Raw genomic sequence first — 57671 nt, 5'->3', positions numbered from 1 at the left:
TATTAAACAATTAATTGAAATTATTTTAACACGTTTTTCATATAATTTTCATCTATCAAAGTTTGGATAATACCATCAACCATACCAACGGTAGGTACATAGATGTTTTTTATGCCCGCCCATTTCATCACAGATAAATAAATTTCGCAGGCGGGGATGATAACATCTGCCCTATCCTGATTCAATCCCAACACATTAATACGATCTTTTAACGAAAACGAATCCAGGTAATCATAAAGCGATTTTAGCTTACCAAATGTCATAGGTGAATTATTTTTTTCTTCGGATAGCTTATAAAGCTTATTAATGTTACCACCGGTACCAATACCAAATACACCTTTAAAAGGGCGGGTATGCTCTCGGATAAATTCTTTCATTGAGCTCCATGACTCTTCGGTATCCTGGTTATCCAATATCCGGATAGTACCGATATTGAATGATTTAGAAGCAATTAACTCACCCGATGAGAATAAAGAAAGTTCGGTGCTACCACCGCCAACATCAATGTATAAGTAGGTTTTAGTTTTATCTATATTTTGCTCGGCATGACTGGCGTAGATGATCTTAGCCTCAAGCTGCCCATGTACTATTTCTAAATTTATATTGGCTTCGTCTTTTATCTGCTTAACAACATCGCTCCCATTCTTTGCTTCGCGCATGGCCGATGTAGCGCAAGCCATGTACTCGCCAACTTTGTACACATCCATCAGATTACGGAAAGCGAGCATGGTTTTAACCAAATCTGTAGCTTTTTTTTCCGAGATATGGTGATTTAAAAAAGCATCATCACCCAAACGCAGCGGAACCCTGATGAGCGTATTCTTTTTAAAAGAAACCGTTCCGTCATTTTCTTTAATATCGGCAATTAGTAACCTTACCGCGTTTGATCCTATATCTATTGCTCCGTATCTCAATTTGTTTTGTTTTTATTTTTCAGGTAGTTGTAAATATCTATTTGCGCCCTTACCGGCAGCTCTGATTTGGTTTTGTGGTATTTATTGGTGTTTTGGTTATTGATCTCGCGCGATTTGGTATTATCACTTAACTGTATATCAATAATATCCCGTATCTCTTTTTTTATCTTCTTATCATATATCGGGAAACCAACCTCAACCCTGGTATCAATATTACGCGACATAAAATCGGCCGAGGTTAAATACATCAACTCATCGCCCCCATTGCAGTAAATATGTACCCTGGCGTGCTCCAGGTATTTATCAACTATACTTACCACTTCTATATTTTCGCTGTATCCCTTTATACCCGGTACCAAACAGCACATCCCCCTGATAATCATTTGAATTTTCACACCTGCGTTACTTGCCTGGTATAACTTTATGATTAACTGCTCATCGGCCAGGCTGTTCATTTTAAAGATCATGTAAGCCGACTTTTGGGCTTTCGCGTTCTTTATCTCAGTATCTATCAGCTTATAAATTGCCGGGCGCGAGTCAATTGGCGATACTATTAAATGCTTTAGTCCTTTAGGTAATAACCCTTTGTTAATGGCTTTAAAAACAGTCACCAAATCGCCGGTTAACTTTTTACTAGCGGTTAGCAGGGTGTGGTCAGCGTATAACCTGGCCGTTTTCTCATTATAATTTCCGGTAGATAAACACGCGTAATAAACAAGCTTATCTTTCTCGGTACGGCTTACCAGGCATATTTTAGAGTGTACCTTATAGCCATCAATACCATAAATAACATTAACGCCCTCTTCCTCTAACCTACGGCTCCAGGCAATATTGTTCTGTTCATCAAAACGGGCCCTTAGTTCCACCAGGCAGTTTACCTTTTTACCGTTTTTAGCCGCATTTATTAACGCATGCATTATTCGCGAATTTTCCGCAAGGCGATACACTGCTATACTTATCTCTTTTACCTTAGGATCAATAGCAGCTTCGCGCAAAAAGTGAATTACGTAATCATAAGTTTGATACGGTGTGCTGATCAGGTAATCCTGTTTAGCTATCATAGCCATCAAACTTTTATCAAATGAAAGACCATTAACCGGCAAAGTTGGATACTTTACATATTCCAGCTCGGGCCTACCCACATTGGGGAAAGAAATGAAATTTTTAAAGTTATGATAACGATTACCCGGTATCAAACTTTCGCCATGCAGATTCATTTTACTTACCACGTATTTTAGCATATCATGCGGCATTTCCGAATCATACAACAAACGCATAGGTTTACCCTTTTTACGCTTTTGCAGGCTTTTAGATAGTGAGTCGATAAACTTTCCACTCACCTCTTTATCAAGGTCAAGCTCAGCATCGCGGGTAAGCTGGATAGAATAAGCCTCAATAGTATCATGCTCGAATATGAAGAAGATATCCTCCAGGCTATACCTGATGATATCATCGAGCAGGATTATAAACTTTAAGTTGTTGGTTTCGGGCAGTACAATAAATCTTGAAAGATTATCGGGTATTTCTATCAGCGCGTAGGTTTTCTTTATATCTTTAGTGAGCTTCACAAAAAAGTAAATAGAGCGATCGCGAAGTTCGGGTAATACAGTAGTATTATCCAGCATAATCGGCACCAGGGTAGCCAACAACTTCTCACGGAAGTAATCTTTAACAAACGCACCACGAGAAACATTTAGTTGCTTATCATTTAACAGGAAGATCTTCTCTTCGGCAAGTTGCTTAACTATAATATTTTCATATAGATTGTTAAACTTACGCTCTTGCTTTACTACCAGGTTTTTTATCTGGTTTAGAACTTTTTTGGGGTTATAACCCAGTATCTCTTTAGACTTTTCATTTAAATTAGTCAGGCGGCTTAATGTAGCAACCCGGACCCGGTAAAACTCATCCAAGTTTGATGAAAATATGGCTAAAAACCTTATCCGCTCAATTAAAGGTACTGTAGGGTCGGCAGCTTCCTGTAAAACGCGCTCGTTAAAATACAACCAGCTTATTTCTCTGTTAATTAAAGGTATACGTTTAATATCCATATAAAGTGCCTGCTTTACAGCATTGCTACAAATCTGCTTATTTATTTGTTAAGTTAATATTAAGTTAGTGGCTTAATGCACATGTTTTAACATAAATATGTAGTATTTGATTTTATACCTTTATAAATACTAATTTTGCACTTCAAATTATAAACACTTTACTTATGCCTACTTTTGATATTGTAAGTAAGATAGACGGCCAGACACTGGACAACGCTATCAACATCGCTAAAAAAGAAATTTTGAACCGTTATGATTTTAACGACTCAAAAAGCACCATAGAGCTTGATAAAAAAACTAATGTAATAACCGTAGTTACTGAGAACGACATGCGTATTAAAGCCATACAGGACGCTATTATAAGCCGTATGGTTAAACAACAACTTGACCCTAAAGCGATGGACTTTGGTAAAGAGATTGCCGCATCGGGCAACATGATACGCAAAGAGATTAAGATAAAACAAGGGCTTGACCAGGAAACCGCTAAAAAGATAGTTAAGAAAATTAAAGATAGCGGACTAAAAGTGCAAGCCAGCATAATGGACGACCAGGTACGCGTACAAGCTAAGAAGATAGATGACCTGCAAGCGGTTATAGCGCTTTGCCGCAAAGAGAATTTTGACCAACCGCTGCAATATATCAATATGCGGGATTAGTTGATATCGGATTTTGGATGTTCGATTTCGGACTTATAAATTAACCAAATTCGAAATCGAACATCCGAAATCCGAAACAAAAAGACCGCCCTTTTCGGGGCGGCCTTCTCTTAACTAAACCAACTTTACTACTTATGAAAACTATCTTTGGTACCTTTAATTATCGGGGCCAAAAGCCGGACTTTCGCACTTATCATACTTCACTTCCGGGCTTTCAGGTTGCCGATAAATATTATTTTACAGCTATTTCTCTTGATTGAAATTTAGCTTCTTCTTTTTTAGCTACAGTTAATTTCAAAATACCGGCTGTATAATCAGCTTCAATTTTTGAATGATCCGCGCTTTCTGGCAAGGTAAATGATCTTGAAAACGAATTAAAGCTGTATTCGCGTTTGGTATATTTCTTGTTCTCATCCACGGTTTCAGTTTTTTTATCAGCCGCAACGCTTAATACATTTTTATCCAGGTTTATCTTAATGTCTTCTTTGCTTAATCCCGGTACTGCCAATTCAATTTCAAACTGAGCATCAGTTTCTGCAATGTTTACAGCAGGTGTGCGGGTTGCTAATTTTTCGTTTAAAAACGAGTCGTTTAATAATGAATACACATCGTTAAAGAATGGATTCACTATGTTATTTTTTTGATCCTTGCCAAATTTTACTAAAGTCATTTTTATATCCTCCTAAGTTTTTCTTTTATTAACTTCGCAGAGACTTGTTCAACAGTTGTACCAATAGCCTTTTTGATTCAATTGCAAGACAATTTGTCTTAAATCTATTTTTATTACCGACAAAATGACGCATAATGCCTGAAAAGCTATCAGATTATAAGTTTAGAACCATTATACCTATCCGTTTTTCGGATATAGACGCGGTAGGGCACGTTAACAATGCTATCTATTTAACCTATTTTGAAATAGCCCGCTTTAACTATTGGCAAGAAGCTATTAACTGGAATTTCAGCGAGAACGGTGTTATTGTGGGCCGCAGCGAAGTAAACTATTTAAAACCTATAACCCTGCATGATCAGATAGCCTGTTATGTTCGTGTGGTGCGTATTGGTAACAGCAGCTTTGATGTAATGCATGTGCTGGTTAGGATAACCACTAGCGGCGAAGAGATTTGCACCACGGGCAAAACGGTTTGTATCAGCTATGATTATACCACCAACAAATCGGTACAAATACCCCAAAAAGAGCGCGAACAAATGATAGCTTACGATGAGCCGAGGTTGATTTTGAATACGAATTAGAGTTTTTCTCCTAAGAGCCCATCGGCTCGATAAATATTGTAGCAACGGATTTTAACCCGTTGAACACACCAACGATAAGTAACAAGTGCCATAGGCACGATCCATATTATATGGGCCGAACCTATGGTTCTTCAATTTTCTTTTCTCAACCGTCAACGGATTAAAATCCGTTGCTATAATATTGGCCGAAGCTACGCTTCTTATCATAGGCACTCTCATTAGTCCGGGTTTTGTAATTCCAAACTAATGAGAAGCAAAAAAAGCTTTGATAAATTTTTAAAAGTTGTCAAAGCTAATCACGGCGGTAATCAACATTACTTCCCTATCTCAAACACCGCGTTGATCTGAAAGCTTAGCTTGATTTTTTTCACATCAATATCCGATTCGGCTGGTGTTGCCCTATCGGCGCTCATGGCCATTGTTTTAAACATTACCTGACGTGGTTGTGGGTAGTTGCTATTATCGTTTTCGGTAATGTTAAGTACATGGCCCAATTGCTCGCCTAGCCCGCTTAACAGATAAAACGCTTTTGATCTGGCGGCCAACAAAGCTTTTAATTTCAACTCGTTTTTTAGCTGATCTATTTTTGAATAGTCGTAGCTGTCAATATTAGTGCTTTGTATGCCTTTGGGGTCAACTTTGCTTAGTATCTGGTTAAACTTATTTAGATCATGAAACTTAATGCCATATTGTTTCGAAGCTAAAAAATCAGGGTTTTTCTTCTTTTGATAAGTGTTGTTATAGGCCCACATATTGTTAATGGTAAAATCTTCTTTAGCGATGCCGGCTTCGCGCACAGCTGCTTCCAGTTGATTTTCCAGCTGATCAATAGTAACCTTTTTCTTTCCATCGATGTACTCTTGCAGTGAGATAGAAACATTAATAATATCCGGGGTAACTTCTTGTTCTGATGTTCCTACGACTTCAATTTTTCGGCGCAGATCTACGGTTTGAGCAAATGTTGTATAGCTGGCAATAGTAAGCGTGGCAAGTATAAATAGTTTTTTCATAAATATATTTTTATTGATATAGAACAAATAATGGCTGCAAGGTTTAATAATTTTGCAATTATCCGTTAACCCTCTTGCGTTAAGCGCGTTAAATATTGCCCAAATTCGTCTTCTATCAATACCTCTATATTAAAACCTGTTTCGGTAGCGATTTGCTGTAAAGTATACTCATCAATATAGAGCCAGTTAAACCATTCGGTTTTTAGTTTTTTATAGCTGTATTGGTATTGTATCTCGCCATAATAGCCTTGCTTGGGCAGGTTACCTTCATAAAGGTACGCAATGTCTGACGAGTCGAATAATATTTGCCCGCCTTTAGTTAATAAGGTTTTAAGGTGCAGCAACAGTTGTTTTAATTGGACGATAGTACCGGCTAAACCAATGCCATTCATTAACAATAATAAAGTATCATATTTGGCTTCATTATAGGTAAATATATCTCCTTCAATAGTGTTTTCAATGCCCCGTTCTTTCATCACCTTAATGCATAACGGCGAAATATCTAAAGCTGTCACTGCTAAACCCTGCCCTTGTAAAAGTAAGGTGTGGCTCCCCGCCCCTGCGCCAATATCCAGCACTTTCCCTCGGCATTGCTCCAGAGCCATAAACTCAATATCCGGCATATCCTCTTCGGCTCTAAAATAGGCAACAATTGGCATTTCTTCTTTAGGGCCGTACTTATTATTTATCCAAAGTTTACCGGTGGGTAAATTATGGTAATTATCAAATATGGCTTGGCCTAAAACATCATTCATAGAAAATATATAACGACTGTAAAGTTAATGAAAACACAACCATTACTTTATACGTTACGTATAAACATAGTCGCCCTAATAGTAAACTATTATTCTCGTTACATATACATCACTATTTAATAATATAGATAGTTTTGTATCAACCTAACTAAACCTATGAGAAATTCACACTTATTACTCGTCCCAATTTTAGCATGCGTTATATTCTCTTGTAAGAAAGATGAATTAGCCAATGCAAAAGCACAATATGCCAAATTAATAATTGGCAACTGGAAATCTAATCAGCAAAACATAAAAGTTTATGACCTTGCCACCAACGAGCTTTTAAAAGATTCGACCGTAAATTTTACCGGCGTATTTTCCGGCCGATCATGGTATGAAATTTATACTGAAGACGGTAATGCCTACGTGACCTCGCTGCCTACTATAAAATTGGGCAACAAAGTTGCTACGATAGATACTACTTCTTACTTGCATTATACTATATTAGGAGCAAACTTAACACTAAAACAAAATATTGGCGGTAACACCACCAAACCTATACTTACTTTAACAGTAAGTGATGTGGGGTTGCAAAACACCTATGTAGGTACATTAAATTCTGGTTGGGGCTTAGCGCTAAATACTGATTACAAAATAATAGAGGCTGATTATTATACCAGGCAATAATTATTGGCCGCGTTTCATCACCCGTACTAACTGGCGGTGCCGTTTAGCGGCATAATAATCATTTGTTACCAATACGGCGTGTATTACTCCCGGTATCCAAAAAAACAGCGTTAAAAACAGATTGAGGATAAAGGCACCTATCCTACCTGTGCTAAATACCGCCAGCGGTGGTAATAATAAACAAAGAAAATAGCGCATATTATAATACTTATATCATTTAGACCCGATATAGCATTGATAGTTACAACTTAATGATAATCCAAGTATCAGGGAGTTATTACTTTAGTTTTTCGGCCAATGATTAAATAGAGAATAGACCCAAGAAACGGAGCAAATAAAACTACAAGCACCCATATTAATTTAGTGGTAGAGTCTTTAAAATCAGCCCTGATAATATCTACCAGACAAAAGATGGTTAACAACGGGAAAATCAGTGCAAAGCATATCAGCATTGTTTCAGACACTCCAAATTCAAAAAAAGTTAAAATGTTCATGATAAAGGTTTTTACTAAATTACAACATCCAATATTAATATTTGCATGGTTATTGCATTAATTTGCAGCATACTATCATGAAAATACATCAGCAACAAATACAACTTAGCCAGCGCAGGCGGGGTTTCCATTTAATAACTGCCGAAGTTTTAGAGGCTTTACCCCAGATACGCGAGTTTAAAGCCGGTATTTGCCAGGTGTTTATTCAGCATACATCGGCTTCATTAACCATTAATGAAAATGCCGACCCAACCGTAAGGAAAGATTTTGAGATGTATTTTAGCAAAGCTGTACCAGAAAACGACCCCGACTACCTGCACGATGACGAAGGCCCCGATGATATGCCCGCGCACTTAAAGGCTGCATTACTGGGTAGCTCGGTAACTATACCCATACGTAACGGCAGGTTTGCATTGGGGATATGGCAAGGCATCTATTTATGCGAACACCGTAATTATGGCGGCGAGCGCAGTTTGATGATCACGGCATGGGGAGAGTAAGTTCAAGTAGCAGTTGCAGTTTTTAGCGGCAGTATATATCTGCTACTTTGCAACTGCTGCTGCCACTAAAGAATCATCCCATATAAAACTTCTCCCGATACCCGGTTGGTGTCATCCCCACTGTTTTTCTAAATATTTTACGGAACGCTTTAGGGTCGCTATAGCCTGAGTTGAGCATCACCTCCGTCATTTGCTGGTTGGTTTCTACCAACAGCTTTTTGGCGGCTTCGATGCGTGTTTTTTGCAGGTATTCTATCGGTGTAATGCCGGTTACCTGTTTAAATCGGCGGGCAATGTTACGCCTGCTACCGGGGATCTCTTTTATTAATTCTTCAATAGTACCTGTACTTTGGTAATCGGCCTCAATACGTTGTTGGGCCATAGTTACCAGGTTATCATTATGTACTTGCAATGGCGAAAATGTGCTGAAATAGGTTTGATGTTCCCTATCCATATCGATAGAGAATAGTTTAGCGGTACGCGCAGCAATATCCTTACCGCAATACTTTTGCAGTAAATGCAGCATTAAATGAAAGCTAGAGGTTGAGCCGCCGCTGGTATAAAGGCCGCCATCGCCGGTAACAACTTTATCGGCCTGTAGCTTTACGGTGGGAAAAGCGGTTGCAAATTGTTTACAAGCATCAACATGGGTTGTTGCCGGTCGGCCGTTTAGCAAACCGGTAGCACCTAATAAAAACGCGCCGGTACATACGCAAGCCAGCTCTGCCCCTGCTTTAAACTGTTGCTGCAGCCAGGGTATGTATTTATGATTCTCCTGTATAGCCAACCCAATATCAGCCGTACCAAATGCGGGGATGAATATAAGATTTTGCATTGCCGAGGTGTAAATAGATTGAACTTGGTAACCGTTAAACTCAATAGCTTTGTCTTTATTCAACTCATCGGCACTAAAAAGCGTAATATTAAATACCGGGTCCTTTTTATCAATAATATAAAATTGGTTAACACTTTCAAAAACATCCAGTATAGCTGCAACGCTTAATAACCGGTATCTGTTAGTCAATAAAATGCCTAGTTGTATCATGTCGATTTAATTTAGTGACGGATAAATATAAAAAAATGTCTCGAATACCCCCCAAGGTTGACATTTATACCCACTATAGATTTCAAAAATTGAGCCTACCTTAGCCTTATCAAAAACAACTAAGACAACACAATCATGGCAAAGATCAATCCGTACTTAAACTTTTTGGGTAATACCGAAGAAGCTTTCAATTTTTACAAATCTGTATTTGGCGGCGAGTTTAAGGCGCTTATACACTTTAAAGACACAGAACATGGCGAAAAAATGTCGGCTGAGGACAAAGAGAAAACAATGCACGTTGCACTGCCTATCGGCGACAGCTTATTAATGGGTACCGACGCACTGGAATCAATGGGACATACTTTAACTACCGGCAATAACTTTTCAATAGCTATTGACCCTACGGATATAGCTGAGGCAAACCGCATTTTTGATGGCCTTGCAGTTGGCGGCCAGGTAATGGCGCCGCTTTCTAAAGCATCATGGGGCGCATGGTTTGGTATGCTGGTTGACAAATTTGGCGTACAATGGATGGTTAATTATGATGATAGCCAGAAATAAATAACATCATGCCTTTTATGATAGTCGAAGTTTTTAAAACAAACGTTAATGGGACCGAACTTGCCGAAACACTAATTCGACAAGTGCTTGATCATTTCCCTGATAGCCGGGTTAACTTTGATCTGGAAGACTGCGATAATATTTTGAGAGTTGAAGCAAAGACGGTCATCCCCGAAAAGATAATAGAAATATTAAACCTGAATGGTTATTCTTGTAAGGTCTTGATATAGTAGCCGACAAAAAGGCTTTACCAATACATTTATCACCATCATGACCATTAAAAATATTATTTCGGCAATTCGCCTGTCACTTAACGGCGAAGAACAAGATTATACCATAGGCAGTATCCGCAAAGCTGTGTTCCTGTTGGCTATACCTATGATACTGGAGCTTAGCCTGGAGAGTGTATTTGCCCTGGTTGATATATTCTTTGTAAGCAAACTAGGCGAAAATGCTATTGCCAGTGTTGGGTTAACCGAGTCTGTTATTACAATAGTTTATTCTATTGCTATTGGTTTAAGTACCGGGGCGGCGGCCATTGTTGCCCGTCGTATAGGTGAGAAGAATCCGGATAGTGCGGCACACGCAGGCGCGCAATCTATCATTATCGCTTTTATAATTTCGGCAGTTTTAACTATTGTAGGGATGATATATGCCGGTGATATTTTAGGCTTGATGGGTGCCAGCCCGGCCGTGGTTGCTGATGGGGCCATATTTACCCGCATTATGTTTGGCGGCAGCCTGGTTATTATACTCATCTTCCTTATCAATGGCATCTTCAGGGGTGCCGGTAATGCTGCCATGGCTATGAAAAGTTTGTGGATAGCCAGCTTCGTCAATATCATCTTATGCCCTATCTTGATACATTTCTTCGGATTAAAGGGCGCGGCAATAGCAACCGTTACCGGGCGAACTTCTGGAGTGCTTTACCAATGTTATCACCTGGTAAAGGGCAACGGTATAGTAAAGTTTACCGCCCGGCATTTTAATTTTGACGCACCTATCATTAAAACAATCATCAATATTGCCTGGCCCGCTACTTTACAGTTTATTATCGCCAGCGGCAGTTGGATAGTGGTAGCACGCTTAGTAGCCGAAACTGGCGGAACAGCCGCGTCAGCAGGTTACCAGGTGGCTATACGCAATGTAGTTTTCTTTATTTTACCCGCTTGGGGATTAAGCAACGCGGCGGCCACGTTGGTAGGCCAAAACCTGGGAGCTAAAGAGATTGGACGGGCCGAACAAAGCGTATTAATAACCGCAAAATACAACGCCATATTTATGGGGTTAGTAATGGTTTTATTTATATTCTTCTCTAACCCTATCATCCGCATATTTACGCAGGATGCGGCCGTTATAAAATATGGTGTACAGGCTTTACAAATATTTGGATCGGCCTATATTTTTTACGGGATCGGCATGGTGATGACCCAGGCTTTGAATGGCGCAGGCGATACCAAAACCCCAACCTGGATAAATTTTATATGCTTTTGGGTTATACAAATACCTTTGGCCTGGTACCTATCCAAACATTTGGATATGAAAGCAACCGGTGCCTTTATATCCATACCAATTGCCGAAACGTTGTTGGCATTAACAGCCTGGTATTACTTTAAAAAAGGAAGGTGGAAAGAGGTTAAGATTTAGAGCCTCAATTAGAATAATGCTGCTATTTCTTCCAAACATCAGTAATAACGGTTGCTTTAGTAGTATCAGATATTGGCAGGTTATAAATAGACATTATGGTATGTAGTATATTATAATGATTTATCTTCTCATTATACTTACCCGGATTAATACCCGCACCGACAAAAATTGTAGGGACGTGATTTACCGGTTTAAAATCATCCTCATCAAAAGTCACTATTAACAGGCTATTATTTTTTTTGGCCCACTCTGCGTAAGCGCCTAAATTATCTTTTAACCATTTGTCTCCTCTTTGTATAGACGCAGCATCACCGGGCTCACCAATATTATGCATATCATAATCCATATCCGGGACAACAAAAGCAACGGTTGGTAGCTTAGTAAAATCCTTCGGGAATTGCTCCATAGGCAAGCTTAATGATGGTGATATGTTATTTTCTTTATCGCCCAGCCAGTTAACCCAAGGAACATGTTTACGGGCATATAATGAAGCATTTGTTAATTCACTTTTTTTGAAGTAGCTCTGCAAATAACCTACTGATGGCATGGTTTGAGCATAACCTTTAAAAGTTAATCCGTGCTTTATTAATGAGGCACCTAAATTTGATGTGGTATAAGGCGTTCTGGCTTCTAAAGACTCATCGCCTATTACACCTTGTACATTACCAGAATATATAGCCAAATAATTAGGTTGGCTTGGGTGCGTTACCCCGTGCGAATTGGTAAACAAAGCACCTTGCTGAGCCAGCTCACTGATATAAGGTGCATTAGGCGATCCTACTACTTCATCATAGCCATGATTTTCTTCCATCACCAATATAATATGGTCATAATGGTGTGGTTGTATGGCTGTTTTGTTACGGAAAGAAAAACAAACTGCACCCACGCCAATAAGAGCGGCCGCGCAAAATAATTTTGAAAATGATTTCATTGTAAATACCTAATATGTGGTAAAGTAACTAAAAACTTTATTTTTTTTAAATGTTAATTCATAAAAAAGCCACTAATTAATAAAATCAGTGGCTTTTTATTAAAGGAACTTATTTTAAGATATGCACCAAAGCAAATCAACTATCAATATAATTGCAGCTACCCAATTTAGTATTACTAATCCTACAGGTTTTTCGGGGTAAGGGTTTTTGTCTAAAATTCCATATCATTAATCTGTTAATACAATTGTGTATACGTGACTATTCCTGTTTTGGTTATTGGTTTTTACAAAAAACTTACTAAATGTGGCATGTCACAGTGTAAAATATACGCTATAAATAAAAAAACACCCATCATATAATTGAAAATCTTATAGATTTGATGCAAAACAATTATAAAGCACCAATCAAAACTAATTTTCATGAAATACAATCAAATCTTAACAGTTGCGCTGTTATTTTTATCGCCAATAGCTTATGGCCAAACAACATCAGCTATTATAAAACAGGCAAATTTGAGTTCGGCAAACCCAACTAATGCAGAGATATTTACACCTGTACCTAATGTGGTAACCCCGGGTAAATCCTTCTCCAATGCACCATCAGATGCTATCATATTATTTGACGGAAAAAACCTTGACGAATGGGTGACCAGCAAAGACCAATCAGCCGCAAAATGGGTAGTTGCAAACGATATTTTAACTGTAGATAAAGCCGTTGGCGATATTGAGACCAAAAAAAAATTCACCAGCTTTCAATTACATATTGAGTGGAAGATCCCTGCTGATATTACCGGTACCGGCCAGGCAAGGGGTAATAGTGGTATATTTTTATCCGGTAAATATGAGATACAGGTATTAGATACTTACAACAACGATAACAAAACCTACACTAACGGTATGGCCGGCAGCGTATACAGGGAGTCTATCCCGTTAGCAAACCCTGCAAAAAAAGCAGGCGAGTGGAACAGGTATGATATTGCTTATTCTGCACCCGAATTTAATACAGACGGCACCGTAAGTAATCCCGGACGTGTTACCATATTTTTTAACGGCGTGTTGGTGCAAAACAATGTTGCCATTGAAGGTGCCACATCTACAGGCGTTAAACATGTGTACACAGCACATGGCCCTGCATCACTTAGGTTACAGGCGCATGGCGATAAAAGCGCGCCAATTAGCTATAGAAATATCTGGATAAGGGAATAACATTCCTTAAATAACTAACCCTAATAACTGTTTGCTTTTTTAATTCATTCATTTATTGGGGTTTATTGTTTATTTGCTTTTTTTGACCGACATTTAACATAACAAAACACAATATTGCTTGCATTACAACGTATATGTTTGCATAATATAAGTCGACAATCTTAAACGCCACTATTTGAAGAAAAACGGACTATTCATTATTTAAATCATTCGCAACATGAATTATAAATTGAAGTTAGCCGATGGCACCACACAATTAATTGAAATAACTACAGGCTATTTTAAAAACTGGCGTGTATGGAAAGTTAAGATAAACGGAAAAGCAGCCATGCTGTACAAAATAGGTACCGAATGGATGCAGCGGAATGAAGACTATCTGGATATTTACACATTAAAAGCCATTGGGGAGTTTATTGATACCATGATCTCACCTCCGGGGCAAACAACATCGGTTGCATAATTTACCATTGCTGTAGGTACATACCAAAATACCCCAATAATAGGTATTGAAATATGGTTTTACTTACCTTTCTTTGATTAAACAATCATGTCTCAACTTATTTGGTCTTGGTAACAAAATATCTTAATATCGGTTAAAGTTAAGTATGTTAATTATGGGTAGCCGGGTTCATTTATTTGGGTCCAGCTTTATTTTTACCTGATTATTGTAACATAGCCGGATATTGATTTTCGCCCGTGTTTTGGATTGATAACATAATAGTAAACCCCTATAGGCATATTGCCCCCGTTAAATCGCCCGTCCCACGCTGTTGTGTAACCTGTTGACGTATATATTTTTTGGCCGTTACGATTAAATATATCCACTGTGCAATCGGTATAGGTATCCAGGTATTTAATTATCCAAAGGTCATTAATACCATCGCCGTTTGGCGTAAACGCATTAGGTATAACAGGTGGCTGCAATGCTGTAACCGTAACCATATCACTTACAGAGCAGCCAAAACTATTGGTAACAGTTAGTGTATAGGTAGTATTTATCATTGGTGTAACAACCGGGTCGGGAATGGTACTATTACTCAACCCGGTAGCAGGCGACCATGAATAAGTAATATTGCTGCCAGTGGCAGTTGCATGCAGCATAGTTGTATTTCCTGCCAATATAGCTACATCGTCACCGGCATTTACAGTAGGTATAGGCTTAACATTAATAACACGTGTTAGTGTATCGGCACAAGCTGCCCCGTTCGCAGTAAAAATACATTTTACAGTTACATCGCCAATACCCGCCATGGCCGGATCAAATTTACCCAAAGCACTCACTCCCGGGCCCGAATAAACAGCCGCCCCGGCAATGCCCGTACTCTCTGTAGCATTAAACTGGATAGGGCCATTATTGAGGCATACAGAGTCTGGCGGAGTAAAAGTCAACACTGGTGTTGCAAGTATGGTGATAGTTGTATCAAGAGGGACTGATGGGCATCTGCCGCCCGAATAAGCTACCATACGTACCGTATAGTTTTTTGATGCCTGGGGGAAAGTAACCGCAGGATATTTATGCGGGTATAACTTGCCTGCATAAGTATTATTATCGGTTAGCTGTACAGTGGTATCGCTGCTATCAAAATACCATTTTATTTTGGTGATCTTTCCGGGTGTGGTGTACGAATGATTAACAAAAAAAACCTCCCGATTACTACACAAATAATTGGAATTTAACACATTATAAGCAGCCGTTGGGTTTGACCCATTTACCATAAACGATTTGGTTCTGGTAACCTGGCAACCATTTACTGATGTAACCGTAAGCGTAATCAGGTAGTTCTGCGCAACAATAAACCGGTGCACGGGGTTTTGTTGAGTTGATGTATTAGGATTGCCGGCATTTGAATTAGCATCACCAAAATTCCATAAATAAGTAAGGCTAGTACCGTTGGCTACAGTAGTGCTGTCTGTAAATTTAGAATAGTCTTCTGTACATGTTGGAGGTATGCCAAAGTTAACTATTGGTAAAGGGTTTATTATAACTGTTTTGGTTAAGGTTGATATACACCCTTTATCGGTAGTAATTAAAAGTTTTACCGGGTAACTACCTGATTTGGCAAAAGTATGCTGAAAAGGCAAATTATCGGGCCTGGTTTCTTTTATACTATCGCCATAGTCCCATTCGCGCGAAGTAATATTACCTTCTACCGGGACCGATGCATCTGTAAAAGTTACGGCCTTTGTTTCACAATCGGGTGTAGAATAACTAAACGATGTATTAACCTGCGAAATAATATGAATAATTTTAGTGGCGGTAGTTGATGATATGCAGCCGCTATTATTGGTCACTGTTAATTTTACCGTATAATTTCCCCCGTTTGCATAAAGGTGAGATGGTTTTTTTTTAACAGATGTTTGCCCATCGCCAAAACTCCATAGCCATGAAGCAACGGCTGACCCCTGCGCGATAGATTGATCTTTAAATACGACAGAATCACTCTGACAAGTAGTATCAGCCACCGAAAATACGGGTACAGGTAAAGGCAATACGGTTATATTTAACTGATTTGATGACACAACACAGCTGGAAGTGTTAATATTGCCCGCATCGCTTTTAACTACACGATAAGAGTATGAGCCGGCAACAGTTGGCGATAAAAAACTAAATGACGAAGCCGTGCCCGCCGGCCCCTGATCTACCCAGACACCATTTATATTGGCCTGGAACTTTTGCGCATAATTAGGATCAAGCGGCGTTATAGTTTTAATAGTTATAGGTTGCGGTGAAGCCAAGCAAAAAATCGTATTTGCCTGTTCAAACTGCGCAGTTACCTGCGAGCCATACGGGCTAAACGTTATATCATCAATAGCAATATCATTACCGCCGCCCCCCGGCGCGTTGTTAGTCATTTTTAAAACGATGGTTTGCGCGGTTGCTGGTGTGGTAAATGTAAATGGAAATTGCTTCCAGGTACTATCTGCCTGGATATTCCCGGTAGCACCGACACCCAACACCGTACCATCCAATGCTTCGATCGAAAAATTTACGTTAGGTAAAATACCTTTACCTTTTAAAATATTTTTTATATATGCAGAAAACTGGTAGGTAGTACTACCACATAAGCCACTAACATTGCGGGTATAAAAAAGCCCCGGGGCAAAACTGGCATTGACTATCATCATATACCCATTATCGCCAGTATGGTCTGTTGTAAAAACCCATCCCCGATTTAAACCAGCTGTACTTTTAAAGATACTATAATCACCATCATTGGGTGATATGCTTCCACTATATCTATACGTTGTTGTGCCCGAATCAGCAGCCAGCGGCGGCCCATAACTAGAACTTCCGGACCCAAATGTGATGTGAACAATAGGATCGCCCAAACTTTGGGCATGGCTCTTATAGCTAAAAAACAAAAACGCAAGGCCGATGAAAACAACCTTGCAAATGTTTTTATAGATAGGTATTCCGATAAAATATGGTAGCATACTTTCCCCCGGCACGTAATAATTGGTATTAGGTAAATATATTACAAATACGGCAAATACTCAAATAGTTAATAAGGCTGGGTTAGCTTAAAAGTTTTGATCTCTTTAGATCATGAATAATAATAATCCAATGATCAGCATTATAGGACTAAGCTATATTATCTTTTTTTTAAGGCAATATTTAATATTTCTAAGACAATAGTAAAACAGCAGACATACGTATTACCCAATTAAAATGACCTTATCTGCGACATTACCAGCAGCTTTTCATCTAATTGAGCAATATGTTCCAAATTGCCGGTTACTAAGATTGTGGCTTGCAAATACTCTCCTATTTTATTGATCTGCCTACGCCTTGATTTAAGTTGATGTTTTTTAATTATCTCTTCAACCAAAAGCAGGTTTTCATAATTAGTATCAGCAAAAACAATTATAAATAGCTTGTCGTGATGCACTTTGTCAATGTACCTTTCTAATAAAGAAAAAAGCAGCAATATTAATAAAGTACTGATAGTTGTTATTAACGCCAGCGGATAATCGCCGGCCCCGGCAGCCATACCTATAGCTGCTGCAACCCATATAACAGCCGCTGTTGTAAGGCCGCTTACGCCAATGTTATCTTTAAAAACCACACCGGCACCAATAAAGCCAATGCCGGTAATAACATTAATATTAACGCCTAAACCTGCTTTCTGCGCTACCATGGTAAACAATGCCGACCCTAACGTGATCAATATTATGGTACGGAAACCTGCTGTTTTGTTTTTATACTGGCGCTCCATACCCAGTAAACCACCACAAAAAATAGCAAAACCTAGTTTTAATAGCTCTTCATCAGTTATTTGAAATTGTAAGGGCAACTGCATATTAATGAGTGAATTATTGAATAATGAATATTATTTATCAAATATTTTTCCGGGATTTAATATATAATTTTTATCGAACACCTTTTTTATTCCGCGCCATAACTCAAAGTGTATAGGCGAGTATTTAATGTCCATAAACTCTTTCTGCACTAAGCCAATACCATGCTCACCGGATAATGTGCCACCTAAAGATACCGTTAGCTCAAATATTTCGCGGATGCCATCTTTTAATTTGGTGTTCCAGTCATCATCGCTCATGTTGGCCTTTAGAATGTTAACGTGTAGATTACCATCACCGGCATGGCCATAACAAACCGACTCAAAGCCATATTTGGCACCCGTAGCTTTAATGCCTTTTATTAATTGGGGTAGCGCGGCGCGCGGCACAACCGTATCTTCTTCTTTATAAACCGAGTTTGATTTGACTGATACACCCATAGTGCGCCTTATGTGCCATAATTCTTCCTTCTGAGTTGCCGTTTCTGCAAATAACACATTGGTACAGCCAAATTCTTCCAATACCGTATTTATCTTTTCGCAATCAGTAAACATTATGTCCTGGTTGTTGCCGTCTACTTCTATCAATAAAAAGGCAGCGTCATTTTCTTTCAGGTCAAAAACGATACCGTCCTTTTCTATCACCCACTCTACTCCCTTGCGTTCCATAAACTCTAATGCTGATGGAATAATCCCTGCCCTAAAAATAGCCGAAACCGCCGAGCAAGCTTCATCGTTCGAGTTAAACGAAGCCATCATCAAAGCATCAACCGTTGGTGCCGGTATAAGCTTAACCACAATTTTGGTGACTATACCCAATGTACCTTCTGACCCAATAATGAGTTGCGTTAAATTATAACCAGATGAATATTTTAAAGTATTAGCACCGGTCCATATAACCTCGCCGGATGGCAAAACCAACTCTAAATTCAATATATACTCACGTATTGTACCATACTTTACCACCCTTGGCCCACCAGAGCCATGCGATACATTGCCACCGATAAAACAACTACCCTTACTTGCCGGGTCAATAGGATATAACAATCCCTTCGCGGCAATCTGGTTCATAAACTCCTCGGTAATAACACCCGGTTCTACTGTAGCCTGTAGGTTTTGTTCGTCAATATTTAATATTTTATTAAAGCGTTCCATGGCGATGACTAATCCACCCATAATAGGTAACGCGCCGCCGCTCAAGCCCGTACCCGCCCCGCGTGGTGTTACAGGTATTAAATGCTCATTGCAAAGCTTTAATAATGCAGCGACCTCATCTGTCGATTTTGGTTTGGCCACAACTTCCGGATAATAACGCAGGTCCTCGGTTTCATCATGGCTATATTTTTCTATTTCGGCCTGCGCGGTTATAACAGCGTCATCACCAATTAATTGCTTAATAGCGTTTAATAGTTCTTCTGTTATTTTATTATAAATCATAAAAATGTTAAAAATCAAAACTAGGCATAATGCACTATAAATTAATTTTTATACGTATAATTAACTCGTAATATTTTAATACTTACGCTTCTTTTTCAAACTGGTTAAATGAAAAATTTATTGCTATCTGTTTTTGCCTGCGATCCGTCAATGGGATCAGAAGATGGTAATGGCTGGAACTGGGCATTAGGTTTAGCCGATAAAGGCTATCATGTACATTGTTTAACCAGGAGCGTAAACCAGGCCGGTATTGAAAGTTTCCCCGCATCAAAAAATGTAACCTTTCATTATATTTTTATGCCAATGGGTACAGAAAAATTGTTCCATGCGCCCGGCCCGGCTATTTATATGTATTACATGCTATGGCAATGGCTGGCTTACAAAAAAGCAAAGATGCTCCATGAAAATTTAAAATTCGACCTTGCACACCATGCCACCTGGGGCAGCTTACAAATGGGATCATTTTTATATAAACTGAATATCCCATTTATTTTTGGCCCTGCCGGTGGCGGACAAAAGGCACCCGAAGCTTTTAAAAGCTACTTTAAAGGCTATTGGGCATCAGAAATTAAACGGGATAAGGTTAGTAACATACTAGTTAAATACAACCCCGCCTGCAAGGATATGTTAAAAAAAGCACATGCTGTACTGGTATCTAACCAGGATACCATGGATATGGCCAAATCTGTAGGCGCAAAAAACTGCCATATATCATTTGATACAGCTCTACCTGATAACTTTTACCCGAAAACGCTTAAAATCAAATCACCACAACCTGACAAATTAAAACTATTATGGGTTGGCCGTTTTATGCCGCGTAAAGGGGTTTTATTGGTATTAGAGGTAATGCAGCGGCTAAAAGACTATCCCGGCATAACATTAACCGTAGTCGGTCACGGCGAAATGCAGCAGGAAATAGAGGACTGTATTAAAGAATACGGTTTAGAAAATACCGTACGCCTAACCGGTAAAGTACCTTATGAACAAGTGCGCGGTTATTATGAGTCGCATGATGTATTCTTTTTTACCTCGCTGCGCGATTCGAATGGTGTGCAGGTAATGGAAGCAATGGCTTTTGGCATGCCGCTTATTACCCTTAACCTGCATGGGCAAGCGGCAATGGTAAGTGATGATAACGGTATACGCTGCAGTGTTGAGTCGCCCGCTATTGCCATTAGCGAACTAAAAGAAGCCGTACTAAGCTTATATAACAACCCTACTAAAGTTAGCAACATGAGTATCGAAGCCGCCAGATTTGCCAACAAGCAAAAATGGCCCGAAAAAATTGAGTCGACAGTAAATAACTACTACCCTTTTTGATAATTTAATGTAACGCTCGAGTATTTGGTTTTTGCCCCAACCAATGGGTTTAGCTTTTTAATACTCACTTTTATCAGGTCAACAAAAGTGTATTGCTTTTTTATCTCGTTGATAATTGCTTCGGCTACAGTTTCAATCAGCTTTTTGGGTAGCTTCATTTCTTCGCAGGCAATATCATAAAGCTGCTCATAGTTTACAGTATTAGACAGATCATCCTCACTTATATTGCCTGCCGGAGTAAATTCAACCTCCATATCAACAATAAAACAATTTCCTAATTTCTGTTCTTCGGGGTAAAAGCCGTGATAGGCAAAAAACTCCGCACCATGTAGGGCTACAATCATAGCTCAAAAATAACATTTTAGTTAAATAGTAAAGAGTTGATCTGCTAAATGGTTGGGCAAACCATGCAATCGTCTATATTTGTTACTACAAAGAATTACCTCATGGCAAAAACTGATCTTTTCGAATCGCCGGATTATTATCAACTGGATGAATTACTTACCGATGAACATAAACTGATACGTAAAAGCGTGCGCGATTGGGTAAAAAAAGAAGTTAGCCCCATTATTGAAGGTTATGCCCAACGAGCTGAGTTCCCGAAACAACTTTTGAAAGGATTGGCAGAGATTGGTGCTTTTGGCCCTACTATCCCCGTCCAATATGGTGGTTTGGGCTTAGACTATATGGCTTACGGACTGATCATGCAAGAAATTGAGCGGGGCGATTCTGGGATACGCTCAACCGCTTCAGTACAGGGATCATTGGTGATGTATCCTATTTATGCTTATGGGTCCGAAGATCAGAAAATGAAATACTTGCCCAAATTAGCAACGGGCGAATTAATGGGCTGCTTTGGCCTGACCGAGCCGGACCATGGCTCTGACCCAGGCGGCATGACCACTAACTTTAAAGATGCCGGCGACCATTATGTATTAAACGGCGCAAAAATGTGGATATCAAACGCGCCATTTGCTAATATAGCTATTGTTTGGGCCAAAAATCAACAAGGGAAAATACAAGGGCTAATTGTTGAACGAGGTATGAAAGGTTTCTCAACTCCTGAAACACATAACAAATGGTCGCTACGTGCATCGGCTACCGGCGAGTTGGTATTTGATAACGTTAAAGTGCCTAAAGAAAATCTGCTGCCCAATGTTACCGGCTTAAAAGGGCCACTTGGCTGCCTTAACCAGGCGCGCTATGGCATTGCCTGGGGCGCAATTGGTGCTGCTATGGATTGTTACGATACAGCCTTGCGTTATGCTAAAGAGCGTAAGCAATTTGGCAAGCCTATTGCCGCGTTCCAGCTTCAACAAAAAAAACTGGCCGAAATGATAACCGAAATAACAAAAGCACAACTACTGGTTTGGCGCCTCGCCACTTTAAAAAATGAAAACAAGGCAACACCTGCCCAAATATCAATGGCTAAGCGTAACAGTGTTGAAACTGCCATAAATATAGCCCGCGAAGCCAGGCAAATATTAGGCGGAATGGGCATAACTGGTGAGTACCCCATAATGCGTCATATGATGAACCTTGAATCGGTAATTACGTATGAGGGTACGCATGATATTCATCTGCTGATAACAGGGCTAGATATAACCGGTGAAGAGGCTTTTAAGTAATAAACAATATAAACCTATGCCAATAGCTATTATATGCCCATGAGTATTATATTTGTTGATAACCTATAACTAGTAAAAATTGATTTGCCAGGAAAACTATTCAGTTGCTAAATATTTTCGCCGCTATGTGTGGTTTGGTTTAGTGCTGCTGATTTTTTCTTGTCAACAACAAAACACAGAGCGGCTAGGCAATTCTGACGAGTTTAAACGAATACTAAAACATGTTGATACCCTTTTCGGGACCAACCGTGTTAAAGAAGCAATACATGTGCTGGATTCGGCCGCAAAGCATTCAAATAATCTTACGCTTTTAGACAGGTATCAAATATATGGGTATCGTTATTTCTATTACAAAAAAAACATTGGTGATAGTAAAAAAGCTCTCCTGTATGCTGATACCATGCTTATGATTGCCAAGCAAAGCATTAAGACCAAACAGTATACAGCCTTATACATAGATGCAAATTTTGCCTTGGGCGATGCAAACTTTGCCTTACAGCAATATAGTGAAGCCTACCAGCATTTGTTTCAGGGGTATTTGATCGGAAGAAATAGTTTAAACCAGGTTGCCCTTTCAGACTACATGTACCGCATGGGTATGATAACCTATAAAATGGGCAATTATAAACTAGCTAAAGACTACTTTAAAAAAAGCTATAACTATTACACCATTACACCCAGCGAGTTTGTAATTTTTTATCATTCACAGGAGTTGCTGGATAATATTGCCTTAAGCTATAAACACAGCAATCAACCCGATAGCGCCATTATATATTTTGACAGATCTTTAAAATTTATCAACAAATACGGACCGCAGTTTAAAGACAGGCTCAAGATGATTGAAATAGCCCGGGGGGTTGTTTATGGTAATAAAGCCGAAATATTAGTTATGCAAGGCAAATACCTGCAAGCTATTGAAATGCTAAAAAAGAGTATACAAATAAACCTGCAAAAAGATCATGATAACAATGACGCCGCGTTAAGTGAGATAAAGCTGGCTAAGCTTTATTATGATCGTAACCGGGATGATGAGTTATTTAGCCTGTTAAACGCGATAAGCATACAACAAACCAGTCTAAAAAACCCGGATGTTGAAGCAGATTGGAACCAGTTAATGAGCAACTATTATCTTCGTAAAAAAGATCTGCCTAAAGCATTAAGCTACATGCAGACGTACAATACGGTTAAAGATTCGAATATTAAAAAACTGAATCTGCTAAAAGAAAGCGACATCAACAAACAGCTGGAGAACTACGAAAAACAACAGCAAATAGACCAATTAAGCGGCAATAATAAAATACAACGCATTTGGTTATACGTAATATTTTTTGCCGCTATAATGGCTCTTATGATTATCTTTTTGGTGTACAGAAACTGGCGGAGATCTAAAAAAGACATACAGATAGTTAATCTGCTTAACCAGCAAATTAATAAGCAAAACAGCGAATTGGAACATGCGCTTAATGAGCTTAAACTAAGCAGCCAGGAAAAGGACCGAATATTACGCACCGTAGCGCACGATTTGCGCAACCCCATAGGTGGTATAGCGTCCTTAACATCAATAATGGCTAATGATGAGTACACAGAAGAACAAAAAGAATTAATAAACCTGGTTAAAGAAACATCCTACAACTCGCTCGAATTGATCAATGAGATTTTAGAAGCAACAAATATATCCTCGCTTGAATTAGCCTTTGAACCTGTAGAGATCAATTCGCTGGTGAATAACAGTGTTGAACTGTTGCGTTTTAAAGCATCAGAGAAGGGGCAGAAAATATTTTATGAACCTTTAAGCAGCCCATTACACTTGTTAATGAGCCGCGAAAAAATTTGGCGGGTAATAAGTAACCTCATTAGCAATGCCATTAAATTTAGCCCAACAGGCGCGCCAATTTTTGTTAAGGTTATTAAGGAAACCGACCAGGTAATTGTTTCGGTGCTGGATAATGGTATTGGTATCCCCGAAAAATTAAAGGATCAGGTGTTCAATATGTTTACTACCGCGCAAAGGCCGGGTACAGTGGGCGAAAAATCGTTTGGGCTGGGTTTATCTATCTGCAAGCAGATCATGGAAAAATCGCACGGTAAAATATGGTTTGATAGCAGTAACCATGGCACCATATTTTATATAAGCTTGCCAATAAATACGGGTATATAACCGGCCAAGCTACCTCAGCAGCTCAGCGTACCACTGCCCTGATGATTTTACTATGCGTTGCTGGGTTTCAAAATCAACATATATAATTCCAAAACGCGGGTGATAGCCTTCGGCCCATTCAAAATTATCGGTTAGCGTCCATATAAAATAACCGTCTACTTTAAAGCCTTCGTTTTTGGCTCTTAATACCTGTTGCAAGTATTGCCTTAGGTATTCAACACGTTTAGGGTCATCAACTTTATTATCTGTAACCTCATCTTTAAAAGCAGCGCCGCTTTCGGTTAGGTATATTTTTTTTATCTGCGGATACTGATTATACTTTTTAAGTATATGGTAAATAGACGCCGGGTAAACCTCCCACCCCATTGTGGTTATAGATACTTTGCGTTTTTCGGCCTTAACCAAAGTTGCGTGTATATACGGCGTAAAAAACGAATGTTGCACAATTTCGCGAGTGTAATTTTGAATTCCTATAAAGTCAAAATCAAACTTTAAGTTATCCACATCGCCGGGTAAAATGTATTTATCCATGCCTTTCAGTACGGTAAGTTCCGTGGGGTATCCTAACCCTAAAATCGGCTCTATAAATAAACGATTAAGCAGTGCATCAACTCGTGTGGCGGCAGCTACATCCTTTGGTTTATCAGAATATGGCTCAATGTACGAGCATGAAAAGGTAGTCCCAATTTCTGCTTCAGGCAAAATTTTACGTAATATTTTTGCCCCTGCTGCCATACATAAAGCAGCATGATGAATAGCAGGTAAAAAGTTTTTCATTCCCTTTTTTCCGGGAGCATGAATACCTAAAAAATAGCCTGCGCCTGTAAATACAGACGGCTCATTCATTACCATCCAATGTTTTACCCTATCGCCAAATGCGTTGGCGCAGATGGTAACATATTCGATAAACCAATTTACAACCGCCCGGTTTGTCCAACCGCCTTGTAACTCTAACTCATGCGGCAGGTCCCAATGATATAGCGTCAGCCAGGGCTGTATTCCTAACTCCAGGCAATAATTAATAATACGGTTATAATAATCAATACCGGCCTGGTTAATTACTCCTGTCCCGCCAGGTAAAATACGTGACCACGATATAGAGAACCTAAAGTTTGGGATATTAAGCTGTTTGATCAGATCGATATCGGTTTGATAGCGATTATAAAAGTCAGTGGCAGTACGATGGTGATGGCCGTTTAATATCTTGCCTTTTTTGGCTGTAAAAACGTCCCAGATAGACGCGCCTTTACCATCGGCATCATGTGCACCTTCAATTTGCACTGCCGCGGTTGATACTCCCCAGATAAAGTCTTCACCGAAAAGTTGTTTGTTAAACGGAATATCCTGAATATCAGATTTCATTAAAATGAGCTACACAATGCCCAAATTGTATATTATAATTGTATAAAAGAAACGTTAGTAAAAATAAAATTAATGAATAAAAGAAGATCTGATGCTTTTTAAGATCATCCACTCACGTAAGCTGTTGAATAAATTGACGATGAATTTCATAACAGTTTGTTTTATTGTTCAATACTAAGGTACGTTGGGCATATATGTTTATGATGTTGTTAATATTATGTTATTGTTAACGTTTACAGTAACACCCAAGCGCAAATAATGTTTATTTTAGAGGGATATTTTTAATAAAAATACCATGCACCTGTCTTACTACACTATTGCAGAAGTTTTTGGCCTGTCAGAAATTATATTATTGCTGGTAAAAAGATCGAAAAAAGGCGGGATAAAAAATCAATCCGACAAACGGTCGCTCATCCTATTATGGATAGTCATAACCGGCAGCATAATCATAGGCGGTATTTTTGCCGAAAACGGTGTCTGGCGCTTCCCCTATGTCATTACGGTAATGAATATTGGTGTCGGCGTTGCCATCGTTGGTTTCATTATACGCTGGATAGCCCATTTTACAATTAGGCAAAATGTTTACGGTTGATGTGGCGATAGTCGACTCGCATACACTAAAAACAACAGGCTTGTATAAAACAGTAAGGCATCCCAGTTATTTAGGGTTAATACTGATTATTTGCAGTATCGCGTTATGCCAGGGTAGTATACTATCCTGTATAATCATTATCATCTCCACATTTTTGGCGCTGACTTACCGTATTGCTGTTGAAGAAAAAGCCTTAATAACTGAGTTTGGTGATCAGCACGAACAATAATAAAAAAAAACTGCGCGTTTGATTCCCGGAATATATTAGCTACTACAAAATTCATTTACCATGAAAGACCATTTTATTCAACTATTTAAATACGACAAATACGCTAATCAACAAATACTGGAAGTTATCAGAACAGCTAACAATCCTGAAAAACCGGTGCAATTAATGGCTCACCTGTTGGCAGCCCAACAAAGATGGTTGAGTCGTTGTAAAGAAGAATCGGTTGCTGATAATGACCTGTTTCCAACAAAAGAAACAACACCATTTGAAGAATTAATAAACTATTATTACAAGGAATGGCTTAGCTTTTTAAGCGCCCTCAATCCTGCTGATTTCGACAAGATCCTAACTTATAAAAACACCGCCGGTACCGAATATTCAAACAAACTGGTTGATATTTTAACCCAGGTAATTAACCATGGTACACACCATAGGGCGCAAATTGGGCAGCAATTAAAGCTTGCCGGGATTGAAAAGCTACCGACTATTGATTATATTTTTTATCTCCGCAATTAATTACCGGCGATGTTGACAATAAGATCCGTATTAATGTAATTTTGGGGCCGATACAGATCACACAATAATTATGAAGAAGATATACCTGTTTGCATTTGCAATACTGGCGTTAAACGCTTGTAAAGACTCTAAGGCTGATGAAAAAGCCATTTTAAATAATGTTATTAAAATACATGATAAAGTAATGGGGGTTGATGAACAGCTGATGCAAAATAAAATGAAACTGGATACCCTTTTGTTGGAGGCTAAAAACAATGAGGCTAAAGAAAAAATTACATACTTACGCTCAAAACTAATTAAAGCCGATAGCGCTATGGAAAACTGGATGCAAAAGTTTGACCCTGAACAAAAAGGGAAAACGCATGAGGAAATAATAAAATACCTGTCGGCACAAAAAGAACAGGTTATAGCTGTCGACTCGTTGCTTGCCGGCGCCGTTAAAGAATCGACCGAATATTTAAAACCATTTAAAAAGTAATGATGAAGAAATTAATTGCAGCAATTGTTATCATCCTTACTTATAGCGCGTGTAAATTTAACGCCGGGCAAACTGCCTTGCCTATTTATGGCAACCGCACCCCGGTAACTAAAACTATCGATGGCAAAACCGTAACAGATACCGTTTACCAAACCATCCCCGGTTTTAAAACGGTTAACCAATATGGCGATAGCATCACCAACAAAAGTTTAGACGGTAATATTTATGTGGCCGATTTTTTCTTTACCACCTGCCCATCCATCTGCCCGATAATGCACCGTAATATGCTGAATGTGTATGATGCATTTAAAGCAGAAAAAGATATTAAGATCATATCCTACTCTATCGACCCCAAACACGATAGCGTAGCTATATTAAAGAAATATGCTGATAAACTGGGCGTTACAGGCAATACCTGGTGGTTGTTGCAGGGTAAGAAAGAAGATATTTATAAACTATCAGAAAGTTACCTGGTAACCAAACCACAAGAAGATGCCAAACAGTTATTTATACACGATGGCTATTTTATTTTGGTTGATAAGCAAAAACGCATCCGCGGCACCTATGACGGCACCCTGCCAGAACAGGTTACCAAGCTGATAGTGGATATTAAAACACTAAAAGCAGAGCCCGACCAAATCAACGGTAAATGAAATTAAAAGTAATATCGGGCATAGGCTTGTTGATGGCCATATTGCTTTACTCCTGCCAGAGCGATGACCAGATAATTCTTGCCAGGTATTATTCTATTGGCAGTATTATCTATCAAAACAAATGTCAAAATTGTCATGGTAAGGATGGGCAGGGTTTATCAGCTCTAATGCCTGCACTTACCGACTCCGTTTACCTAATAGCCAATAAAGCCATACTACCCTGCATCGTTAAATACGGACTAAAAGGCAAGCTCCTAATCATCAACAAAAAACCATTCGAAGGCGATATGCCTGCAATGGACATGTCCCCTATTGAAATAGCCGAGGTTCTGACATATATAACCAATTCTTTCGGTAATAAAATGGGGATTGTTACGGCGCAAATGATTGATGATGATTTGACAAAATGTAAATAAAAACCTTATCAAATGAGTTGGTTAAGCAGATTTCTAATACATAAACAATTTGATATTAATTGTTCTATTGAAACAGCTAATAATAAATTATCGTTAAGTCCGGATTATGACTTTTCTATATCAAAAACTGATAGTTATAGATATAAATTTCTGTCTGATTATTCAGTAGGAACATTGAGTGGAGCAGAGTTTTTTGTGGATGGGATAAAGATATATGGTTCATTTACTTCTATTAATGAATCTAAGGTTAATGTCGTTCTTTCAACCAGAACGAGAATAGAATTAAAACTTATTGGCTTTTTTTGGTTTGTATTTATTCTATATGAAGCATTCGGTAATGTCAATGTCCCTTTATGGACAAATTTCATATTTCCGGTAGTTTTGATTTGGTTTTGGTTGGTATATCGATTCCAAGAAAATAGATTACTATCAGATCTAGAAGATTATTTACGCAGTTTTAATTAAACCAACATTGCTTCGTGACTAAATACCTACCTTTACGCTGCAAAACGTTCTATCGCTGCTTTGGCCTACGGCTAAAGCGGAGGAAAGTCCGGGCAACATAGAGCATCCTGCTTCCTAACGGGAAGGCGCCCGCATCGGGCGACAGCAAGTGCCACAGAAAATAAACCGCCTGCAAAGGTAAGGGTGAAAACGTGAGGTAAGAGCTCACGGCTTTTCCGGGCGATCGGGATCGCGGTAAACCTCAGGAGTTGAAAAACCAAATAGGTCACGAAAGTGGGGCGGCTCGCTCCCTGCCTTGAGTAATCAGGGCCGTCGTGATGGGTAGGTTGTTTAAGCCTGTCAGCAATGACAGGACCAGATTAATGATAGAAATTGCCATTCGGCAATACAGAACCCGGCTTACAGATTTGCTGCTGATTAAAAAACACCTCTTCCTAACGGGAGGGGTGTTTTTGGTGTATGTCAATGGTTAAATCCACCAACCTTAATAAATATTTATTCAAAAACCCTTTCAGGGGTTAAAGCAAATATCCCCCACATTTGGTGGGGGATATTTGCTTATTGTAATTACAATTCAAATCCATAAGCTAAACGTAAGCCTACTAAGCCGTAGCTATTGCTTTGGCCAGAGAAGTCTTCGTAACGTACACCGACATCCCATTTACTGTTAGCCCAACCTAAACCCGGAGCTAAGATCAACTTAGTGTTTTTAGAACCTTTTGTTTCAAAACCTGCACCAGCTTCTGCTGAAAAATATACATTGTTAGAAAAGAAAGCTTTCAAACCAACTTTTACCGGTACTAAGCCATAGCTTGGGCCATTAATTGTAGCAGTACCTACTGTATAATCTTTTCCGAAGAAATTATAATAACCTGATGTAAGGGTTAAAGCAAAATGGTCGCTAGTTCCGTATTGTAAACGTCCGGTACCGCCTAATTCAAAATTTGAGGTCGTGTGTGCATTTCCTGTTGGTGCACCTGCTTCTAGTCCTATACCAAAACGCAATTTACTAGATGGAGTAGTTTGCGCGTTTACATTTGTTCCGATTAATAGTGCCACACCCGTTAATGCTGCAGCTGCTAATTTTGTTAACTTTTTCATTGTTGTGATTCTCTTTAGTAAATAAGTAAATAGATAAATTATTATAACTGCACTTAAACAAATACTTTGCCAGTATGCCGGTTTTTTAATTATTTAACATTTAAAGAGGAAGGTTTATACAGAAAAACTAACGTAGTTATTAACAATTGTTAGTTGCTTAAAGGCTGATAATGAGTTGCAATAGTTTAATAATTCATATCTGCATCTATATTAAAATAATGTTAAAATATAGGGGCGATTTAAGTTTTAAACTTGTTTTACCATTAAACCCAGGTGACTTTTTATGCCTTGAATAATCTAACAAATACCGGTAAACTGTACCAATATCTATACAAAAACATTACCATCGCAATAAAAAAGTGGTATAGTAAACAAAAAACGCTCTTGATAATACCAAGAGCGTTTTTTGTTTTTATGGAATAAATATTAATGCAGTACTTCCGGATCTTCTTTGTAGTTTTTCTGCAATTCGGCCAGTTTCTCTTTCCCGTAAGCAAAGCGTGTAATCAGAAAAAACAGCACCGGCACTATAAATATAGCCAGTGATGTCGCGGCAAGCATACCGCCAAATACGGTAAATCCCAATGTTTTACGAGCCTCGGCACCCGCACCCGATGCAAATAGCAATGGCGCGACACCCAATATAAAGGCAAGCGATGTCATGATGATAGGCCGTAAACGCAGCTTAACAGCTTCTAATGTGGCTTTCTCTAATTCCATACCCGCATCTACCCGTTCTTTGGCAAACTCTACTATCAGGATGGCATTTTTGGCCGCCAAACCAATGAGTGTTATTAAACCTATTTGCGCGTAAATATTATCAGCTAACGATTTATTAAACGAGAGGAACAATATGGCCCCGAATGCACCCAATGGTACGGCTAACAAAACCGAGAACGGCACCGACCAGCTCTCATACAATGCGGCCAGGAATAAAAACACAAAGCAAATAGATAAAGCAAAAATGTAAACAGTTTTAGAGCCGGATAATTTTTCCTCGCGACTTAAACCCGAAAACTCATAGCCAAAACCTTGTGGCAGATTTTGTGCGGCAACTTCTTCTAACGCATTTAAGGCATCACCACTACTATATCCTTCGGCCGGGCTGCCACCTACTTCGGCAGATCTGAATAGATTATAATGTGATATCAACGGTGCATTCTCTATCATTTTGTACGAGGTTATGGTACTTAACGGTACCATCCCTCCTGCCGAATTACGCACAAAGTACTGCCCCAAATTATCCATATTGGTACGGTAATTGGTATCAGCTTGCGCCAGTACCCTAAAATTACGACCATAAATGGTAAAGTCATTTATATAAGCACTCCCCATATAGGTTTGCAGGGCATTATTAACATCTGACAATTGTACGCCAAGTCGCTTAGCTTTTTCACGGTCAATAGTCAACTGATAAGCCGGTGTTTTGGCGGTAAAGAAAGAATATGGCCCTTGCTTGCCCTTGCCTATCTCTGGCCGTTTGGCTAATGCGGCAATGAAGTTATTTAGTACGGCTTCAAAGTTTTTTATATCACCTCCAGCTTGTTTTTCTTCTAACATAAAAGAAAAACCGGCCGTGCTACCCAAGCCAGGTATTGCCGGCGGAGTTATAACTTTTACGTTGGCTTCTTTAAAAATAGCTAGTTTTTTATCCAGTTTATCTTTTAATTGTAATGATGTTAATTTACGTTCATCCCATTTTTTTAGCTGTACAAATATGGTAGCGCTGTTTGATTTGGAGGCAAAGCTAACCACGTTTAATCCCCCCAAGGCAGCGTAATGAGCTACTTCGGGTATCTTATTAAGCGTATCCATCATGGTATGTAACAAGGCTACTGTGCGCTCGGTTGATGAACCTTCGGGCAGATCATAAGTAATATAAATACGGCCTTCGTCTTCAATTGGTATAAAACCGGTAGGTTTTTTTTTAAAGAGCAGGATAGTGCCCATAACAATACAGACCAGTACGATAATAACAAATTTGGAATTTTTTATCCCTAGATGAACTCCATTATGGTATTTACCTGTGACACGCTCAAACCAGCTATTAAATTTAAAGAAGAATTTATCAAGCCCTTTAGATTTTTTATCCAGCTTATGGGGTTTAAGTAATAGCGTACATAAAGCCGGTGTTAATGATAAAGCCACAAATGCCGAGATCAATACAGATATAGCTATAGTTATTGCAAACTGCTGGTATAACCTACCCACAATACCCGGTATAAAACCTACCGGCACAAACACCGCGGCCAATATTAACGCGATGGCAATTACCGGTGCCGATATATCACGCATGGCGTGTAAAGTCGCATCAGCCGGCGACATACCTTTCTCGTCCATATAATGCTGTACGGCTTCTACTACCACAATGGCATCATCAACCACAATACCAATTGCCAGCACAAAGCCAAACAGCGTAAGTGTGTTAATAGTAAAGTGCAGAGGTATAAAGAATATAAACGTTCCTATAATAGATACCGGAATAGCCAATACCGGGATTAATGTTGTACGCCAGCTTTGCAGGAATAAAAACACCACGATAATAACCAGTATCAATGCGATAACTAATGTTTGAATAACCTCATGTATGGATACCTTTACTACAGTAACAGCCTCAAACGGTACCACATAGTCAATACCTGCCGGAAAAGATTTTTTCAACTCAGTCATCGTAGCATATACAGCATCAGCAGTTTCAACCGCGTTGCTATTTGGAGCCTGGTAAACTAAAAGATATGATGACCGTTTACCATCAACAAATGAGTTACCGGCATAGTTAAACTTACCTAACTCAATACGGGCAACATCTTTTAAATGCACCACCGCGCCTGTACCGGGCTGTGTACGAACAATCACATTACCAAACTCTTCCGGCTTGGCTAAACGGCCCTTTACCAATACAGAGTATTCAAAGGTTTGTCCATGCTGTTGGGGGGTGGCACCTACGGTACCAGCGGCAACTTGCGCGTTCTGCTCATTAAGCGCGGCAGTTACATCGGCGGGGGTCATACCTAATGCAGCCAACTTATCCGGCTTTAGCCAAATACGCATACTAAAATCATCCGCACGTGATACCACGTCACCAACACCCTTGGCACGTAATAAGGCATCCTTTATAAATACGTTGGCATAGTTATCTAAAAAGGTAACGTTATGAACCCCGGTTGGCGAATAGATTGCCACCAGCATTAATATACTCGGATTTTTTTTGCGGACTGTAAGGCCCAAACGCTGCACCTCTTGCGGCAGTGTTGGTGTAGCAATACCAACACGGTTTTGTACATCAAGCGCGGCTATGTTAATATCGGTACCTACTTCAAAATTGGCGGTCATGCTTAATGCACCGTTATTAGTACTATTACTTTGCAGGTAAGTCATACCCGGTGTGCCGTTAACCTGGCTTTCAATTGGGGTGGCTACGGTTTGCTCAACCGTAAGCGCATCCGCGCCTGTGTAGTTACCTGTTATTGTAACTGTTGGCGGGGTAATTTCGGGGTATTGCCCAATTGGTAAACTGGTTATAGCCAAAATACCAACTATCACAATTACTATCGAAATAACAATTGCGGTAACGGGTCTTTTTATAAAGGTCTCTGCGATCATCTAAAAATGTATTTAAAGTACCCGTAATTATTTTTTTGCAGGCATCGGTGCCGCACCTGTTGTAACCATGCCACTATCGCGCAAACGTTGAAAACCGTCTGTAATAATCATATCACCTGGTTTAATACCCAACATTATTACTACCTTATCATTTAAGCGAGGCCCCAGGGTTACTTTACGTTGCAAGGCAATGGTATCCTTTTTAGCGGCCATAGTAGTATCCTTGGTTACAAATACAAAAAACTCGCCCATTTGCTCGGTAACAGCTCTGTATGGTATAATTACCCGGTCGCCCGATTTATTATTCAATACCCTAAGTACACCACTCATGCCATCCTTTAATAAGGCTTGCTGATTAGGGAATTGTACCCTAACTCTAATTGAGCCGGTTTGGTTGTTAACCCCCCTGTCGATAGCTAAAATTTTACCTGGTTCGTTGTAGATTGTAACCCCATCAGATAGCTGCAATCTAAATGTAGAATCAGTATTGTTTTTTTGGAGATCATAAAAACGGTTAATGTCCTGCTCATTAATTACCACATCAACACCTATTGGGTTTTCGCTTGATACTGTATTTAATAAGGTAGTTCCAGCACTAATCTGCGAACCTAATCTAACTTGCGATATACCAATACGACCGGTAACCGGCGCTGTAATGGTAGCGTAAGAAAGATCTGTTTTGGCAGATGCGACAGCTGCCTTAGCAACCGCCACCTGGCCCCTGCTTGTTTCATAAACAGCAGTCGCCTGGTCAACTGTTTGGCGTGCAACCGCGTCGTTTTTTAATAACATATTGTATCGGTCAACATCTTTTTGAGCTTTAGTTAAATTAGCATTGGCATTGGCTAAATTAGCTTGCGCTTGCACCAGGGCATCTTGAAACTTGCGCCTGTCAATTTCATAAAGCGGTTTACCTTTGGTAACAACATCGCCCTCTTTAAAAAATATACCGGTTATAAAACCAGATACCTGACTGCGCAGCTCCACATTATTTAATGATACTACCGTTGCCTGGTATTGATCGTAATAAACCGCATCGCCGGTTTTAGCTTCGGTAATATTTACGGGTGTCGGCGGTGGGGCAACTTGCTTTGTTGCATCGTCTTTACATGATGCCCATGCTAACATTGCCATTGGAGCTAACCAAAAAATGGATTTTTTTTTCATTATAGGAGGTAATTGTTGTTGTTCGTTATATCATAACTGCCAGGGGATACAGTAGTTATCTAGTAATATTTTTATTCGACGCTAAGCATACCTAATGCTTTTTTCAGATCAATCTTGCTTGATAGTAACTGAAAAAGCGAATTATAATAATTCAACTCGGATGTCCGCAGATCTGATTGCGCAATAATAACATCAAGATAAGTTTTAACACCTTCACGGTATTGCAGACTTACTACGTTGTAAACATCTTTTGCAAGGTCGACATTTTGTTTAAGCGTTTGCCAGTTAGTGTAATTGCTTTTATAGCCGGCCATCGCTTGTATATATTCCGTGTTAATCGTGTTTTGCGAATTAACAATATCCAAATCCGTACGCTGCACCTGTAACCTGGCTTTGCTTAAATTCTGCAAACGCCTTGTCCCCTGAAAAATAGGTAACGATAATGACAGACCCGCGTAAGCGCTGGGGAAAGCCTTACTGTAAAGATCAGAAAAGCGACTGTTTAAATAAACTAAATTATAATTGCCAATGGCTGATATTGATGGTAAGAAACCCCAGCGATAATAATCTACATTAATGTTTTTAAGGTTTTTTTGTGTTTGTAGTAACTGATACTCTATGCGGTTATTTATATTTAATGTTTGATTAGTATCTATGTAAGCTTCCTTTTCGTAACTGGTCGAATCATATGACAATATAATATCGTATTTAGGATTAACGCCCATTATCTGCTTTAAATAAGCCAGCTTGCTGTTAATGGTTTCGGCGGTTTGCTTGCGGGTGGCTAATTCATTATTAAGGGCAATCGTAGCTTGTTTATAATCTATTTTATCAACAACACCAGCCTGATAGCGGTTGTAAGCATCCTTTAAACTTCTTTGTAAACGTACTATATCCTCATTAATAATATTTAATTGTTTTTGCGATAACAGCACATCAAAAAAAGCTTTACTCACATCAGATACTACGTTGATCTGGCTGCTTTGTTCATTTTGCTTATAATATAACCGGGAGTAATTAGCTGTTTTTGACGCTAACAATACATCATTATTATAGATAACCTGGCTGGCTTGTAAGCCTAAGCTTGAATACTCATCGATGCCGGATACAATTCCGGGTGTGGTAGAAGCTACCGGGCTACCCTTAAAATAATGATTGTAACTTGCTGATGAATTTAATTGCGGCAACCATCCTGATAAACCAATACGTATGTCGCGTTCATTGATCTGCTCATCGATCGAAGCCTGTCTTACCACAGGTTGATTGCGTAAAGCAAAAAGTATACTTTGTTTTAATGTTATAATATTCGGTATGGTATCGGTAACAGTTTGAGCAAAAATAGGGGTAGTATTTAAAATTAATGCAAAATTAATTATCAACAATAATTGTAATTTTTTCATGTGATAGAATGATCGGTAGATCTGATAAACAAAAAATAAAGGCAATAAATTGAGCCTTTGTTTAGTTTTAATAATTAGGAAATGCGAATATGAGGTATTTAAATTTAAATAGAAATGATGCACAATATTTTTACGTAAATACTACAAAATACCTATGAATAATCATGTTTTTACAACTTTTTTGAAAAAAAGGAAAAATATAGGCACTAAATAAACAAAAAATTTAATTAATTTGCCGAGTGGGAAGATCATTACGTTTTGAGAAGAAAACGGAATGTTAAAAAAAATTACATACTAAATATAGGTTATAAACTTATTCATGGTATTTTTACAAAAAATTTAAGCAGGGTTAATACATGGTTAAAAAACTACATGACAAGATTGCGCAATTTAAAGATGCAGCAATGATCAGGGAGAAAGGACTGTATCCTTACTTTAGGCCTATTGAGTCTGGACAGGATACAGAAGTAATAATAGATGGCAAGCGTGTATTAATGTTTGGCTCTAACTCTTACTTAGGTCTTACCAATCATCCTAAGATCAAAGAAGCATCAAAAAAAGCAATTGACAAATACGGAACGGGATGCGCGGGATCAAGATTTTTGAATGGCACACTTGATATACATGTTGAATTAGAGAAAAAACTGGCTACATACGTAGGTAAAGAAGATGCTGTATTATTTAGTACAGGTTTCCAGGTTAACCTGGGTGTTTTATCATGTGTGACCGGCAGGAATGACTATTTGATACTAGACGAATATGACCACGCCTCTTTAATTGACGGCAGCCGTCTTTCGTTTTCAAAAGTTATTAAATACGCACACAATGATATGGCCGATCTGGAACGCAAACTAAGCATGCTGCCAGAAGAGTCGGTAAAAGTTATTGCGGTTGATGGTATATTCAGCATGGAAGGTGATATTGTTAAATTACCTGAAATTGTTGAGCTGGCTGATAAATATGGTGTAAACATTATGGTTGACGATGCACATAGTTTAGGTGTTATTGGCTATAACGGTGCAGGTACTGCGTCACACTTTAATTTAACTGATGATGTTGACCTGATAATGGGAACATTCAGTAAATCATTAGCATCATTAGGTGGTTTTATAGCTGCCGATCATGATACTATTGATTATATGAAACACCGCGCACGCTCACTAATGTTTAGCGCAAGTATGACACCGGGCTCTGTAGCCAGTGTTATTGCAGCATTAGATATCATTGAATCAGAGCCAGAGCGTATCCAAAAACTTTGGGATAATACCAACTATGCAATGAAACTTTTATTGGACGAAGGTTTTGACCTTGGCCCAACAGAAAGCCCTATCCTACCTATATATGTTAGAGATAATGATAAAACTTTCCTGGTGACTAAACACCTGCAATCATCAGGTGTGTTTGTTAACCCGGTTGTGTCACCGGCCGTTCCTTCAGACTCATCTTTGCTGCGTTTCTCATTAATGGCAACGCATACTTTCGCGCAAATTGAGGAAGCTGTTGAGAAAATTACCAAAGCCTTCAAAGATGTAGGCGTTGAGCTTCACGTTAAAGAGAAAATATAATTAACACACAATATAAGGTGCGGCTATTTTTAACAGATAGCCGCATTTTTTATATATAGCCAATAAATTTTGCCATCCGCATGAAAAAGATAGTTCCTGTAAATTCAAAAAGCGAGCTTTCCGCATTTATTGATTTCCCGCATGATCTGTATAAGGACGATCCAAACTACGTTCCCGAATTATTTATAGCGCAACGCGATCTGTTAACCAAGCATCCATTTCATAAACACAATAAACTGCAATGCTTTTTAGCATATGATGGCGATAAAATAGTTGGCCGTATTGCTGCGATATTAAACAATGCCCATAATGAGTACAATAAGGTTAACGATGGTTTTTTTGGATTTTTTGATTGTATAAACGACCAGGAGACTGCTAACTTGTTATTTAAAACGGCAACAGACTGGCTTAAAAAAGAAGAAATTACCGGCAAGTTTTTAGGGCCGGTAAATTTTTCGACCAATGAGCCATGTGGTTTATTGGTTGAGGGTTTTGATAGTCCGCCGGTATTAATGCAAACCTACAACGCGGCTTATTACGCACAATTAATTGAAGGCTTTGGTTTTGCAAAAGATGTGGATTTGATAGCCTGGCATTGGGATGGTAATAATTATGATGATAAATCAGTAAGATTATTGAATGCCTTACAGGAACGTTTAAAACGCAATAATATCGTCATCCGTAAGGTAGACTTGAAAAACTTTAAAGAAGAAACCGTTAAACTGCGCGAGGTGTATAATTCGGCATGGGATCAAAACACCGGCTTTGTACCACTAACAGACGAAGAATTTGATTACCTGGCCAAAGACCTTAAATTGATCCTCGACCCTGACTTTGCCCTGGTTGCAGAACAGGATGGGAAAATTGTAGCCTTTGGTCTGGCACTGCTTAATTATAATGAAATTTTTAAAACCATAAAAAAAGGCCGCTTATTCCCTACCGGGATATTTAAGTTGTTATTCGGCAAAAAAAAGATACAAAGTCTGCGCATTTATGCCTTAGGTGTGATTGATGGTTATCGTAAAATGGGTATAGAGGCTGTATTATATGGCACTATAATTAAAAACTACACAGCCAGAGGCCTTAAATGGGCCGAAGCGGGTTGGACGCTGGAAAATAACACGCTGATCAACGAGGCTATCATAGCCATAAAAGGTGATCCTTATAAAAAGTACCGTTTGTATCAAAAACAAATATGAAAGAAAAGGTTTTAATAACAGGTGCAAGTGGCTTTGTTGGGTACCATCTGATAATTGAAGCGTTACAAAACAACCTTGAAGTATTTGCGGCGGTTAGAAAAAGTAGCCGGTTAGATCATCTTAAAGATCTGGACATCCAATACGTTTATTTAGATTACAGCGACCTGGATTCCTTAAAAAAAGAACTCATTGAAAAGCAGTATAACTATATAATACATGCCGCCGGTATTACCCGCGCAATATCTGCCGAAGAGTATGATACCGTAAACGCGGTTTATACAGCTAACCTTGCGCAGGCGGCTACTGAATTACCCAGCTTTAAAAAGTTTGTTTTAATAAGTAGCCTTGCTGCTATCGGTCCGCTCAAAGCATTAAACGGCATTATTACCGAAGAAACCTACCCCAACCCTATTACGGCTTATGGAAAAAGTAAACTATTGGCCGAAGGAAAATTAAAAGCAATTAAAAGCCTTAACTTCACCATACTAAGGCCAACGGCGGTTTACGGCCCACGCGACACGGGCATATTTATTTTCTTTAAACAGATAAGTAATCGTATGGAGCCTTATATAGGCCGCGCGCCACAAAAGCTAAGCTTTATTTATGTAGTGGATCTGGCAAAAGCAAGTATAAGGGCATTATATGGCGGTGATAAAAAAACCTACAATTTAAGCGATGATAATTTTTATGACCGGTACGAATTAGGCCGTCAAACAAAACAAATACTAGCTGTTAAAACCGTGAAGTTTCATCTTTTGGTAAATTTTGTGAAATTAATTGCCGGTATATCAGAAAAAGTGAGTTCTTTGAGAAATATAGCCCCTATATTAAATCTTGAAAAACTAGATGAGTTAACTGCTGTTAACTGGTCATGCAGTATTGAGCTTGCAAAGCAGGACCTGGGATTTTATCCGCAATACACATTGGAGAAAGGTTTACATGAAACCCTTCAATGGTACAGGGCCAACAAATGGCTTTAATACAAACTATCTATCTACATATAAATTTACATCATGAAAAACAACATTAAACCTGCCGAGGGTAAACTTGGCATTTTACTGCCCGGACTTGGCGCAGTAGCAACTACCCTAATTGCCGGTGTTGAGGCCGTAAAGAAAGGCATATCACAGCCGATAGGCTCATTAACCCAAATGGGTTCTATCCGCCTGGGCAAGCGTACAGAAAACCGTCGCCCCAAAATTAAAGACTTTGTGCCGTTGGCAAATCTAAATGACATTGTATGGGGTGGATGGGACGTATATACGGACAACGTTTACGAGTCGGCAATGAATGCTAAAGTTTTGGAAGCTGGGTTATTGTATGCTGTTAAAGATGAATTGGAGAAAATAAAGCCGATGACCGCGGCATTTGATCAAAATTACGCTAAAAACCTTACCGCTACTAACGTTAAAACCGGTACCCGTTATGAGCTGGCCCAACAAGTTATGGAGGATATCCAAAACTTTAAAGAAACAAATGGGCTTGACCGCATTGTATTAGTTTGGTGCGGATCAACCGAGATCTATTACGAAGCATCAGACGTACATAGCACACTTGATAAATTTGAAGCCGGATTAAAAGCTGACGACAAGTTAATTGCGCCAAGCATGATCTATGCTTACGCGGCTCTAAAACTAGGTATACCGTTCACTAACGGTGCGCCAAACTTAACGGTAGACATACCCGCGTTAATTGAATTGGCAAGAATCACTGAAACCCCAATCGCCGGTAAAGATTTTAAAACCGGCCAAACTTTAATGAAAACTATTTTAGCGCCGGGCCTTGCTGCACGCTCATTAGGTGTTAATGGTTGGTTCTCTACCAATATTTTAGGTAATCGTGATGGTTTGGTATTGGATGATCCGGATAATTTTAAAACTAAGGAAGTATCAAAATTAGGCGTGTTAGAGGATATTTTTAAACCGGAAGATAATCCTGAATTGTATGGCGACATCTTCCACAAGATCCGCATTAACTATTACCCTCCGCATGGCGATAACAAAGAGAGCTGGGATAATATTGACATTTTTGGCTGGTTAGGTTATAAAATGCAAATCAAGATCAATTTTCTTTGCCGTGATTCTATCTTAGCTGCGCCTATCGCATTGGATTTGGCTTTGTTTAGTGATTTTGCCAAAAGAGCTGGTATGAGTGGCGTGCAGGAGTGGTTATCATTCTATTTAAAATCGCCGCAAACTGCGCCGGGTTTACCTGCAGAAAATGATATATTTAAACAATTAATAAAACTGGAAAACACGTTACGCTACTTAATGGGCGAAGATCTGATAACCCACCTGGGCTTAGATTATTACGAAGAACTGGTTGAAGCAAGATAAAATAAATGCTTTTTCATAAACTGGCCGCTACTGTTTTTGGCATCGGATACTTAGGTAAAGGTGTTGGCACAATAGCGGCCTTTTTTGCTTGTATATGCTGGTATTTGCTTTGGGCAGGCAAGTATCCACCCATAATTCCTTCAGTATTAGTTACACTTGTAATAACCGCCTTAGGTATTTGGAGCGGCAATAAGGTTGAACCCATTTGGGGTAAAGATCATGGCCGTGTGGTTATTGACGAAGTAGCAGGTATGTTTGTAAGCCTGCTTTTTGTACCGGTAACTATCCCCTATGTCCTGATTGGATTTATCCTTTTCAGGTTCTTTGATATTTTAAAACCCCTATTTATCAGGCGGCTCGAAGCCCTTCCCGGTGGCTGGGGAGTTATGGCCGATGACATGTTAGCTGGCCTATACGCTAATATAATTTTACAGTTAATAGTATGGTTAAATTTACTTAATGTCAAAATTTAGTAAAACCTGTTAAATTATGTTAACCCCATCCAGCTATTTGACTTTTTGACCACAGAAGTCTATCGGATTTCTGTACCTTTGCCTCCTGTTATCAAACTTGATTGCGCGCTTATTTAGCCGTATTTTACTTACATCTAAACTTATTATTCAAAATAAGCGTGGATTGTAGGAGAATAGCAATACAGACAAGTTTGTATTTAAAACGTACATGGATTTTAAAAGTTTATTCAGGAAGTTTTCATTTGTAGCTTTCTTATTATTTTATACCTCATCATTATTTGCCCAGGCTACCCGTGTTACAGGTGTTGTAACCGATGGCGGCACTAAAAATAATGAACCAATGCCATTTGTAAGTATTGGTGTTGCCGGAAGCCATGTTGGTGGCCGTACCGACAATGAAGGCCGCTATTCTATAGTATCCGATAAACCTATCAGCCAGCTTAAAGCTTCATTTATAGGTTATAAAGATGTTTATATTAACATAGTTGCCGGCAAGGCACAGGTTATAAACGTTAAAATGATGCCTTTGCAACAAGAGTTGACCGAGGTTGAGGTAAAAGCAGGTAAAAAACCACGTTACCGTAATAAAGGTAACCCGGCTGTTGAGCTGATACGCCAGGTTATAGCGCACAGAGATAAAAACCGCCCGGAGAGTTATAACTATGTAGAATATAAAGAATACGATAAAATGCAGTTTTCTATCGCTAACCTTTCTACAAAAATTGCCGAGAAGAAATTTTTTCGTAAATACAAATTTGTTTTAGATAACCGCGACACTACCACCGTACCGGGCAAAAATTTATTACCCGTATTTTTGGATGAAAAGATATCGCAATACTACTATCGTAAAAATCCGGAGAAAGAAAGAACTGTAATACTAGGACAAAGAAATGTTGACTTTGGCGGATCGATAGATAACGAAGGTGTTGGCCAGTTTTTTAAATACATGTATGGCAAAGTTGATATTTATGATAATAGTATCAACCTTATCACCAATAACTTTTTAAGCCCGATAGCTAATGGCGCCCCTACTTTTTACAAATACTTTATTACCGATACTGTTGTAACCGAGGATAATAAGAAACTGGTTGAGCTAAGCTTTACGCCACGCAATACCCAGGACATGCTTTTTGAAGGCAAGATATACATTACGCTGGATAGCAATTACGCGGTACAGAAAGCCAATTTAGGTATCAATAAAAACATCAATCTTAACTTTGTTAAGTCGATGACTGTTAACCTGGATTTCGAGCAAAATCCGGATGGTCGTTATCACTTGAGCAAAAGCAATACCCTGGCAGATTTTGGGGTGGGCAAAAAGAATGCAGGCGGTTTCTTTGGTATACGTACGCTTACTTATAAAAGCTATGCTGTAAATAAACAGCGCCCTGATACAGCCTACATAACCGGTGCCGAGGACATAGCAGTATCCGACGAGGTATCGCATAGAAGTGAGCAATTTTGGACACAAAACCGTTTAGATACGTTAACTACAGCCGAATCTAAAGTTTATAAAAATATCGACAGCTTATCGCACATGAAGTCGTTTCAGCGTACGTTGGATATAGCGACTTTGTTATTGGCAGGCTATAAATCATTCAATACATTCGAGATTGGCCCGTCAAACGCGTTTTATAGCTTTAACCCTATAGAGGGTTTAAAATTACGTTTTGGTGGCCGTACAACACCCGAATTAAGCAAGCGTTATTATTTTGAAACGTACGCGGCTTATGGTTTTAAAGATCAAAAATGGAAGGGCTTTTTAAGCGCCACATATTCTATCAATGATAAGTCTATATACAAGTTCCCGCAAAATTATATAAGGGCCAGTTTTCAGCGCGATACCAAGATACCGGGAGCCGCTTTACAATTTGTGCAGCAGGATAATTTCTTGCTATCATTTAAACGGGGTGTAAACGATAAGTACCTGTATAATGATTTTTATAAGTTCGATTATGTGCATGAGTTCGAAAGCCATTTCTCTTACACGGTTACGTTAAAGAAATGGACACAATCACCTGCGGGATCACTGTACTTTATAAACAACACGGGTAATATAAATGATCTTACTACATCAGAAGCATCATTAAACTTACGTTACGCGCCAAACGAGAAGTTTTACCAGGGTAAAATATACCGTGTACCAATCCCAAGTAAATATCCGATACTTAGTTTTGATTATACCAAAGGTTTTAAGGGCGCATTTGGGGCGGCTTACAATTATCAAAGCTTGCATGCACGTGTGGACAGGCGTACATACCTGTCGCAATTTGGTTATTTTGATGCTTTTGTCGAAGGCGGTAAAGTAATAGGACAAGTTCCTTATCCATTATTAACCATCTTCCGTGCTAACCAAACCTACGCTTACGACCTTTATTCGTATAACTTAATGAACTTCCTGGAGTTTGTGAGTGATAGATATGTTGCCGTAAATATTGATCAGCATTTTATGGGTTTCTTCTTCAACAAGATCCCGCTGTTTCAAAAACTTAAGCTACGTGAGGTTGCATCATTTAAAGCTATTTATGGAAAATTGAGTGACGAAAACAATCCAGCGCTGCATCCGTCTTTATATCAATTCCCGGTAACAAGTACAGGTCAGCCTATAACTTATTCGCTAGGTGATACGCCTTATATTGAAGGTAGCGTTGGTGTGGAAAATATTTTTAAATTTATACGTGTTGACATGGTTAAGCGATTTAATTATTTAGATCATCCAAATGTTTCTCCGCTTGGTGTGCGTGTTAGGTTAAAATTTGATTTTTAATAAGGGCAGTTAATGGAACAACAAACATCTATACGTACAAATCTTCAATTAGGTATCTATAAGGTTATTGACCCTTTTGTTAAAGTTTTAATAAAACTGGGCCTTACCCCTAACGCGGTTACCTCTATTGGCTTTGTATTAAATATAGGCGTGGCTGTAATATTTGTTATAGGTGGCGAAGAAGGCAACCGGGGCGATTTAAGTTACATAGGCTGGGCGGGCGCTTTAATTTTATTTGCCGGCTTGTTTGATATGCTTGACGGGCAGGTTGCCCGATTAGGTAACATGAAATCAACCTTTGGTGCTTTGTATGATTCTGTATTAGATAGATATAGCGAGTTGGTTATGTTTTTTGGTATATGTTATTACCTGGTTGCCCAACACTATTTTTTAAGTTCGATATTTGCTTTTATAGCTTTAATAGGCTCCATGATGGTTAGCTACGTAAGGGCACGTGCCGAAGGCTTGGGTATTGAAAGCAAAGGCGGTTTAATGCAACGGCCCGAGCGTGTTGTAACCATTGGCTTATGTGCCATAATTTGTGGCGTAAGCTCTTTATACATAGGCGGTAATTATAAATTATATGTACCCGGTGTTAAGTATCATGTTTTCGAAACCATGTCTATTTTCACCATACCTATTACCATTTTGGCTGTATTAACAAATATAACCGCGTTTAAAAGACTAACAGACGCAAAAAGCAACCTGGCAAAACAAGAGAAAAACTAACGCTACGGATTAATGAAATTATCAATACTAATATTATTAACTACTTTTTATTCATTTTTAACGGTAAATAAAACACCGAATAAAGTAAACAACAAACTTGCTTTTGAGGTAATTACTGATGATGACAAGTTTCCTGTTCCGTCTGAAAACATCGGCCGTTTATTTTACGTACAGCGTACATCAAACATTAATACTTTAATTTACGAATTGAATGCACCGGGCGGCCATATAGATGAGCAAAACCCAATGCACGTTTATTGGTTAAGATATGCAGAGAAAGGACAAAGAGAGGAACTTAATTATATACAACGTAAATTTGCATACGGTTTAATAACCAAAAGACTTGCGAATGATCAATATGATGTCAGATTTGTATCATACAAAAAATTTCCACTGCTTTTGATGAAGGCAAACGATGGAAAATATCATATCTTCGCAACTATAGAACAGAAACAAATGATGCTTAACCGCGTTTTTGTTAAAATTGAAGGTGGCTCGTTTTGGTTACCAAACGTTGTTTACGTGGAATTAAGAGGGACGGATCAAACTACAGGCAGAGAAATAATACAACGTTTTAAACCCTGATTTACTATGGCAAAAAATTTCATATCAAATTCTGAGGAATCAACAAGAATGTTTAAAAGCGACCTATTGGAAGCTTTATCAAAAGTACATTTTCTGGTGCCGGTATTTATTTTTGTACCGGTTATACTGGTTAGTACCTACCTGGCCTTGTTTGTTAAACAAATTGGCATAATTACTTATATAGAATATTTCTTTGTCGGCCTGTTTGTATGGACCTTTGTTGAATATATAATGCACCGTTTTGTGTTTCATTATGTCCCTAAAAACAAATTTGGGCTACGTTTACACTTTATTTTTCACGGTGTGCATCATGATTATCCAAGTGATGCCAAGCGTTTAGTGTTACCTCCTTCGGTTAGTATCCCGTTAGCTACCGTATTTTATTTTTTGTTTAACGCCATATTGCCGGCTAATTATGTTTTCGGTTTTTTCCCTGGATTTATATTGGGTTATTTGTTTTATGATATATCCCATTATGCTATTCACCACTTTAATTTTAAAGGGAACATCTGGAAAAAAATAAAGCAACACCACATGCTGCACCACTACCAAAGCCCTGATAAGGGATACGGTGTAAGCTCTCCCCTTTGGGATAAAATTTTCGGTTCAGACTTTATAAAAAAATAGAATGAATGGTGCTGTTAATCAAGGCCCGGTAATTAATGCCAGATCTATTGTAACTGCTACGCTTTTATCTATTGCTTATTTACTGCTATCCATATGGGTGGTTGGGTTTAAATCAGACCAGGTAGCACTGCTGGTTATTTTTAATACACTTTTTTACCTATCATCCATAACCCGCAAGTTTATACTTGGCTTTTCTGTTTTCATTGTTTATTGGATCATATTCGATTACATGAAGGCTTTCCCAAATTACAACGTAAGCACTGTCCATATTGCCGATCTGTATAATTTCGAAAAGCATCTTTTCGGCATAAACTATCAAGGCCACCTGCTAACGCCTAACGAATATTGGAAAGTAAACTCAACCAGCACATTAGATATAATTGCCGGGTTATTTTATATCTGTTGGATACCCGTACCACTTGGTTTTGCTGCTTATCTGTTTTTTAAGAACCGGCGCGAATTTCTTTCGTTTGCAATGACGTTTTTAGTAGTGAACCTATTGGGATTTGTGATCTATTACTCTTTCCCTGCCGCACCACCGTGGTATATACAAGAACATGGGTTTGTTTTCCATGCTGCAACTCCGGGTAATACGGGCGGCCTTTCAAGGTTTGATAATTATTTTAACGTTCATATTTTTCAATCTATCTACCAAAAGGGATCAAATGTATTTGCGGCTATGCCATCATTACATTCTGCCTACCCAATTATAGTGGTCTATTATGCGTTTAAAAACCGTGTGGGCTTTATGAAAGTTATTTTATGTGCGGTTATGGTAGGCATATGGCTTACGGCTGTATATACCAGCCATCATTATATCTTAGATGTATTAGCCGGCATAACTACTGCCGTTATAGGTATCAACTTGTTTAATTTCCTCTTCACAAAGGTGCCTGCGCTTACTAAATTTCTGGATAGCTACGCGGCATTTATCAGTTAGTAATATCAACTGTACTATTTTCTATACTATAAGTTTCATTTTTAAATTATTTCTCGGTACATTTAACTCCCTTTCACAATAGGATTCGTCTTTAATACAAGCAGTTACAAAGCAGGCATGCTATTTGACTATTGTTTATTAGCTGTGTCAGGCGGATTTTATATGAAGAAACTTTCCATACTTATCATTATTCTTTTATACGGGTTAAAATCACCCGCCTATACCCTATCTACAGATAGCGCTATCCATCAAACGCCTGTTGCAATAACTTCTTTAGATAGCTTAAAACAACAATTACAATTTGCAGGGAATGATACTTTAAAATCGGCTATCTATTCGCAAATAGTAGCCGAGTATTTAAAGTATGACATGATAGAAGATTCACGGACAAAACGACTTTATCAAAACCAAGCCTTAACGTATAGCTATTTAGCCTTGCATTTATATTCAGGGTTAAGTGATACCACCGGCTTACGTTTTTGCTTTAATAGTTTGGCAAAAGTTTACCGTTCACAAAAAAAATACCCACAGGCAAAATGGTTTATTTTGCAGTCAAATACCTTATCCAGAGCTAAAAAAGATGTTCCTAATATTATGGCCTCGCTTCTTGTGTTGGCTAATATTAAGATGGAGATAAAGGATTATAGCCTGGCCATGCGTGACTTAAACGAAGCTTTAGCCCTATCCAAATCAGATCACAATCCCAAAGCAGAATCGACCGTACAGGAAAGTTATGTGTTATTATATACTCATTTAAAAAATTACACTAAAGCAGACATCGCTGCAAAAAGGCATGATTTTATTGAGGATAGCTTGCTTAAAGGCGAAGAGAATATGATAGCTAAAACCCAGGATTCTTTGCAAACTAAAAAAAAAGTTTATCCAGTCAGCAAGAGACTTTCCAAAGCAAACTACTCCAGAAAGATAGCCTCATTATAGTACTGGTAATAGCAACCGGGCTAATAAGCTTACTCGCTATAATTTACTTCATCAGGAGGCGTAAGAAACGCAGAAAATAAATATTAAATTTCGTATCCAAATTATCGTCTTAGTACTATGAAGTATTATATTTTATCGCTTTCGTTTACATTTATCTTATTAATCCAAAGTGTATATAGCCAAACACCCGGCAGTAATAAATTCAAAAAAGAATTTTTAAAATCAATAAATAGCACCCGCAAAAAAGGTTGCAACTGCGGCACAACCTATATGCCTCCGGCGGCTCCGTTAGTATGGAATGATTTATTGGAAAGAGCGGCAATGGCTCATGCGCGAGATATGGCCATAAAAACATACTTTAGCCATGTTAGCAAAGATGGCCGCACTACTTTAAACCGTATAGAAAATGTCGGTTATACCCATAATGGTTATAAAAGCTTTACTGTTGGCGAGAATATAGCGCAGGGACAATCTACTATTGATGAAGTAATGACCGGCTGGTTTAACAGCCCCGGCCATTGCATGAACTTAATGAACCCTGATTTTAAAGAAGTTGGTATATGGGTATTTGATACCTATTGGGTACAAGATTTTGGCGGGCGCGAAGAATTTTCGGCAGAGATGAAACGGATGATAAAAAGCGGCAAAGCTAAGATCATCCAAGGCTCATCCCGCGAACGCGATTAAGCTTTAGGGCCGCGTTTGTAAATAATCAAACCGTTTAAAAAATTACGCAATATCTGGTCGCCACAGGGCTTAAAGTTTGGGTGATCATCTGCCCTGAATATGGCACCAAGCTCTGTTTTTGTTATCCTGAAATTGGCTAGTTCCAATACTTTTACAATATCATCATCAGTAAACTTCATAGCTACCCTTAGCTTTTTCATTATATCATTATTACTCATATCGTTCTATCTTGATATTTCGATCTTTACTTTTTTATTTTTTATCTTTTCGCCTTTTATCCGTTGTACCAGTTTTTCAATCTGGGTACGTTTTACCGCAGCGTATGATGTATTATCCAGAACTTCTATCAGCCCAAGATCATCTTTAGGCAACTCCCCTTTTTTTAATAATAACCCAACAATATCTACTTTGTTCACCTTGTCTTTTTTGCCTGCGGCGATATACAATGTGGCCCACTGTGTAATTTCTGGTAAAGAAAACTTTTCCGGCAATTCTTCTATCTCGGGTTTTTGTTTAAGATAATCTTGTTTCTCTTCTTCATTCAATATCAGGTACGCGGTACCTTTGGCATGCATACGCGCGGTACGGCCGTTACGATGTGTAAATGCCTCTTCGTTATGCGGCAACTGGTAATGAATTATATATTCAATTTCGGGGATATCCAATCCGCGCGAGGCCAGATCAGTAGTAATCAATAAACGGTGGCTACCGTTCCTGAATTTTAGTAATGCTCGCTCCCGGTCATCCTGCTCCATACCACCGTGGAAAATATCATGTATTATTCCCCTGTCCCATAGCAACTCACTAATGCGGTCAACCGCTTCGCGGTGATTACAGAATACCAGCGTGGCCTTGTTACCGATTTTGCATATAAGTGCAAATAACGCATCCAACTTATCGGCAGCCTCGGCTATTACGGCTTTTAGTTTAATGTCGGGTGTATTAGTTTTGTTGGTTAGATAATCTAATTCTATCGGGTTGGTAACGCCGGTAAAATCAGGTATTTCTTTCATTCGGGTGGCTGATGTTAATATCCGCTTGCCCAAATGTTCTAGCTGGCGAATAATACCCGTCATATCAGTTTGGAAACCAAACTCTAATGATTTATCAAACTCATCTAATATCAAAGTATGTACAGCTTCGGGATTAAAACTGCCAAAACGCAAATGATGACCAATACGTCCCGGTGTGCCTATTAAAACAGCCGGTGGTTGCGATAGGTTATTCTTCTCTATTTTAGTTGAATGCCCACCATAACAGCAATTAACTTTAAAGCCGCTGCCAATGGTTCTGAATACTTGCTCTATTTGTAACGCTAACTCTCTTGATGGTACCAGTATCAGCACCTGTACCAGGTGGATATCAGGATCTAATGTCTTCAACACGGGCAATAAAAAACCTAATGTTTTGCCGGAGCCGGTTGGCGAAAGCAGGATCAGATCACGTTTTGGGTCGGCACTAAGCGCCGCATTTTGCATTTCGTTCAATGCGGTGATCTTCAAATTCTCCAGCGCTTTTTTTATCATGGGGCAAAGATACGACTAAGATTTAACTAAGATTTATAGGATTAAAAGATTCTAGAATTACCGTAACTAAAAGATTTTAGAATTGATCTAATAAACCATCAATCCTAAAATCCACTAATTCTATAAATCTTAGTTTTTCGCTTTTGCCAGCGCCAGCGCCGTAGTAGTAGTATAATACTTGGCTATCATATTAGGCACTTCCCATTCAGGCATATCGCCTTCGCGCAGGTAATTCAAGTATTTTTCGGTAACGCGACCAAAGTGCGCTTCGTGGCCATCTTTGTAGCTGTCCGGAATGATAACCTCCCAGCCCTTAGCTTGCTTTTTAAGTTTAACGCCCGGATATTTACCTTGTATGGCTTTTAGGTTTTCAGACAACTGTTTTTCGTAAGCGGTGCTTTCATTTGCAGGTTCTATATATAAAACCGGGGTGAATTTCTCGGTTTCGCCCTGCCTTATATACAGGTCGGCTTTTGTACCATGCAGTACAGAATTTTGGCTATCGCCACTTCCCGGAGGCGCTGAGTATGCCCATTTTACAGTCAGTTTTATATTTGTACCGAACAGCTTATAATTAACAGAACCGTTTGCATAAACTTTCAGGATGGTATCTTTAACCACATATTCTTTTAAATAAGCCGGGAAACCATTCAATTTAGTTATAGCTTTAAATTGACTAAGAGTAACGTACGATGGCCATCTTTTAGCGCTGTTAAATTGTATATCTTTTTTATAGTCAATTGTTTTTTCGGGGAAACATTCCCACTGGGTAAGATCAATTAAATGTACACCTACGTCTTGTAGGCCCTCTCCTTGTTGTTTTACATCAAAAAACCAGGCAGGTCTACTCAACACACTGCCTGATACAGACTTATAAAAATAATGCACGCTTTCCATCTCGACACCTGGGTTTTGCGGTGTGCCTTTTTTAAGTTCGCCAAATACTTCGGGCAAGCTGGCAAATTCGCGCTGTAATGTATTGGTTATTTCATAACGCTCGGTCATGATATCATACAGAACCAGTTTTTTCTTTTCGGCGGCGGCAAACGCGCTTTTAAGCATTTCGAAATGCTGGTTATCAATAGCCATAGGCTTATCGCCCAAAACATTAAAACCGGCATCAATTGATCGTTTGATGTACTCGGTCTTTTTTTGATTATTGCCGGCCATTACCACCACATTACCTTTTTTCTCGGCAATCATTTTATTAAAAAAATCATCGCCGGTATAAACTATTTCACTCCAATGGGTTGGGTCGATAACACGTAAATTATAAGCATCGATTTTATCCAGATGCGACTTTACATCGGGCCCCTTTGGTGCATATACGTATACATCCGGTGCAATATCAGGCAATGTTGTTTTTTGTACTAAAGCGGCATGGAAATGCCCCGGATCTAAAGTGATCAACTTTATCTTCTCGTTCTCTTTTATCTGAGCATTGGCTGTAAAGCCTAAAAAAACAGAACAAATTATACCATAGATACCTAAAATATTTTTCATGAATTTTTACGAATTAAAACCAAACACCCTGAATTAAAAAGAAAATACCGATACAGGCAAAGCCTATACTAACAAACCATAGGCTTTTACGCTTAACAATAATTGATATGGCACCAATGGCTATAGAAATTTGAAACAGCGTAATACCACGTGCAAAAACACTATGTTTGGCTACATGTATATTTGATTCTTTCTGAAAATCTTCTGCTTTCTCTTTTATTTCGGCTTGTTCTTTTTTATTCTCTTTAATTTTTTCCTCGTCAACAACTATTGGGGTTTTGCCAAATGCAACTAATAATTTGCCTGCTTCGACTAATGTTTCAGATTTAATCCCCTTAGCCTGGTAATACGCCCATTGATCTGACGCGTGTATTTGAGCAAGCATAGCCTCGTCTGCATGTTCGCCAGCCAGTAAACCGGTAATGGCGGCCAATACGGCAATTAAAGCTGTTGAAAGGGCTACAAACAGCACCCACCGCTCTTTACCCTCTGACAGGATATGGTGAGCATGCTCATTACTTTGCTCGTGAATTTTTTCTGAATAGTTTTCAATCTCGTCCATTTAGAAATTTAAAATATTGTAAGTGGTTTATAAAGGTAGCAATGATTACCTGCAATAGTTATTATCGACCAAATTTAAGCTGTTTTACCGTTATTTGCTAATGAGGCATTTTTAACTTGTATAAATTCTGCTATTTCAGCTGCGTCCTTGTGCGTTAAATCACCCATGCCGGTATACTCCCATTGTTTCATGTTATCATCAAATACAATGTCACCCATACCCACCTCTCCCTCGGTTAACCTAAAAACACCGGTTATATAAACATCACCACCCGCTATGTTTTGATTAACTGGCGTAATGATTATGGTATGCTCTTCATTATCTTTATATATGGTATAATTTATCGGCTCTGTCATGATTTTACTACAAAATTTGGGGTTAATTGTTTGTATTGTTACCAACCCATTAAATCCATGATCCTGTTAAATTCTACATTTACCGGTGCTTCAATAAAAATTTGTTCATTGGTAACCGGATGACTAAATGATAACTTAGAAGCATGTAATAACAATGTGGTCATTTCCCACGTTTCTCTAAACAATTTATTTTGTTTATTACAGCCGTGCGTGGTATCGCCAATAATGGGATGATCAACATGGCTTAAATGCTTTCTGATCTGGTGCATGCGCCCGGTAGTTGGCTTAACTTCTACTAACGAGTACCTTGAAGTATCATGTTTACCAAATGGCACCGCCAGTTCTGCGCGACTAAGGGTTTCATAAGCTGTAAAAGCTTCTTGTATTGTGCCGTTTTCTTTACGAAGCGGATAATCAATATCCTCCATATCAGGTGTATAGCCCCTAACTATGGCTAAATAGTTTTTGTTGACTTTATTATCAGAGAATTGTTGCTGCATTGCTATTTCAACCTGTTTATCCAGCGCGAATAATAAAATACCGCCGGTGGCCCTATCCAAACGATGTACAGGGTTTACTTTTAAACCTACCTGATCTCTTAGTAATTGTAGTGCAAATTCTTCTGCATCGGCCGCTATTGGCGATCTGTGTACTAACAAACCATGTGGTTTATTAATAGCGATCAGGCACTCGTCCCGGTAAAGTATATCAAGCATTTACCCCAATATTGTACCCAGATCAGCAGGCGAATAATTGATAGATTTTAAGGTTTTATTATCCTGGGTTCTGTATACCAGGAACAATCCGTCGATTTCATTATGATAAGATTCTGTATTGTCTTTACCTTTATAATGCGCTATGGTATCATTGGCTTCTTCAACCGTTTTACACGCCTTGCTCATGTTTGACCGATGCACCTCATCAAAAAGCTCTTTAAATTTTTCGCCTAAACCAAACTCCAAAACCGCGCCCGATAATACATATTGCAAATCGCAAAGCGCATCTGCAATCTCAACCATATCATTATCATCAATGGCTTGTTGCAGTTCTTTTAGTTCCTCGGCTAACAGTTCAACACGAAGTTTACAACGTTCTTTTGATGGAATTGTGGGTGTTGGTAAAATTGGATGTTTAAATGTGGTATGAAACTCTGCTACCTGGTTTAATGAGTTTAAATCTTTTATCATGACTAATGTGCTGTTAAATTATAGCCAAGCAGTATCACTTCCCGGCAAACTGCTAAGTTATAAATAACCTAATACTTGTCAATGATAGTTAATAACTTCAAGGTTTATAAACATCGCCCCTTTTCAACAAAGCATTATAATTTGTCTTAATGTTAAAATATGTATTCTGAGCATCGATAAGGGTTAAAATAATATAATCATTGTTCCACTTACCTACGGAAAATACATGATACGGCGCTGGATGATTATGAAAAGAAGTATTGTTATTGACAATTTGTTTGGGCGCTGCACACGCACCAAACAACAAACAAAAAACTAAGGGTAGTTTTTTCATGTCTGACAATTAGGGTTTAATACACTAGTTTAATTATAGTAAATATAAATACTATTTAATTTTAAGTCAATTATTTTATGACTTCATTTTCAAAGTATCATTTTTTACAAATCTGATTACTAAACACCCATTTCATTGCATTTGTTTTAGTGTAGTGCCTAAATTATATCGTACATCAGGCATTTATTCTTAATCGAATAACAATTAATTTATATACAAACAAAAAAACGTTATTTAAACGGTGTTTTTTTACCGTCCAAATAACGTTTTACTCTATTTCTTAAATGTATTACAACTCTCTAACCCAAATATTTCGGTAGCTTAATGGTTCACTTTTATCACCATGGGCCTGTAGTTTTATTGGAGCAGGGCCATGTTTGGCATTATTATAAGAAGCCTGCCCAATATATTGTGTCGGGCCTAGTAAAGACACATTGTTTTGCACTAAAACTCCGTTATGGAATACAGTAACCCTTGCCGGAGTTTTAACTGTCCCGTCATCATTAAATGTTGGAGCTGTCCATACAACATCATAGCTCTGCCATTCGCCCGGTGGCTTAGCGGCGTTAACTAACGGAATAAACTGCTTGTAAATGCTACCGGCTTGCCCGTTAACGTAAGTTTTGTTTTTATAAGAGTCAAGCACCTGTAGTTCGTAACCGGCATCGCCCCCACCTAATGATGCTAGGAAAACACCACTATTACCCCGCGCCTGATCACTACCTGTAATGTTTGATGGTATTCTCCACTCTACATGTAGCTGGTAATTAGAAAACAATTTTTTGGTTTCAATATTCCCACTATGTTTATTTACAGTTAATATTCCATCAGCAACATCCCAAGTAGCTGGTGTACCGCGATGGTCGGCCATTGTCCATTGATCCAGATTTTTACCATCAAATAATACAATAGCATCTGATGGTGCATCACTGTTTGTTTTACCGGGAGTTACCACATTTGGTACAGGTTCATAAACCTCGGTATCCTCATGTTTTAGTTTATTTTGCGCATTAGCTAATGAGCTTGCTGCAAGTATTACTATTAGTAATAATGTTTGTTTTTTGTTCATAATATTTAGAGATATTGGTAAACAAACATAATAAAAAAAATCATCCTGTCTAAATGTTGATCGAGCTAAACACTATTGTTACAATGCTTACTTGATTTATTAACCATGATTATTCGTAACTACTTCGCACCTATATTACCCCTTCAGGGATTTAGGGGCTTACATTCTTTCCGGCACTTCAATACCCAACATATTCATACCCCGACTTATTACCTTTGCAGATGCGACAGAAAGTTGCAGCCTAAATTGTTTTACCAATTCATCTTCAGCCTGTAGTATAGAATGTTCGTGGTAAAACTTATTATAAGCTTTTGCCAGTTCATATACATAATTAGCTATAGTACCGGGGTTGTAAGCAATAGCAGCTTGTGTAATAATTTCAGGGAATTGAGTTAACGTTACAATCAGGTCGCGTTCTTCCGGTGCTAATTCCGAAGGTTCTGTATCTACGCCGGTTATTGTCGCTCTATTTAAAACCGATTTAATACGGGCATGGGTATATTGTATAAACGGCCCGGTATGCCCCTGGAAATCTACCGACTCATTAGGATCAAACAATAACCGTTTTTTGGGGTCAACTTTTAATAAAAAGTACTTCAAAGCTCCCATACCAATCGTATGATACAATTGCGTTTTCTCCTCTTCGCTAAAATCGTTTATCTTACCTAAAGCCTCGGTTACTTGTTTGGCTGTAGTTTCCATTTCAACTATTAAGTCGTCTGCATCTACAACAGTTCCCTCACGCGATTTCATTTTACCTGATGGCAGATCGACCATGCCGTATGATAAATGGAACAATCCTCTGGCCCAGGTTTTACCCAGTTTTTGTAGTATCAAAAACAACACTTTAAAATGATAATCCTGCTCATTACCTACCACATAAATAGACTCATCCATCCCGAAATCATCATATTTAAGCTGTGCGGTACCCATATCCTGGGTTATGTATACTGATGTACTATCGGCACGTAAAACAAGTTTCTGGTCAAGACCGTCCTCGGTCAAATCAATCCAAACAGAACCGTCATCTTTTTTAAAGAAAACACCGCTGGCTAGCCCTTCTTCAACAATATCTTTACCTAAAAGGTAAGTGTTAGATTCATAATAGAATTTATCAAAAGCAACACCCAACTTTTTATAGGTTTCGCCAAATCCCTCGTACACCCAGCCGTTCATGGTTTGCCAAAGGTCAATTACCGCATCATCGCCGGCCTCCCATTTAAGCAGCATTTCTTGCGCCTCTTTTATTAATGGGGCATTCTTTTTAGCTTCCTCTTCGGTTTGGCCAATGGCTTTAAGCTCTTCTATTTGTTTTTTGTATTCTTTATCAAATATCACATAGTATTTACCTACCAGGTGATCGCCTTTTTCTTTAGTCGATTCCGGTGTTTCGCCATTGCCCCACTTTTGCCAGGCCAGCATTGATTTGCAGATATGGATACCCCTATCATTAACCAAATTAGCTTTTATAACCTCATAACCCGCTGCATCCAAGATTTTGGCTACCGAATATCCCAACAGGTTGTTACGTACGTGCCCTAAATGCAATGGTTTATTGGTGTTTGGCGATGAATATTCCACCATTACCTTTTTGCCGTTTGGTTTAAAAATGGCAAAATCATCGGTAGTAATTACCTGGTATAACTGCTCTACCCAATAGGTGTTGGATATAGAGATATTTAAAAATCCTTTTATTACGTTAAATGCCGATACCTCTTTTAGTTGGTTTTTAAGATACTCGCCTATTTCGGCCCCTGTTTGCTCAGGCGATTTA

General features: G+C 38.7%; 57 protein-coding genes, 1 other RNA gene and 1 pseudogene (1 of these 59 running past the window's edge). 32 read left to right on the top strand and 27 right to left on the bottom strand.

Annotated features, from left to right (window positions below; translation table 11 throughout):
- Positions 1-20: 20 nt before the first annotated feature.
- Positions 21-914: an ethanolamine ammonia-lyase reactivating factor EutA gene (locus tag JWQ34_RS11620; RefSeq protein ID WP_299357435.1), complete on the bottom strand. Its 894-nt coding sequence runs from the start codon at positions 912-914 to the stop codon at positions 21-23.
- Entirely contained in the window at positions 911-2965 is a 2055-nt protein-coding gene (gene ppk1, locus JWQ34_RS11615) for a polyphosphate kinase 1 (protein WP_299357434.1), read from the bottom strand. Before ppk1 ends, JWQ34_RS11620 begins: the two co-directional genes overlap by 4 nt.
- 164 nt (positions 2966-3129) lie before the next feature.
- Here ppk1 and JWQ34_RS11610 point away from each other — a divergent pair, with 164 nt between their 5' ends.
- Complete coding sequence (locus tag JWQ34_RS11610) at positions 3130-3621, top strand: YajQ family cyclic di-GMP-binding protein (RefSeq protein ID WP_299357433.1); 492 nt, start codon at positions 3130-3132, stop codon at positions 3619-3621.
- A gap of 232 nt (positions 3622-3853) precedes the next feature.
- On the opposite strand, the gene JWQ34_RS11605 is transcribed toward JWQ34_RS11610, so the two are convergent.
- Positions 3854-4291, bottom strand: coding sequence for an Hsp20/alpha crystallin family protein (locus JWQ34_RS11605; protein ID WP_299357432.1), 438 nt, complete (start codon positions 4289-4291; stop codon positions 3854-3856).
- Positions 4292-4425: 134 nt separating this feature from the next.
- Between JWQ34_RS11605 and JWQ34_RS11600 the strand changes: the two genes are divergently transcribed.
- Positions 4426-4872, top strand: a complete 447-nt coding sequence (locus tag JWQ34_RS11600) for a thioesterase family protein (protein WP_299357431.1) — start codon at positions 4426-4428, stop codon at positions 4870-4872.
- Positions 4873-5186: 314 nt separating this feature from the next.
- Here the strand turns inward: JWQ34_RS11600 and JWQ34_RS11595 are convergent, their stop codons facing one another.
- Both JWQ34_RS11595 and JWQ34_RS11590 read right to left on the bottom strand, forming a co-directional pair.
- Complete coding sequence (locus JWQ34_RS11595; protein WP_299357430.1) at positions 5187-5882, bottom strand: SIMPL domain-containing protein; 696 nt, start codon at positions 5880-5882, stop codon at positions 5187-5189.
- Between the two features lie 65 nt (positions 5883-5947).
- Positions 5948-6637 (bottom strand): class I SAM-dependent methyltransferase, encoded by a 690-nt coding sequence (locus JWQ34_RS11590; protein ID WP_299357429.1) that lies wholly within the window; start codon positions 6635-6637, stop codon positions 5948-5950.
- A gap of 156 nt (positions 6638-6793) precedes the next feature.
- Between JWQ34_RS11590 and JWQ34_RS11585 the strand changes: the two genes are divergently transcribed.
- Positions 6794-7306: a hypothetical protein gene (locus JWQ34_RS11585; RefSeq protein ID WP_299357428.1), complete on the top strand. Its 513-nt coding sequence runs from the start codon at positions 6794-6796 to the stop codon at positions 7304-7306.
- 72 nt (positions 7307-7378) lie between these two features.
- On the opposite strand, the pseudogene JWQ34_RS19150 reads toward JWQ34_RS11585, so the two are convergent.
- Together JWQ34_RS19150 and JWQ34_RS19145 are read right to left on the bottom strand one after the other, a co-directional pair.
- Positions 7379-7504, bottom strand: a pseudogene (locus JWQ34_RS19150) (YqaE/Pmp3 family membrane protein); the annotation flags it as partial.
- Positions 7505-7572: 68 nt separating this feature from the next.
- A complete protein-coding gene (locus JWQ34_RS19145) occupies positions 7573-7758 on the bottom strand; it encodes a PLDc N-terminal domain-containing protein (protein ID WP_367278612.1) in 186 nt (61 codons plus the stop codon).
- Positions 7759-7877: 119 nt separating this feature from the next.
- Here JWQ34_RS19145 and JWQ34_RS11575 point away from each other — a divergent pair, with 119 nt between their 5' ends.
- Positions 7878-8300 (top strand): secondary thiamine-phosphate synthase enzyme YjbQ, encoded by a 423-nt coding sequence (locus JWQ34_RS11575; RefSeq protein ID WP_299357426.1) that lies wholly within the window; start codon positions 7878-7880, stop codon positions 8298-8300.
- 73 nt (positions 8301-8373) lie between these two features.
- Here JWQ34_RS11575 and JWQ34_RS11570 read toward each other — a convergent pair whose 3' ends face one another.
- Positions 8374-9345, bottom strand: a complete 972-nt coding sequence (locus JWQ34_RS11570) for a GlxA family transcriptional regulator (protein WP_299357425.1) — start codon at positions 9343-9345, stop codon at positions 8374-8376.
- Between the two features lie 135 nt (positions 9346-9480).
- Between JWQ34_RS11570 and JWQ34_RS11565 the strand changes: the two genes are divergently transcribed.
- The 3 genes from JWQ34_RS11565 to JWQ34_RS11555 are packed head-to-tail and all read left to right on the top strand — an operon-like array spanning position 9481 to position 11553.
- Entirely contained in the window at positions 9481-9906 is a 426-nt protein-coding gene (locus tag JWQ34_RS11565) for a VOC family protein (protein ID WP_299357424.1), read from the top strand.
- A gap of 8 nt (positions 9907-9914) precedes the next feature.
- Entirely contained in the window at positions 9915-10136 is a 222-nt protein-coding gene (locus JWQ34_RS11560) for a hypothetical protein (RefSeq protein WP_299357423.1), read from the top strand.
- Positions 10137-10176: 40 nt separating this feature from the next.
- Positions 10177-11553: an MATE family efflux transporter gene (locus JWQ34_RS11555; RefSeq protein ID WP_299357422.1), complete on the top strand. Its 1377-nt coding sequence runs from the start codon at positions 10177-10179 to the stop codon at positions 11551-11553.
- Positions 11554-11575: 22 nt separating this feature from the next.
- Here JWQ34_RS11555 and JWQ34_RS11550 read toward each other — a convergent pair whose 3' ends face one another.
- Complete coding sequence (locus JWQ34_RS11550; RefSeq protein ID WP_299357421.1) at positions 11576-12484, bottom strand: alkaline phosphatase family protein; 909 nt, start codon at positions 12482-12484, stop codon at positions 11576-11578.
- A gap of 420 nt (positions 12485-12904) precedes the next feature.
- On the opposite strand from JWQ34_RS11550, the gene JWQ34_RS11545 reads away from it, so the two are divergent.
- Positions 12905-13690 (top strand): DUF1080 domain-containing protein, encoded by a 786-nt coding sequence (locus JWQ34_RS11545; RefSeq protein ID WP_299357420.1) that lies wholly within the window; start codon positions 12905-12907, stop codon positions 13688-13690.
- 217 nt (positions 13691-13907) lie between these two features.
- Positions 13908-14150 carry a hypothetical protein gene (locus tag JWQ34_RS11540; RefSeq protein WP_299357419.1) on the top strand — a complete coding sequence of 81 codons (243 nt, stop codon included), beginning with the start codon at positions 13908-13910 and terminating at the stop codon, positions 14148-14150.
- A gap of 194 nt (positions 14151-14344) precedes the next feature.
- On the opposite strand, the gene JWQ34_RS11535 is transcribed toward JWQ34_RS11540, so the two are convergent.
- The 3 genes from JWQ34_RS11535 to JWQ34_RS11525 all read right to left on the bottom strand — a co-directional run bounded on the left by JWQ34_RS11535 (position 14345) and on the right by JWQ34_RS11525 (position 19425).
- Positions 14345-17125 carry a PKD domain-containing protein gene (locus tag JWQ34_RS11535; protein ID WP_299357418.1) on the bottom strand — a complete coding sequence of 927 codons (2781 nt, stop codon included), beginning with the start codon at positions 17123-17125 and terminating at the stop codon, positions 14345-14347.
- 230 nt (positions 17126-17355) lie between these two features.
- Entirely contained in the window at positions 17356-17991 is a 636-nt protein-coding gene (locus JWQ34_RS11530; protein WP_299357417.1) for an MgtC/SapB family protein, read from the bottom strand.
- A gap of 30 nt (positions 17992-18021) precedes the next feature.
- Positions 18022-19425, bottom strand: coding sequence for an FAD-linked oxidase C-terminal domain-containing protein (locus tag JWQ34_RS11525; protein WP_299357416.1), 1404 nt, complete (start codon positions 19423-19425; stop codon positions 18022-18024).
- Between the two features lie 108 nt (positions 19426-19533).
- On the opposite strand from JWQ34_RS11525, the gene JWQ34_RS11520 reads away from it, so the two are divergent.
- Positions 19534-20745 carry a glycosyltransferase family 4 protein gene (locus JWQ34_RS11520; protein WP_299357415.1) on the top strand — a complete coding sequence of 404 codons (1212 nt, stop codon included), beginning with the start codon at positions 19534-19536 and terminating at the stop codon, positions 20743-20745.
- Here JWQ34_RS11520 and folB read toward each other — a convergent pair.
- The gene (gene folB, locus JWQ34_RS11515) at positions 20733-21089 is read right to left on the bottom strand and encodes a dihydroneopterin aldolase (protein WP_299357414.1); all 357 of its coding nucleotides are present in this window, start codon (positions 21087-21089) and stop codon (positions 20733-20735) included. The genes JWQ34_RS11520 and folB overlap by 13 nt on opposite strands.
- A gap of 102 nt (positions 21090-21191) precedes the next feature.
- Here folB and JWQ34_RS11510 point away from each other — a divergent pair, with 102 nt between their 5' ends.
- Positions 21192-22373, top strand: coding sequence for an acyl-CoA dehydrogenase family protein (locus JWQ34_RS11510; protein WP_299357413.1), 1182 nt, complete (start codon positions 21192-21194; stop codon positions 22371-22373).
- A 79-nt stretch (positions 22374-22452) separates the two neighbouring features.
- A complete protein-coding gene (locus JWQ34_RS11505; protein WP_299357412.1) occupies positions 22453-24531 on the top strand; it encodes a tetratricopeptide repeat-containing sensor histidine kinase in 2079 nt (692 codons plus the stop codon).
- A 9-nt stretch (positions 24532-24540) separates the two neighbouring features.
- On the opposite strand, the gene JWQ34_RS11500 is transcribed toward JWQ34_RS11505, so the two are convergent.
- Positions 24541-25893, bottom strand: a complete 1353-nt coding sequence (locus JWQ34_RS11500) for a GH1 family beta-glucosidase (RefSeq protein ID WP_299357411.1) — start codon at positions 25891-25893, stop codon at positions 24541-24543.
- Positions 25894-26188: 295 nt separating this feature from the next.
- Here JWQ34_RS11500 and JWQ34_RS11495 point away from each other — a divergent pair, with 295 nt between their 5' ends.
- The 8 genes from JWQ34_RS11495 (at position 26189) to rnpB (ending at position 29660) form a co-directional block, all read left to right on the top strand.
- A complete protein-coding gene (locus JWQ34_RS11495; RefSeq protein ID WP_299357410.1) occupies positions 26189-26485 on the top strand; it encodes a hypothetical protein in 297 nt (98 codons plus the stop codon).
- Positions 26472-26714 (top strand): isoprenylcysteine carboxylmethyltransferase family protein, encoded by a 243-nt coding sequence (locus tag JWQ34_RS11490; RefSeq protein WP_299357409.1) that lies wholly within the window; start codon positions 26472-26474, stop codon positions 26712-26714. Before JWQ34_RS11495 ends, JWQ34_RS11490 begins: the two co-directional genes overlap by 14 nt.
- A 60-nt stretch (positions 26715-26774) precedes the next feature.
- Complete coding sequence (locus JWQ34_RS11485) at positions 26775-27230, top strand: DinB family protein (RefSeq protein WP_299357408.1); 456 nt, start codon at positions 26775-26777, stop codon at positions 27228-27230.
- Between the two features lie 70 nt (positions 27231-27300).
- Positions 27301-27708 carry a hypothetical protein gene (locus JWQ34_RS11480; protein WP_299357407.1) on the top strand — a complete coding sequence of 136 codons (408 nt, stop codon included), beginning with the start codon at positions 27301-27303 and terminating at the stop codon, positions 27706-27708.
- A complete protein-coding gene (locus JWQ34_RS11475) occupies positions 27708-28361 on the top strand; it encodes an SCO family protein (protein ID WP_299357406.1) in 654 nt (217 codons plus the stop codon). The genes JWQ34_RS11480 and JWQ34_RS11475 overlap by 1 nt, the downstream gene beginning before the upstream one ends.
- The gene (locus JWQ34_RS11470; protein WP_299357405.1) at positions 28358-28777 is read left to right on the top strand and encodes a cytochrome c; all 420 of its coding nucleotides are present in this window, start codon (positions 28358-28360) and stop codon (positions 28775-28777) included. Before JWQ34_RS11475 ends, JWQ34_RS11470 begins: the two co-directional genes overlap by 4 nt.
- Positions 28778-28789: 12 nt before the next feature.
- The gene (locus JWQ34_RS11465; RefSeq protein ID WP_299357404.1) at positions 28790-29242 is read left to right on the top strand and encodes a hypothetical protein; all 453 of its coding nucleotides are present in this window, start codon (positions 28790-28792) and stop codon (positions 29240-29242) included.
- 36 nt (positions 29243-29278) lie between these two features.
- Positions 29279-29660, top strand: an RNA gene (gene rnpB, locus JWQ34_RS11460) — RNase P RNA component class A.
- A gap of 149 nt (positions 29661-29809) precedes the next feature.
- Here the strand turns inward: rnpB and JWQ34_RS11455 are convergent.
- The 4 genes from JWQ34_RS11455 to JWQ34_RS11440 all read right to left on the bottom strand — a co-directional run bounded on the left by JWQ34_RS11455 (position 29810) and on the right by JWQ34_RS11440 (position 36513).
- Positions 29810-30343 (bottom strand): hypothetical protein, encoded by a 534-nt coding sequence (locus JWQ34_RS11455; protein WP_299357403.1) that lies wholly within the window; start codon positions 30341-30343, stop codon positions 29810-29812.
- 426 nt (positions 30344-30769) lie between these two features.
- Positions 30770-33946, bottom strand: coding sequence for a multidrug efflux RND transporter permease subunit (locus JWQ34_RS11450; protein WP_299357402.1), 3177 nt, complete (start codon positions 33944-33946; stop codon positions 30770-30772).
- Positions 33947-33973: 27 nt separating this feature from the next.
- Positions 33974-35113, bottom strand: coding sequence for an efflux RND transporter periplasmic adaptor subunit (locus tag JWQ34_RS11445; protein ID WP_299357401.1), 1140 nt, complete (start codon positions 35111-35113; stop codon positions 33974-33976).
- 71 nt (positions 35114-35184) lie between these two features.
- Entirely contained in the window at positions 35185-36513 is a 1329-nt protein-coding gene (locus tag JWQ34_RS11440; RefSeq protein WP_299357400.1) for a TolC family protein, read from the bottom strand.
- A 356-nt stretch (positions 36514-36869) separates the two neighbouring features.
- Here JWQ34_RS11440 and JWQ34_RS11435 point away from each other — a divergent pair, with 356 nt between their 5' ends.
- The 12 genes from JWQ34_RS11435 to JWQ34_RS11380 all read left to right on the top strand — a co-directional run bounded on the left by JWQ34_RS11435 (position 36870) and on the right by JWQ34_RS11380 (position 49360).
- Positions 36870-38078, top strand: a complete 1209-nt coding sequence (locus JWQ34_RS11435) for a pyridoxal phosphate-dependent aminotransferase family protein (protein ID WP_299357399.1) — start codon at positions 36870-36872, stop codon at positions 38076-38078.
- Between the two features lie 80 nt (positions 38079-38158).
- The gene (locus JWQ34_RS11430; RefSeq protein WP_299357398.1) at positions 38159-39277 is read left to right on the top strand and encodes a hypothetical protein; all 1119 of its coding nucleotides are present in this window, start codon (positions 38159-38161) and stop codon (positions 39275-39277) included.
- Positions 39274-40257, top strand: coding sequence for an NAD(P)-dependent oxidoreductase (locus JWQ34_RS11425; RefSeq protein ID WP_299357397.1), 984 nt, complete (start codon positions 39274-39276; stop codon positions 40255-40257). The genes JWQ34_RS11430 and JWQ34_RS11425 overlap by 4 nt, the downstream gene beginning before the upstream one ends.
- Before the next feature lie 33 nt (positions 40258-40290).
- Positions 40291-41613 (top strand): inositol-3-phosphate synthase, encoded by a 1323-nt coding sequence (locus JWQ34_RS11420; protein ID WP_299357396.1) that lies wholly within the window; start codon positions 40291-40293, stop codon positions 41611-41613.
- A 5-nt stretch (positions 41614-41618) separates the two neighbouring features.
- Entirely contained in the window at positions 41619-42086 is a 468-nt protein-coding gene (locus tag JWQ34_RS11415; protein WP_299357395.1) for a phosphatidylglycerophosphatase A, read from the top strand.
- Between the two features lie 208 nt (positions 42087-42294).
- A complete protein-coding gene (locus JWQ34_RS11410; RefSeq protein ID WP_299357394.1) occupies positions 42295-44853 on the top strand; it encodes a DUF5686 family protein in 2559 nt (852 codons plus the stop codon).
- A 12-nt stretch (positions 44854-44865) separates the two neighbouring features.
- A complete protein-coding gene (locus JWQ34_RS11405) occupies positions 44866-45582 on the top strand; it encodes a CDP-alcohol phosphatidyltransferase family protein (RefSeq protein ID WP_299357393.1) in 717 nt (238 codons plus the stop codon).
- Positions 45583-45594: 12 nt separating this feature from the next.
- Positions 45595-46167: a DUF4833 domain-containing protein gene (locus JWQ34_RS11400; RefSeq protein ID WP_299357392.1), complete on the top strand. Its 573-nt coding sequence runs from the start codon at positions 45595-45597 to the stop codon at positions 46165-46167.
- 6 nt (positions 46168-46173) lie between these two features.
- Positions 46174-46794, top strand: a complete 621-nt coding sequence (locus JWQ34_RS11395; protein ID WP_299357391.1) for a sterol desaturase family protein — start codon at positions 46174-46176, stop codon at positions 46792-46794.
- A 1-nt stretch (position 46795) separates the two neighbouring features.
- On the top strand, positions 46796-47734 hold the full coding sequence (locus JWQ34_RS11390; RefSeq protein WP_299357390.1) for a phosphatase PAP2 family protein: 939 nt from the start codon (positions 46796-46798) through the stop codon (positions 47732-47734).
- 162 nt (positions 47735-47896) lie between these two features.
- A complete protein-coding gene (locus JWQ34_RS11385) occupies positions 47897-48673 on the top strand; it encodes a hypothetical protein (protein WP_299357389.1) in 777 nt (258 codons plus the stop codon).
- A gap of 117 nt (positions 48674-48790) precedes the next feature.
- Positions 48791-49360 carry a CAP domain-containing protein gene (locus tag JWQ34_RS11380; RefSeq protein WP_299357388.1) on the top strand — a complete coding sequence of 190 codons (570 nt, stop codon included), beginning with the start codon at positions 48791-48793 and terminating at the stop codon, positions 49358-49360.
- Here the strand turns inward: JWQ34_RS11380 and JWQ34_RS11375 are convergent.
- The 9 genes from JWQ34_RS11375 to argS form a co-directional block, all read right to left on the bottom strand.
- The gene (locus JWQ34_RS11375) at positions 49357-49560 is read right to left on the bottom strand and encodes a DUF1456 family protein (protein WP_299357387.1); all 204 of its coding nucleotides are present in this window, start codon (positions 49558-49560) and stop codon (positions 49357-49359) included. The two genes, JWQ34_RS11380 and JWQ34_RS11375, sit on opposite strands and share 4 nt — an antisense overlap.
- Before the next feature lie 24 nt (positions 49561-49584).
- Positions 49585-50886: a DEAD/DEAH box helicase gene (locus JWQ34_RS11370; protein WP_299357386.1), complete on the bottom strand. Its 1302-nt coding sequence runs from the start codon at positions 50884-50886 to the stop codon at positions 49585-49587.
- 129 nt (positions 50887-51015) lie between these two features.
- The gene (locus JWQ34_RS11365) at positions 51016-52389 is read right to left on the bottom strand and encodes a putative oxidoreductase C-terminal domain-containing protein (protein WP_299357384.1); all 1374 of its coding nucleotides are present in this window, start codon (positions 52387-52389) and stop codon (positions 51016-51018) included.
- A 13-nt stretch (positions 52390-52402) separates the two neighbouring features.
- The gene (locus JWQ34_RS11360; RefSeq protein WP_299357382.1) at positions 52403-52951 is read right to left on the bottom strand and encodes a DUF4337 family protein; all 549 of its coding nucleotides are present in this window, start codon (positions 52949-52951) and stop codon (positions 52403-52405) included.
- Positions 52952-53025: 74 nt separating this feature from the next.
- Positions 53026-53307: a hypothetical protein gene (locus JWQ34_RS11355; RefSeq protein WP_299357381.1), complete on the bottom strand. Its 282-nt coding sequence runs from the start codon at positions 53305-53307 to the stop codon at positions 53026-53028.
- Positions 53308-53345: 38 nt separating this feature from the next.
- Complete coding sequence (locus JWQ34_RS11350) at positions 53346-54023, bottom strand: pseudouridine synthase (RefSeq protein ID WP_299357380.1); 678 nt, start codon at positions 54021-54023, stop codon at positions 53346-53348.
- Positions 54024-54494, bottom strand: a complete 471-nt coding sequence (locus JWQ34_RS11345; protein ID WP_299357378.1) for a nucleoside triphosphate pyrophosphohydrolase family protein — start codon at positions 54492-54494, stop codon at positions 54024-54026. It lies immediately after the preceding gene.
- Positions 54495-55117: 623 nt separating this feature from the next.
- Positions 55118-55897, bottom strand: a complete 780-nt coding sequence (locus JWQ34_RS11340) for a DUF1080 domain-containing protein (protein WP_299357377.1) — start codon at positions 55895-55897, stop codon at positions 55118-55120.
- Between the two features lie 159 nt (positions 55898-56056).
- On the bottom strand, positions 56057-57671 hold the 3' portion of the coding sequence (gene argS / locus JWQ34_RS11335) for an arginine--tRNA ligase (protein ID WP_299357375.1). 149 nt of this gene lie beyond the right edge of the window; 1615 of the gene's 1764 nt are visible here — the last part of the coding sequence; its start codon lies beyond the right edge, outside the window; it ends in the stop codon at positions 56057-56059.

It is taken from the genome of Mucilaginibacter sp. (assembly GCF_028288185.1).
Taxonomy (GTDB): Bacteria; Bacteroidota; Bacteroidia; order Sphingobacteriales; family Sphingobacteriaceae; genus Mucilaginibacter.
Note: the sequence above shows the minus strand (reverse complement) of the source record. Positions and strands in the feature narration are given on the sequence as shown.

Bases quoted from the DNA above. Each gene is read 5' to 3' on its own strand.
- JWQ34_RS11555 (WP_299357422.1), top strand. From the start codon at position 10,177: ATGACCATTAAAAATATTATTTCGGCAATTCGCCTGTCACTTAACGGC.
- JWQ34_RS11500 (WP_299357411.1), bottom strand. From the start codon at position 25,893: ATGAAATCTGATATTCAGGATATTCCGTTTAACAAACAACTTTTCGGT.
- JWQ34_RS11430 (WP_299357398.1), top strand. From the start codon at position 38,159: ATGAAAAAGATAGTTCCTGTAAATTCAAAAAGCGAGCTTTCCGCATTT.
- JWQ34_RS11585 (WP_299357428.1), top strand. From the start codon at position 6,794: ATGAGAAATTCACACTTATTACTCGTCCCAATTTTAGCATGCGTTATA.
- JWQ34_RS11425 (WP_299357397.1), top strand. From the start codon at position 39,274: ATGAAAGAAAAGGTTTTAATAACAGGTGCAAGTGGCTTTGTTGGGTAC.
- JWQ34_RS11375 (WP_299357387.1), bottom strand. From the start codon at position 49,560: ATGAAAAAGCTAAGGGTAGCTATGAAGTTTACTGATGATGATATTGTA.
- JWQ34_RS19145 (WP_367278612.1), bottom strand. From the start codon at position 7,758: ATGCTGATATGCTTTGCACTGATTTTCCCGTTGTTAACCATCTTTTGT.
- JWQ34_RS11345 (WP_299357378.1), bottom strand. From the start codon at position 54,494: ATGATAAAAGATTTAAACTCATTAAACCAGGTAGCAGAGTTTCATACC.
- JWQ34_RS11475 (WP_299357406.1), top strand. From the start codon at position 27,708: ATGATGAAGAAATTAATTGCAGCAATTGTTATCATCCTTACTTATAGC.
- JWQ34_RS11510 (WP_299357413.1), top strand. From the start codon at position 21,192: ATGGCAAAAACTGATCTTTTCGAATCGCCGGATTATTATCAACTGGAT.
- JWQ34_RS11530 (WP_299357417.1), bottom strand. From the start codon at position 17,991: ATGCAGTTGCCCTTACAATTTCAAATAACTGATGAAGAGCTATTAAAA.
- JWQ34_RS11495 (WP_299357410.1), top strand. From the start codon at position 26,189: ATGCACCTGTCTTACTACACTATTGCAGAAGTTTTTGGCCTGTCAGAA.
- folB (WP_299357414.1), bottom strand. From the start codon at position 21,089: ATGATTGTAGCCCTACATGGTGCGGAGTTTTTTGCCTATCACGGCTTT.
- JWQ34_RS11440 (WP_299357400.1), bottom strand. From the start codon at position 36,513: ATGAAAAAATTACAATTATTGTTGATAATTAATTTTGCATTAATTTTA.
- JWQ34_RS11370 (WP_299357386.1), bottom strand. From the start codon at position 50,886: ATGATAAAAAAAGCGCTGGAGAATTTGAAGATCACCGCATTGAACGAA.
- JWQ34_RS11480 (WP_299357407.1), top strand. From the start codon at position 27,301: ATGAAGAAGATATACCTGTTTGCATTTGCAATACTGGCGTTAAACGCT.
- JWQ34_RS11600 (WP_299357431.1), top strand. From the start codon at position 4,426: ATGCCTGAAAAGCTATCAGATTATAAGTTTAGAACCATTATACCTATC.
- JWQ34_RS11455 (WP_299357403.1), bottom strand. From the start codon at position 30,343: ATGAAAAAGTTAACAAAATTAGCAGCTGCAGCATTAACGGGTGTGGCA.
- JWQ34_RS11435 (WP_299357399.1), top strand. From the start codon at position 36,870: ATGGTTAAAAAACTACATGACAAGATTGCGCAATTTAAAGATGCAGCA.
- JWQ34_RS11450 (WP_299357402.1), bottom strand. From the start codon at position 33,946: ATGATCGCAGAGACCTTTATAAAAAGACCCGTTACCGCAATTGTTATT.
- JWQ34_RS11550 (WP_299357421.1), bottom strand. From the start codon at position 12,484: ATGAAATCATTTTCAAAATTATTTTGCGCGGCCGCTCTTATTGGCGTG.
- JWQ34_RS11520 (WP_299357415.1), top strand. From the start codon at position 19,534: ATGAAAAATTTATTGCTATCTGTTTTTGCCTGCGATCCGTCAATGGGA.
- JWQ34_RS11390 (WP_299357390.1), top strand. From the start codon at position 46,796: ATGAATGGTGCTGTTAATCAAGGCCCGGTAATTAATGCCAGATCTATT.
- JWQ34_RS11405 (WP_299357393.1), top strand. From the start codon at position 44,866: ATGGAACAACAAACATCTATACGTACAAATCTTCAATTAGGTATCTAT.
- JWQ34_RS11570 (WP_299357425.1), bottom strand. From the start codon at position 9,345: ATGATACAACTAGGCATTTTATTGACTAACAGATACCGGTTATTAAGC.
- JWQ34_RS11575 (WP_299357426.1), top strand. From the start codon at position 7,878: ATGAAAATACATCAGCAACAAATACAACTTAGCCAGCGCAGGCGGGGT.
- JWQ34_RS11380 (WP_299357388.1), top strand. From the start codon at position 48,791: ATGAAGTATTATATTTTATCGCTTTCGTTTACATTTATCTTATTAATC.
- JWQ34_RS11340 (WP_299357377.1), bottom strand. From the start codon at position 55,897: ATGAACAAAAAACAAACATTATTACTAATAGTAATACTTGCAGCAAGC.
- JWQ34_RS11360 (WP_299357382.1), bottom strand. From the start codon at position 52,951: ATGGACGAGATTGAAAACTATTCAGAAAAAATTCACGAGCAAAGTAAT.
- JWQ34_RS11605 (WP_299357432.1), bottom strand. From the start codon at position 4,291: ATGACTTTAGTAAAATTTGGCAAGGATCAAAAAAATAACATAGTGAAT.
- JWQ34_RS11350 (WP_299357380.1), bottom strand. From the start codon at position 54,023: ATGCTTGATATACTTTACCGGGACGAGTGCCTGATCGCTATTAATAAA.
- JWQ34_RS11415 (WP_299357395.1), top strand. From the start codon at position 41,619: ATGCTTTTTCATAAACTGGCCGCTACTGTTTTTGGCATCGGATACTTA.
- JWQ34_RS11525 (WP_299357416.1), bottom strand. From the start codon at position 19,425: ATGATTTATAATAAAATAACAGAAGAACTATTAAACGCTATTAAGCAA.
- JWQ34_RS11410 (WP_299357394.1), top strand. From the start codon at position 42,295: ATGGATTTTAAAAGTTTATTCAGGAAGTTTTCATTTGTAGCTTTCTTA.
- JWQ34_RS11445 (WP_299357401.1), bottom strand. From the start codon at position 35,113: ATGAAAAAAAAATCCATTTTTTGGTTAGCTCCAATGGCAATGTTAGCA.
- JWQ34_RS11540 (WP_299357419.1), top strand. From the start codon at position 13,908: ATGAATTATAAATTGAAGTTAGCCGATGGCACCACACAATTAATTGAA.
- JWQ34_RS11595 (WP_299357430.1), bottom strand. From the start codon at position 5,882: ATGAAAAAACTATTTATACTTGCCACGCTTACTATTGCCAGCTATACA.
- JWQ34_RS11465 (WP_299357404.1), top strand. From the start codon at position 28,790: ATGAGTTGGTTAAGCAGATTTCTAATACATAAACAATTTGATATTAAT.
- ppk1 (WP_299357434.1), bottom strand. From the start codon at position 2,965: ATGGATATTAAACGTATACCTTTAATTAACAGAGAAATAAGCTGGTTG.
- JWQ34_RS11490 (WP_299357409.1), top strand. From the start codon at position 26,472: ATGTTTACGGTTGATGTGGCGATAGTCGACTCGCATACACTAAAAACA.
- JWQ34_RS11400 (WP_299357392.1), top strand. From the start codon at position 45,595: ATGAAATTATCAATACTAATATTATTAACTACTTTTTATTCATTTTTA.
- JWQ34_RS11485 (WP_299357408.1), top strand. From the start codon at position 26,775: ATGAAAGACCATTTTATTCAACTATTTAAATACGACAAATACGCTAAT.
- JWQ34_RS11565 (WP_299357424.1), top strand. From the start codon at position 9,481: ATGGCAAAGATCAATCCGTACTTAAACTTTTTGGGTAATACCGAAGAA.
- JWQ34_RS11610 (WP_299357433.1), top strand. From the start codon at position 3,130: ATGCCTACTTTTGATATTGTAAGTAAGATAGACGGCCAGACACTGGAC.
- JWQ34_RS11355 (WP_299357381.1), bottom strand. From the start codon at position 53,307: ATGACAGAGCCGATAAATTATACCATATATAAAGATAATGAAGAGCAT.
- JWQ34_RS11385 (WP_299357389.1), top strand. From the start codon at position 47,897: ATGAAGAAACTTTCCATACTTATCATTATTCTTTTATACGGGTTAAAA.
- JWQ34_RS11535 (WP_299357418.1), bottom strand. From the start codon at position 17,125: ATGCTACCATATTTTATCGGAATACCTATCTATAAAAACATTTGCAAG.
- JWQ34_RS11545 (WP_299357420.1), top strand. From the start codon at position 12,905: ATGAAATACAATCAAATCTTAACAGTTGCGCTGTTATTTTTATCGCCA.
- JWQ34_RS11365 (WP_299357384.1), bottom strand. From the start codon at position 52,389: ATGAAAAATATTTTAGGTATCTATGGTATAATTTGTTCTGTTTTTTTA.
- JWQ34_RS11560 (WP_299357423.1), top strand. From the start codon at position 9,915: ATGCCTTTTATGATAGTCGAAGTTTTTAAAACAAACGTTAATGGGACC.
- JWQ34_RS11470 (WP_299357405.1), top strand. From the start codon at position 28,358: ATGAAATTAAAAGTAATATCGGGCATAGGCTTGTTGATGGCCATATTG.
- JWQ34_RS11395 (WP_299357391.1), top strand. From the start codon at position 46,174: ATGGCAAAAAATTTCATATCAAATTCTGAGGAATCAACAAGAATGTTT.
- JWQ34_RS11590 (WP_299357429.1), bottom strand. From the start codon at position 6,637: ATGAATGATGTTTTAGGCCAAGCCATATTTGATAATTACCATAATTTA.
- JWQ34_RS11420 (WP_299357396.1), top strand. From the start codon at position 40,291: ATGAAAAACAACATTAAACCTGCCGAGGGTAAACTTGGCATTTTACTG.